The sequence below is a fragment of the Pseudomonas sp. BE134 genome (assembly GCF_031456105.1).
Lineage (GTDB): Bacteria > Pseudomonadota > Gammaproteobacteria > Pseudomonadales > Pseudomonadaceae > Aquipseudomonas.
The window spans coordinates 113,458-169,144 of the sequence record NZ_JAVDUA010000010.1; the positions used below are offsets into that span (position 1 = coordinate 113,458).

General features: G+C 59.6%; 56 protein-coding genes (2 of these 56 running past the window's edge). 28 read left to right on the top strand and 28 right to left on the bottom strand.

What is annotated here, in order from left to right; all coding sequences use genetic code 11:
* Together J2Y56_RS10900 and J2Y56_RS10905 are read right to left on the bottom strand one after the other, a co-directional pair.
* Positions 1-474, bottom strand: the 5' end (the start) of a protein-coding gene (locus J2Y56_RS10900) for a DMT family transporter (RefSeq protein WP_310350091.1). It extends 486 nt beyond the left edge of the window; 474 of the gene's 960 nt are visible here — the first part of the coding sequence; its start codon is at positions 472-474; its stop codon lies beyond the left edge, outside the window.
* A gap of 254 nt (positions 475-728) precedes the next feature.
* A complete protein-coding gene (locus J2Y56_RS10905; protein WP_310350092.1) occupies positions 729-1,832 on the bottom strand; it encodes a DNA alkylation repair protein in 1,104 nt (367 codons plus the stop codon).
* 423 nt (positions 1,833-2,255) lie between these two features.
* Here J2Y56_RS10905 and J2Y56_RS10910 point away from each other — a divergent pair, with 423 nt between their 5' ends.
* Both J2Y56_RS10910 and J2Y56_RS10915 read left to right on the top strand, forming a co-directional pair.
* Positions 2,256-2,660, top strand: coding sequence for a TraR/DksA family transcriptional regulator (locus J2Y56_RS10910; protein ID WP_007907888.1), 405 nt, complete (start codon positions 2,256-2,258; stop codon positions 2,658-2,660).
* A gap of 580 nt (positions 2,661-3,240) precedes the next feature.
* Positions 3,241-4,464, top strand: a complete 1,224-nt coding sequence (locus tag J2Y56_RS10915) for a methyl-accepting chemotaxis protein (RefSeq protein WP_405046850.1) — start codon at positions 3,241-3,243, stop codon at positions 4,462-4,464.
* A gap of 183 nt (positions 4,465-4,647) precedes the next feature.
* On the opposite strand, the gene J2Y56_RS10920 is transcribed toward J2Y56_RS10915, so the two are convergent.
* The 3 genes from J2Y56_RS10920 to J2Y56_RS10930 all read right to left on the bottom strand — a co-directional run bounded on the left by J2Y56_RS10920 (position 4,648) and on the right by J2Y56_RS10930 (position 5,654).
* Positions 4,648-4,887, bottom strand: coding sequence for a DUF2789 domain-containing protein (locus tag J2Y56_RS10920; protein ID WP_310338216.1), 240 nt, complete (start codon positions 4,885-4,887; stop codon positions 4,648-4,650).
* Between the two features lie 130 nt (positions 4,888-5,017).
* A complete protein-coding gene (locus J2Y56_RS10925; RefSeq protein WP_007944707.1) occupies positions 5,018-5,248 on the bottom strand; it encodes a hypothetical protein in 231 nt (76 codons plus the stop codon).
* Between the two features lie 157 nt (positions 5,249-5,405).
* Positions 5,406-5,654, bottom strand: coding sequence for a hypothetical protein (locus tag J2Y56_RS10930; RefSeq protein ID WP_007944708.1), 249 nt, complete (start codon positions 5,652-5,654; stop codon positions 5,406-5,408).
* Between the two features lie 411 nt (positions 5,655-6,065).
* Between J2Y56_RS10930 and J2Y56_RS10935 the strand changes: the two genes are divergently transcribed.
* The 4 genes from J2Y56_RS10935 (at position 6,066) to J2Y56_RS10950 (ending at position 8,395) form a co-directional block, all read left to right on the top strand.
* On the top strand, positions 6,066-6,536 hold the full coding sequence (locus J2Y56_RS10935; RefSeq protein ID WP_007944709.1) for a hypothetical protein: 471 nt from the start codon (positions 6,066-6,068) through the stop codon (positions 6,534-6,536).
* On the top strand, positions 6,536-6,733 hold the full coding sequence (locus J2Y56_RS10940; protein WP_310350094.1) for a hypothetical protein: 198 nt from the start codon (positions 6,536-6,538) through the stop codon (positions 6,731-6,733). The genes J2Y56_RS10935 and J2Y56_RS10940 overlap by 1 nt, the downstream gene beginning before the upstream one ends.
* 122 nt (positions 6,734-6,855) lie before the next feature.
* Positions 6,856-7,872 (top strand): ABC transporter substrate-binding protein, encoded by a 1,017-nt coding sequence (locus tag J2Y56_RS10945; protein WP_310350095.1) that lies wholly within the window; start codon positions 6,856-6,858, stop codon positions 7,870-7,872.
* 85 nt (positions 7,873-7,957) lie between these two features.
* A complete protein-coding gene (locus J2Y56_RS10950; RefSeq protein WP_007944716.1) occupies positions 7,958-8,395 on the top strand; it encodes a DUF3995 domain-containing protein in 438 nt (145 codons plus the stop codon).
* Positions 8,396-8,454: 59 nt separating this feature from the next.
* Here J2Y56_RS10950 and J2Y56_RS10955 read toward each other — a convergent pair whose 3' ends face one another.
* From J2Y56_RS10955 to J2Y56_RS10985, 7 genes are all read right to left on the bottom strand, one after another.
* Positions 8,455-8,817 (bottom strand): Na+/H+ antiporter subunit G, encoded by a 363-nt coding sequence (locus J2Y56_RS10955; protein WP_310338223.1) that lies wholly within the window; start codon positions 8,815-8,817, stop codon positions 8,455-8,457.
* A complete protein-coding gene (locus J2Y56_RS10960) occupies positions 8,814-9,092 on the bottom strand; it encodes a K+/H+ antiporter subunit F (protein WP_007944718.1) in 279 nt (92 codons plus the stop codon). Before J2Y56_RS10960 ends, J2Y56_RS10955 begins: the two co-directional genes overlap by 4 nt.
* Positions 9,089-9,577, bottom strand: coding sequence for a Na+/H+ antiporter subunit E (locus tag J2Y56_RS10965; RefSeq protein WP_310350099.1), 489 nt, complete (start codon positions 9,575-9,577; stop codon positions 9,089-9,091). The genes J2Y56_RS10960 and J2Y56_RS10965 overlap by 4 nt, the downstream gene beginning before the upstream one ends.
* A complete protein-coding gene (locus J2Y56_RS10970; RefSeq protein WP_310350101.1) occupies positions 9,574-11,259 on the bottom strand; it encodes a monovalent cation/H+ antiporter subunit D in 1,686 nt (561 codons plus the stop codon). The genes J2Y56_RS10965 and J2Y56_RS10970 overlap by 4 nt, the downstream gene beginning before the upstream one ends.
* The gene (locus J2Y56_RS10975; RefSeq protein WP_007944721.1) at positions 11,256-11,600 is read right to left on the bottom strand and encodes a Na+/H+ antiporter subunit C; all 345 of its coding nucleotides are present in this window, start codon (positions 11,598-11,600) and stop codon (positions 11,256-11,258) included. The genes J2Y56_RS10970 and J2Y56_RS10975 overlap by 4 nt, the downstream gene beginning before the upstream one ends.
* The gene (locus J2Y56_RS10980; protein ID WP_310350102.1) at positions 11,600-14,518 is read right to left on the bottom strand and encodes a monovalent cation/H+ antiporter subunit A; all 2,919 of its coding nucleotides are present in this window, start codon (positions 14,516-14,518) and stop codon (positions 11,600-11,602) included. Before J2Y56_RS10980 ends, J2Y56_RS10975 begins: the two co-directional genes overlap by 1 nt.
* 242 nt (positions 14,519-14,760) lie before the next feature.
* Complete coding sequence (locus J2Y56_RS10985) at positions 14,761-15,780, bottom strand: DMT family transporter (protein ID WP_310338236.1); 1,020 nt, start codon at positions 15,778-15,780, stop codon at positions 14,761-14,763.
* Between J2Y56_RS10985 and J2Y56_RS10990 the strand changes: the two genes are divergently transcribed.
* Entirely contained in the window at positions 15,775-16,338 is a 564-nt protein-coding gene (locus J2Y56_RS10990) for an XRE family transcriptional regulator (RefSeq protein ID WP_310350103.1), read from the top strand. The two genes, J2Y56_RS10985 and J2Y56_RS10990, sit on opposite strands and share 6 nt — an antisense overlap.
* A 308-nt stretch (positions 16,339-16,646) precedes the next feature.
* Entirely contained in the window at positions 16,647-18,116 is a 1,470-nt protein-coding gene (locus tag J2Y56_RS10995) for an FAD/NAD(P)-binding protein (protein WP_007944725.1), read from the top strand.
* A 179-nt stretch (positions 18,117-18,295) separates the two neighbouring features.
* Here the strand turns inward: J2Y56_RS10995 and J2Y56_RS11000 are convergent, their stop codons facing one another.
* Entirely contained in the window at positions 18,296-18,520 is a 225-nt protein-coding gene (locus J2Y56_RS11000; protein ID WP_007944726.1) for a hypothetical protein, read from the bottom strand.
* 125 nt (positions 18,521-18,645) lie between these two features.
* Positions 18,646-19,401, bottom strand: coding sequence for a response regulator (locus J2Y56_RS11005; protein WP_310338245.1), 756 nt, complete (start codon positions 19,399-19,401; stop codon positions 18,646-18,648).
* Between the two features lie 225 nt (positions 19,402-19,626).
* Here J2Y56_RS11005 and J2Y56_RS11010 point away from each other — a divergent pair, with 225 nt between their 5' ends.
* A complete protein-coding gene (locus J2Y56_RS11010) occupies positions 19,627-20,688 on the top strand; it encodes an alpha/beta hydrolase (RefSeq protein WP_310350105.1) in 1,062 nt (353 codons plus the stop codon).
* A gap of 278 nt (positions 20,689-20,966) precedes the next feature.
* Here J2Y56_RS11010 and ppnN read toward each other — a convergent pair whose 3' ends face one another.
* Positions 20,967-22,340 carry a nucleotide 5'-monophosphate nucleosidase PpnN gene (gene ppnN / locus J2Y56_RS11015; protein WP_007944730.1) on the bottom strand — a complete coding sequence of 458 codons (1,374 nt, stop codon included), beginning with the start codon at positions 22,338-22,340 and terminating at the stop codon, positions 20,967-20,969.
* Between the two features lie 216 nt (positions 22,341-22,556).
* Here ppnN and J2Y56_RS11020 point away from each other — a divergent pair, with 216 nt between their 5' ends.
* Together J2Y56_RS11020 and J2Y56_RS11025 are read left to right on the top strand one after the other, a co-directional pair.
* Entirely contained in the window at positions 22,557-23,084 is a 528-nt protein-coding gene (locus J2Y56_RS11020; RefSeq protein ID WP_310350108.1) for a DUF3087 domain-containing protein, read from the top strand.
* Positions 23,085-23,337: 253 nt separating this feature from the next.
* Positions 23,338-24,786 (top strand): sensor domain-containing diguanylate cyclase, encoded by a 1,449-nt coding sequence (locus J2Y56_RS11025; RefSeq protein WP_405046851.1) that lies wholly within the window; start codon positions 23,338-23,340, stop codon positions 24,784-24,786.
* 2 nt (positions 24,787-24,788) lie between these two features.
* Here J2Y56_RS11025 and J2Y56_RS11030 read toward each other — a convergent pair whose 3' ends face one another.
* Both J2Y56_RS11030 and J2Y56_RS11035 read right to left on the bottom strand, forming a co-directional pair.
* Positions 24,789-25,706, bottom strand: a complete 918-nt coding sequence (locus J2Y56_RS11030; protein ID WP_150781742.1) for a LysR family transcriptional regulator — start codon at positions 25,704-25,706, stop codon at positions 24,789-24,791.
* A gap of 23 nt (positions 25,707-25,729) precedes the next feature.
* On the bottom strand, positions 25,730-26,104 hold the full coding sequence (locus J2Y56_RS11035; protein WP_310338257.1) for a DUF2784 domain-containing protein: 375 nt from the start codon (positions 26,102-26,104) through the stop codon (positions 25,730-25,732).
* A gap of 169 nt (positions 26,105-26,273) precedes the next feature.
* Between J2Y56_RS11035 and J2Y56_RS11040 the strand changes: the two genes are divergently transcribed.
* Genes J2Y56_RS11040 through J2Y56_RS11050 form a run of 3 tightly spaced genes read left to right on the top strand, consistent with a single transcriptional unit; the run spans position 26,274 to position 27,498 of the window.
* Positions 26,274-26,975: an AzlC family ABC transporter permease gene (locus tag J2Y56_RS11040; RefSeq protein WP_007944735.1), complete on the top strand. Its 702-nt coding sequence runs from the start codon at positions 26,274-26,276 to the stop codon at positions 26,973-26,975.
* The gene (locus J2Y56_RS11045) at positions 26,975-27,286 is read left to right on the top strand and encodes an AzlD domain-containing protein (protein ID WP_162830874.1); all 312 of its coding nucleotides are present in this window, start codon (positions 26,975-26,977) and stop codon (positions 27,284-27,286) included. The genes J2Y56_RS11040 and J2Y56_RS11045 overlap by 1 nt, the downstream gene beginning before the upstream one ends.
* A gap of 59 nt (positions 27,287-27,345) precedes the next feature.
* A complete protein-coding gene (locus J2Y56_RS11050; RefSeq protein WP_191624730.1) occupies positions 27,346-27,498 on the top strand; it encodes a hypothetical protein in 153 nt (50 codons plus the stop codon).
* Positions 27,499-27,561: 63 nt separating this feature from the next.
* On the opposite strand, the gene J2Y56_RS11055 is transcribed toward J2Y56_RS11050, so the two are convergent.
* The 5 genes from J2Y56_RS11055 to J2Y56_RS11075 all read right to left on the bottom strand — a co-directional run bounded on the left by J2Y56_RS11055 (position 27,562) and on the right by J2Y56_RS11075 (position 31,397).
* Positions 27,562-27,834, bottom strand: coding sequence for a hypothetical protein (locus J2Y56_RS11055; RefSeq protein ID WP_007944739.1), 273 nt, complete (start codon positions 27,832-27,834; stop codon positions 27,562-27,564).
* A 276-nt stretch (positions 27,835-28,110) separates the two neighbouring features.
* Complete coding sequence (locus J2Y56_RS11060; RefSeq protein WP_007944740.1) at positions 28,111-28,791, bottom strand: SOS response-associated peptidase; 681 nt, start codon at positions 28,789-28,791, stop codon at positions 28,111-28,113.
* 49 nt (positions 28,792-28,840) lie between these two features.
* Positions 28,841-29,554 carry an ABC transporter ATP-binding protein gene (locus tag J2Y56_RS11065; protein ID WP_007944741.1) on the bottom strand — a complete coding sequence of 238 codons (714 nt, stop codon included), beginning with the start codon at positions 29,552-29,554 and terminating at the stop codon, positions 28,841-28,843.
* Positions 29,555-29,557: 3 nt separating this feature from the next.
* Positions 29,558-30,400, bottom strand: coding sequence for an ABC transporter permease (locus J2Y56_RS11070; RefSeq protein WP_007944742.1), 843 nt, complete (start codon positions 30,398-30,400; stop codon positions 29,558-29,560).
* Positions 30,401-30,410: 10 nt separating this feature from the next.
* Entirely contained in the window at positions 30,411-31,397 is a 987-nt protein-coding gene (locus J2Y56_RS11075; protein ID WP_310350111.1) for an aliphatic sulfonate ABC transporter substrate-binding protein, read from the bottom strand.
* Positions 31,398-31,692: 295 nt separating this feature from the next.
* Here J2Y56_RS11075 and J2Y56_RS11080 point away from each other — a divergent pair, with 295 nt between their 5' ends.
* Entirely contained in the window at positions 31,693-32,640 is a 948-nt protein-coding gene (locus J2Y56_RS11080; RefSeq protein WP_007944744.1) for an ABC transporter substrate-binding protein, read from the top strand.
* A 145-nt stretch (positions 32,641-32,785) separates the two neighbouring features.
* Positions 32,786-33,685, top strand: coding sequence for a polysaccharide deacetylase family protein (locus J2Y56_RS11085; RefSeq protein WP_310350114.1), 900 nt, complete (start codon positions 32,786-32,788; stop codon positions 33,683-33,685).
* Here J2Y56_RS11085 and J2Y56_RS11090 read toward each other — a convergent pair.
* Entirely contained in the window at positions 33,682-34,572 is an 891-nt protein-coding gene (locus J2Y56_RS11090) for a LysR family transcriptional regulator (protein ID WP_310350116.1), read from the bottom strand. The genes J2Y56_RS11085 and J2Y56_RS11090 overlap by 4 nt on opposite strands.
* A gap of 127 nt (positions 34,573-34,699) precedes the next feature.
* On the opposite strand from J2Y56_RS11090, the gene J2Y56_RS11095 reads away from it, so the two are divergent.
* The 8 genes from J2Y56_RS11095 (at position 34,700) to J2Y56_RS11130 (ending at position 42,362) form a co-directional block, all read left to right on the top strand.
* The gene (locus J2Y56_RS11095; protein ID WP_007944747.1) at positions 34,700-35,848 is read left to right on the top strand and encodes a muconate cycloisomerase family protein; all 1,149 of its coding nucleotides are present in this window, start codon (positions 34,700-34,702) and stop codon (positions 35,846-35,848) included.
* Between the two features lie 9 nt (positions 35,849-35,857).
* Positions 35,858-36,148, top strand: a complete 291-nt coding sequence (catC, locus tag J2Y56_RS11100) for a muconolactone Delta-isomerase (protein WP_007944748.1) — start codon at positions 35,858-35,860, stop codon at positions 36,146-36,148.
* A 55-nt stretch (positions 36,149-36,203) separates the two neighbouring features.
* Positions 36,204-37,133, top strand: a complete 930-nt coding sequence (gene catA / locus J2Y56_RS11105; RefSeq protein WP_310350118.1) for a catechol 1,2-dioxygenase — start codon at positions 36,204-36,206, stop codon at positions 37,131-37,133.
* Between the two features lie 118 nt (positions 37,134-37,251).
* Positions 37,252-38,205, top strand: a complete 954-nt coding sequence (locus J2Y56_RS11110; RefSeq protein ID WP_310350147.1) for an AraC family transcriptional regulator — start codon at positions 37,252-37,254, stop codon at positions 38,203-38,205.
* Positions 38,206-38,515: 310 nt separating this feature from the next.
* The gene (gene benA / locus J2Y56_RS11115; protein ID WP_310350120.1) at positions 38,516-39,880 is read left to right on the top strand and encodes a benzoate 1,2-dioxygenase large subunit; all 1,365 of its coding nucleotides are present in this window, start codon (positions 38,516-38,518) and stop codon (positions 39,878-39,880) included.
* Complete coding sequence (benB, locus tag J2Y56_RS11120; protein ID WP_007944753.1) at positions 39,877-40,365, top strand: benzoate 1,2-dioxygenase small subunit; 489 nt, start codon at positions 39,877-39,879, stop codon at positions 40,363-40,365. The genes benA and benB overlap by 4 nt, the downstream gene beginning before the upstream one ends.
* Before the next feature lie 10 nt (positions 40,366-40,375).
* The gene (benC, locus tag J2Y56_RS11125) at positions 40,376-41,389 is read left to right on the top strand and encodes a benzoate 1,2-dioxygenase electron transfer component BenC (protein ID WP_007944754.1); all 1,014 of its coding nucleotides are present in this window, start codon (positions 40,376-40,378) and stop codon (positions 41,387-41,389) included.
* A gap of 199 nt (positions 41,390-41,588) precedes the next feature.
* A complete protein-coding gene (locus J2Y56_RS11130; RefSeq protein WP_310350123.1) occupies positions 41,589-42,362 on the top strand; it encodes a 1,6-dihydroxycyclohexa-2,4-diene-1-carboxylate dehydrogenase in 774 nt (257 codons plus the stop codon).
* Between the two features lie 33 nt (positions 42,363-42,395).
* Here J2Y56_RS11130 and J2Y56_RS11135 read toward each other — a convergent pair whose 3' ends face one another.
* On the bottom strand, positions 42,396-42,758 hold the full coding sequence (locus tag J2Y56_RS11135) for an NUDIX hydrolase (RefSeq protein WP_310338294.1): 363 nt from the start codon (positions 42,756-42,758) through the stop codon (positions 42,396-42,398).
* 200 nt (positions 42,759-42,958) lie between these two features.
* Here J2Y56_RS11135 and J2Y56_RS11140 point away from each other — a divergent pair, with 200 nt between their 5' ends.
* On the top strand, positions 42,959-43,156 hold the full coding sequence (locus J2Y56_RS11140; protein WP_007948933.1) for an SPOR domain-containing protein: 198 nt from the start codon (positions 42,959-42,961) through the stop codon (positions 43,154-43,156).
* Positions 43,157-43,265: 109 nt separating this feature from the next.
* Here J2Y56_RS11140 and J2Y56_RS11145 read toward each other — a convergent pair whose 3' ends face one another.
* The gene (locus J2Y56_RS11145; protein ID WP_007948932.1) at positions 43,266-43,505 is read right to left on the bottom strand and encodes a hypothetical protein; all 240 of its coding nucleotides are present in this window, start codon (positions 43,503-43,505) and stop codon (positions 43,266-43,268) included.
* Positions 43,506-43,681: 176 nt separating this feature from the next.
* On the opposite strand from J2Y56_RS11145, the gene J2Y56_RS11150 reads away from it, so the two are divergent.
* Both J2Y56_RS11150 and J2Y56_RS11155 read left to right on the top strand, forming a co-directional pair.
* Positions 43,682-43,900 (top strand): hypothetical protein, encoded by a 219-nt coding sequence (locus tag J2Y56_RS11150; protein ID WP_007948931.1) that lies wholly within the window; start codon positions 43,682-43,684, stop codon positions 43,898-43,900.
* A gap of 72 nt (positions 43,901-43,972) precedes the next feature.
* The gene (locus tag J2Y56_RS11155) at positions 43,973-44,308 is read left to right on the top strand and encodes a hypothetical protein (RefSeq protein WP_007948930.1); all 336 of its coding nucleotides are present in this window, start codon (positions 43,973-43,975) and stop codon (positions 44,306-44,308) included.
* 44 nt (positions 44,309-44,352) lie between these two features.
* Here J2Y56_RS11155 and J2Y56_RS11160 read toward each other — a convergent pair whose 3' ends face one another.
* Genes J2Y56_RS11160 through J2Y56_RS11170 form a run of 3 tightly spaced genes read right to left on the bottom strand, consistent with a single transcriptional unit; the run spans position 44,353 to position 48,766 of the window.
* Positions 44,353-45,681 (bottom strand): TolC family outer membrane protein, encoded by a 1,329-nt coding sequence (locus J2Y56_RS11160; RefSeq protein WP_310350127.1) that lies wholly within the window; start codon positions 45,679-45,681, stop codon positions 44,353-44,355.
* A gap of 1 nt (position 45,682) precedes the next feature.
* The gene (locus tag J2Y56_RS11165) at positions 45,683-47,023 is read right to left on the bottom strand and encodes an HlyD family type I secretion periplasmic adaptor subunit (protein ID WP_310350129.1); all 1,341 of its coding nucleotides are present in this window, start codon (positions 47,021-47,023) and stop codon (positions 45,683-45,685) included.
* Positions 47,024-47,029: 6 nt separating this feature from the next.
* Positions 47,030-48,766 (bottom strand): type I secretion system permease/ATPase, encoded by a 1,737-nt coding sequence (locus tag J2Y56_RS11170; protein WP_310350130.1) that lies wholly within the window; start codon positions 48,764-48,766, stop codon positions 47,030-47,032.
* A gap of 674 nt (positions 48,767-49,440) precedes the next feature.
* On the opposite strand from J2Y56_RS11170, the gene J2Y56_RS11175 reads away from it, so the two are divergent.
* Positions 49,441-55,687: the 5' portion of a peroxidase family protein gene (locus tag J2Y56_RS11175; RefSeq protein ID WP_310350132.1), read on the top strand. Its footprint extends 4,586 nt past the window's final position; only the first 6,247 of its 10,833 coding nucleotides appear in the window; the start codon lies at positions 49,441-49,443; the stop codon falls past the right edge of the window.

Below are 55,687 nucleotides of genomic sequence, written 5' to 3' on the forward strand. Positions count from 1 at the left end.
CGAAAGACGCCCGGGGACGTCCAGCACAAACACCAGTCCCACCAGAATCAAACCCATCAACGAAGCTGTGCGAGCGGTCGGTCTCGGGCCTCCCAGCGCCCAGGTGAGCAACGCCAGCAGGATGGGAAACACGTTGGCCACCAGCAGCGCCAGCGCCACCGGGACCCGTGCGACGGCGGAGTACAGACACAGGCTCTGCGCGGTAATCAGAAGGCCCAACAGCAATTGCCAGCGCCAGGCACCCGCCGGCAGACGCAGACTTTGTCTTTGCCACAGCACCAGGATGGCGAGCACCAGCAAGGTCCCACCAGAACGCATCAAAATAGCCAGCAACACCCCCGCGCCATCATCAAAAGCGACCCGCGCCGCCACATGGTTACCGGCGAACGCACAGCCCATGCACATAAGAATGATCACGGCGAGATGGCGGGGGAAGGGCGGCGGTACGGTTTGCGCTAAGGTAGGGCGGGGCATGGCAGATCTCGAAGGGTGACAGGCCAACTCGGGATGGCGTGGGTGTTTTATTATGTTGTCGTACAACTTGGTCGATTTTGTACCGTATTCGGGTAGGTCGGGCAAGAGAGATTGGGAGGGCTGTAGGCTTTGTTGTTGGGCTTTAGCGCAGTTTTGTGTGCCTCGGTGAATGGGTGGAGATCGTATGACCCGATTTCGCAGTGCCAAATCAGATACCCTTCGCGAGCAGTCTGCTCCTACAGAAACCGTATATTTCAGGCAATGATTTCGAATGAGGTGCTGGCCAGGCGCTCGCCGTTCACCAGGATGTGCACGGCATGCACGCCCACATAGTGTTTGCGCGTGGTGAGCTCCTTGATCTGCTGACCACGGCTGACCCGTTCAGTCGCCTTGCCAGGCAACGTCACCGCCTTAAGCTTGAACACCTTCGCCGACGTGCTGGCATTGGCTTTGACGTAGTCAATTGCATAATCGATCACCAGCCGCTGACTCTCTGCTACCGTGGATTTCACCACAAACGACAGTGTGATTTTCTCCCCCAGACGAATCACCGCCGGTTCGACCTTCACCTCAATAATCTCGACCTCAGCCTTGCCACTGGCCCCAATAATCGCCAGTGCCCGTTGATTGCCCTGTTTGATCAAACTGCGCAACGCATGCCGGGCAATCCACGCGGTGTGTCTGTTTTCCAGCGACCAGCCCTCAATCAGATCCAGCACCCACTCGGGGTGATCCTTGGTGATGTCATTGAGGTGGTTGGCTACGGATTTGCGCACGTAAAGGCTTTCATCCGCCTTGAGGTTGTCGAGGATGGCGGCGGCCAGTGTCGGATCGGCCTGAATCTGTTCCAGCCGAAACGACCACGGCAAACGCGGTCGACTGCCTTCGCTGGCCAGACGCCGGACGTGTTCATTGTCATCCCGCGACCATTGCTGCATCAGCGCCAATGAACGCTGTAAATCGCTGCGCAGAAAATAGCGGATCGCAAACTCCGCCGAACCAAACGCGGTGAAGTACTTGAGCGCGTCCATCGACTGTTCGAAATCATGGGCGCCATACAGCGCCACGTAATGCGGCAGCGAGATGCTGACGAAACCGCTGTTGAGGCGCGGGGCGAGGGCGCGCAGCACTTTGAGGGTTTCTTCATAGCCCAGCGGCAGCACCGCGTGCAGGCTTTCGCTGACCCGGGCCATGCGCTGCATGATCGACAAGTCGACGAGGCCATCGTTGGCCATCTTCAGGAAGGCCTTGGCGTTGAAGTCGGGGTAAACCGCCGTCATTTCGGTTGCGATGTGCTTGAGGCGTTCGGCGTTGAAGATATCCTTCAGCGCCGGGGAGGGCTGTTCGGCGGCGGTCATGGGTAAGTCCGGTTGAGGGGGTGGCTCAGGTTATCGGGGGTACTGATGAATGCCTCAAGCGTTTCTTTCATTAATACATTCCTTCAGAGGACCATCGCGGGACGGACTTTGCTCCTTGACTGATCGGCATCAGGCCTTGCGCGGCCTTTTGTCTCCTATATACCGCCATTCAATTGAATTTCTTGCTATAAACGCACTCCGATAACGGCGGCAACGGTTGCCATAGAGCACTTTACGTACCTTGTCGGACAAATTCGCTGACTTTTCAGTTGCTGGGGCCTCAAGTCGGCCTTAGACTGCCGCCCCTCGTAAATTGAGTGCCGGGTGGCGCTTGGAATAAACGGCGCCTTTCCGATGGCCTCACCAGGTCCGCCGGAACGCTCCCTAATTCGCCTTAATGCACGTTTTTTTATAGAGATATCAATGACAAAGGACAAGTTGCTGGCCATGCCGGCGGATGACTACATGAATGCTGAGCAGCACGCTTTTTTCTCCGAGCTGTTGCAGAACATGAAAGTCGAAACCCATGAGCGCATCGAACAGAACCGCATCGCCATCGAGAGCCTGGACACCCCGGCCGATCCGGCAGACGCAGCTTCCGTTGAAGAAGAGCGCACCTGGCTGGTAAACGCGATCGATCGCGACCAGCGCATGCTGCCTCAGTTGGAACAGGCTCTGGAACGCATCAAAGAAGACAGCTTCGGCTGGTGCGACGACAGCGGCGAGGCCATTGGCCTCAAACGCCTGCTGATCAGCCCGACCACCAAGTACTGCATCGAAGCTCAAGAGCGTCACGAACAGATCGACAAGCACCAGCGTCAGGCCTGATTTCGTAGCGCCCCGCATCGCGGGCGAGCCTCACTCCAAAAGGAGCAGGGCTGGCCCGCGATGCTTTTTTTCGTCTGCGAAAAACCTCGCGCACCTCTATTGTTCGGCTGCAAAAACCACGACTAATGGATCATAGATAATGGCCTTGTAGTGGCGTTAAATACGCAGACAACAATTAGAAGGTCATGGGGTGATGAAGATGACGAGAGACGGATCTCTGGCGGCGGCAGCGCCTGCGCCAGTGCTTTTGCCGAAAAACCTTTGGCTGACCCCGACCCTGCAAAGTGTCGCCCTGATGCTGTTGTTGAGCGGCATGGCGCTGGGTGGCTGGTCGCTTTACCTTGGCTTGCCCTTGGCCGTGTTGATTGTGTGGTTGCCGCGTCTACGCTCCCGCGCTACGCCCGAAGTCACCTCGATGGACGCTTCCAGTACCATCACCGCGTTGACTCGCGACCTTTCCTACACCACCAGTCATAACGCGCTATCCGCAGCCGGCGTAGCGTTTTCGGTCAAGCAACTGGCGGACAAACTGCAGTCGCAACTCAGCGCGGCGGCACAAATTGTCCGCAATGCCGAGGTGATGATCGCGACCGAGCAGGCTACCTCCAAACTCAGCCGTGAAGCCCTTGGTGCTGCCAGCGAAGCTCATCAAAGCGGCGCAGCAGGGCGCAAGGAGCTGATTGAATCCATCGCCCGAATGCATCAACTCAGTCAGCGCGCCAGCAACAGTCGCGAGTTGATCGAGGCCCTGAGCCTGCGCAGTGACGACATCCAGCGGGTAACGCTGGTGATTCAGTCCATCGCCAACCAGACCAACCTGCTGGCGTTGAACGCCGCTATTGAAGCCGCGCGGGCGGGTGAGCACGGTCGCGGCTTTGCGGTCGTGGCCGATGAAGTGCGCGGTCTGGCGGCGCGAACGGCGACAGCGACCGGTGAGGTCGGCGAGATGGTGGCCGATATCCAGCAACGCACCGCTCAGGTCGTGGAGCAGATTCGCCAACTGTCCAGCGACCTCGACAGCGGTGTCGAGCAAGTCGAGCACACCGGTCAACACCTTGAAAACATCGCGCGGCTGGCCGCTGGCGTTGAACATCAGGTCGGGGAAATCGCTCGGGGCGCGGACACCAATCGCGAACAACTCGACAGCCTGTTCCATGCCATCGAACAGATGCGCAGCGATCTGGCGGTCAGCGACCAACAGACCCAGCGTCTGGCCCAGGCCGCCGTGCAAATGGAAGGTCAGGCCGAATCCATCAGTGAACGCCTGGCCGAAGTCGGCCTGGATGACTATCACCAACGTATTTATGACCTGGCCCGCGAAGGCGCGAGTCAGATTGCCGCACGTTTCGAAGCGGATATCGACCAGGGGCGTGTCAGCCTTGATGACCTGTTTGACCGAAATTACCAGGCGATCCCCAAAACCAGCCCGGTCAAGTTTCAAACCCGTTTCGACCGCTACACCGATCAGGTCTTGCCGGCGATTCAGGAGCCGTTGCTACCGCGTCATGAAGGATTGGTGTTTGCCATCGCCTGCACACAGCAGGGGTATGTGCCGACCCATAACACGGTCTTCTGCCAGGCGCTAACCGGAGACACGCAGGTTGATACCCTGCAAAACCGCACCAAACGTAAATTCGCCGATCGCACCGGTATCCGCTGTGGCAGCCATCAACAACCCGTGTTGTTGCAGACGTACACCCGCGACACCGGCGAACTGATGCACGACCTCTCGGTGCCGATCATGCTCAAGGGCCGGCACTGGGGTGGGTTGCGGTTGGGTTACAAGCCACAGAGTCCTCGCTAGAGGCCCAATATCGTAGCGAACCTTGTAGCAGCTGGCGCAGCCTGCGTCCGGCTGCGTAGCAGTCGTGAAAACAAACGAAGCGTTGTTTCAGGAAATCCGCGCGTTGAGGATTTACGACTGCTACGCAGCCGGACGCAGGCTGCGCCAGCTGCTACAGAAGGGTGCTGGCACCTGACAGCCGGGTTAGTGAACCTGATGCAGACGCAGGTTCAGTTCGTCGACCACCCGCGCCCAGTCGGCGTCTTCCCGTAATTGCTCTTTCAGGAAACCGGCTTGCTGAGGCGTCCAGAACTCGGCATCGATCAGTTTTTTGTCGTCAGCCAAGGGTGAATGGCTGGCAATAAAATCGTCGATGGCCTTCTGGCTGGACTCCAGGCCGAGTTGGTCGAACAAACCTTTCAAGTCGTGTGTGGGTGAATCCATGTTCATCTCCTGGTGGTTCGCGTCGAGTGCGAGATCTGAAGGGCGGCTTCATTGCATCTGAGGAGGCCGCGCTTCAGGAGTTCGATGGATGTTCCAAAGCAGGAGTGAGCATAGACGGCAAATTCGATGATCAGGCTTTCAATGCACCTGCATCGACAGCCGCCTTCAGGGCTTGGGCCGATTCCTGGGCGGCAATGGCGGCAACATCCGCCGTTTTGAACCAGCGATCCTTCTCGACCTGGTGATACGTCACCGTGGTCAATTTCGGTTTGGCGCGCATGACAATCACTGCCTGGAATTCGCCGTCGATCTCTCTGGCTTCGCCCCGGATCATAAATTCGCCAATATCAAATTCCGTCACGTAGCAGCCTTCCCTTGGAAATATTTTGTTGTTTTGAGCGCCGTCCGACGTGGGAACGGGTTTCATGGGGCGGGCAGTATGGCAGCAGTTGCCCGCCGACGGCTGAGTTAAGTCGGCGGTGTGACGAAACGTCGGATGGATTGAGCTCTGCGGCGCCTCATTCGCGTGACTCAAGTGAGCGGGCAAGTGCACAGGCTTCATTGTGGTCGCCGCGAAAACCTCTGACGCGACCGGTGGCGGCTTCCTTGATATGGAAAAACGCGTTGCCGGCCAAAATCACCTGAAATCTCGGCCAGGCAGGGGCTTCGGGGGGCAATCGAGGTCGTTCGAGTATTCCCTGAGGGTGCGACGAGGCGTCGTGCGTATAAGGCATCTGGGCGGTTGCAAAATGAGTCATAGTGCACATATGAAGTCCTTTTCATTGTTTTACCGACGTATGTACGTCGTTTTGGGTAGTCTCTGTCAGCATCGCTGCTCTAGAATTGCCATCACGGGTTGGCGAATGCTGTACATCTAAAGCAATTTTTTGCGAGCGATATGTCAGAAAAGTGCTTTTCTTGAAGCGTTTTATCCTTAAAGTTAGTCATCCTGTTTCCTCTGGCAGCAAGAAGGGTATTTTCCTTCAACCTCTGACGACGTTGAGGGAAGACGGCGCGAGTGGTATTCCAGTACGCTCACCAACCTCGCGATGCACGAGCCCTCTGCCCGGATCAGGATTTCAACCCGGATTTTTTGCAAGACTATCGGTATGGCCGCTTTTTTTTGCTGTGCGCCTTTCCTGCGTGCGGTATCCAATTTCAGATATGGGGATGTTTCCTTGGCAGTAAGTAATCTCGATATGCATGCTTTGTTCGTGTTGGGTGATTTGCGCGCAAAGTTGGTTAAACAGTTTCAATCTCGTTTCGTCTACATCACCGAACAAAACGCCGAAGGCATTTACATTGCCGAGGTAGACACCGAAGAAGCGCTGGTGGTGGACGACAAGCCGGGGCTGAAACTCAAGGTCGGCGATCATTTCAGCGCCTCTGTTCTACCGAGCCGCGAAGGTGGCAAGCTGGACATCAAGTTTCGCGAAATCAAACTGACGGTGTATGGGTTGGGCGATTACGCGTTTGTCACCACCGCCGATGGTCAGGCAATTGTGTTCAAGGAAGGCCATAGCGTGGTCACGGTGTTCGCCGCCCACCAACAGTTACAGGAAGGCCTGACTAAAACCCTGAAAGCCGTAACCGCCAAGGCCGCGAAGTGGCGCAAGGGCGAGCTGGTGACTTTCAAGGCCAGCGAGTAATGACCCTGACCCGCGCCGATTTCCACGAACAGAACCAGGCCAGTGCACTTACTGAGGCCCGGCGGCTTTTCGAGCAGAAGGCTGTTCTGCAGGGAACCTGGCTGAATTGGGTAGCGTCACAGATTTATACACTGCGTCCGGCGGCGTACGCCAGCATGGTCCGAAGAGAGTTGTCACGCTTGCAGGCCGCTGACTAAAGTTAATTCCCGCCCCTCGAAATCAGGATCCTCTACTACAGTCAATTGACTGAATATTTTGAGGCTGCGGTCGTTCATCAGGCCATCCTGCTATTGCTGTGAACAGCACGAGGTGCAAAAGCATGAAAGGATTTCGACGGTTGCTGGCGGCGTCACTGGCCAGTGTCGGGTTGTTGACCTCACCCCTTCCGGCATTCGCGGCCCAGGCGCCGATCCACTTCGCCGACCTCAATTGGGAAAGCGGCAGTCTGATCACGGATATCCTGCGGATCATCGTCGAAAAGGGTTACGGGCTGCCGACCGATACCTTGCCAGGCACCACGATCACTCTGGAAACCGCACTGGCCAACAATGACATTCAGGTCATTGGTGAAGAATGGGCCGGTCGCAGCCCGGTCTGGGTCAAGGCCGAGGCTGAAGGCAAGGTGGCGAGCCTGGGCGATACGGTCAAGGGCGCCACCGAGGGTTGGTGGGTCCCGGAATACGTGATCAAGGGCGACCCGGCCAAAGGCATCAAGCCGCTCGCGCCGGGGCTGCGCAGTGTCAGCGACCTGCCCAAATACAAAGACGTGTTCGCCGACCCCGAAAGCCCTGGCAAGGGGCGCTTCCTCAACAGCCCGATCGGCTGGACATCGGAAGTGGTCAACAAGCAGAAACTCGCCGCCTATGGCCTGAACGACAGCTACGTTAACTTTCGCAGCGGTTCCGGGGCCGCGCTGGACGCAGAAATCACTTCATCGATCCATCGGGGTAAGCCGGTTCTGTTCTATTACTGGTCTCCGACGCCCTTGCTCGGGCGCTTCAAGCTGATTCAGCTGGAGGAGCCACCCTTCGATGCCCAAGCCTGGAAAACCTTGACCGACGCCGACAATCCCAATCCCAAGCCGACGCGTTCGCTGCCCTCGAAGCTGTCCATCGGTGTGTCTGCGCCGTTTCAAAAACAGTACCCGCAAATCGCCGAATTCTTCAGCAAGGTCGATTTGCCGATCGATCCATTGAACAAGGCCTTGGCCGAGATGAGCGAAAAACATACGCCACCGCGCCAGGCGGCGGAAGCGTTCATGAAGGCGCACCCTGAGATCTGGCAGGCGTGGGTGCCAAAAGAGGTGGCCGACAAGGTCAACGCCGACCTCAAGTAAACCGGTGGCTCACCCGATTGTATTTTGCCGAGTATCGCTATCACCGCCCGGAGCACATTCGCTCCCACTGGATGGATGCCCGAATATGAGTCTGATGGTCGCGCAATGGATGGCTTCAATCTTTTTGATTATTAGCCTGATCCACGTGTATTGGGCGTCGGGCGGCAAATGGGGTAGTGAAGCGGCGGTACCACGAGTACCCGGGGAGGGCGGCGCGCAATCAAGGCCTGCGTTCAAGCCGTCGGGTTGGCTGACGTTGCTGGTGGCGGTGGGGTTGCTGTTGATCGCCATGCTGGTGTGCTTGCGAGTCGGTCTGTGTTTACCTTTGGTGCATGACCGGTGGCTGCAATGGGTGATCAGTGCCATTGCAATACTGATGTTCGCCCGGGCGATTGGAGATTCGAACCTGGTGGGGTTCTTCAAAGAGGTCAAGGACTCGATGTTTGCCCGGCTCGATACCTGGGTGTATTCGCCGTTGTGTGTGGTGTTGGGGGCCGGGTTGTTGGCGGTTGCCTGGATTTGAGTTGTCTGGGCAATAGCCATCGCGAGCAGGCCCTGCCAGTCAATACAAAACCCCTTGATTCAGCTCCCGCTCTCAGTCCGCCGACTGCTCACCTCAGCCGGCACATCATCCCCGGCCATGCGCTTGCGAAACAGCGCCGCCCGAGCCAGCAGCAAGGTGGTCACCGGCACGGTGATCGCCAATAGAATTGGAATCAGCCAGGCATGCAGCACCAGCCCCGACTTGAGCGTCGAAAAGTAAATGATCGACGCCAGCGCCACGCACCACGCGCCCAATGTCGAGGCCAGCGCCGGCGGGTGCATGCGCTGGAAGTAATCCTTCATGCGCACCAGGCCGATGGCGCCGATCAGCGCAAACAAACTGCTGAGCAGCAGCAGAATCGCCACTGGAATCTCAACCCACAGCGACAGTTCTCCACTCATTCGATCACCTCGCCACGCAGCAGGAATTTCGCCAGGGCAAACGAGCCGACGAAGCCGAACAGGGCGATCAACAGCGCCGCCTCGAAATAGGTGTCACTGGCATAACGAATACCCAGCGTCAGCATCATCAGCATCGCGATGATGTACAGGTAATCCAGCGCCAGTACCCGATCCTGGGCCGATGGCCCTTTGAACAGACGGATCAGGGTCAGGATCATCGCCACGGAAAACAGGAACAGGCTCAGCAGGATTGCGTTCGACAGCAATGCGCTCATTCGAAGATCTCCATCAAGGGGCGTTCATAGGTCGCCTTGAAGTGCTGGATGAACAGCGCTTCGTCATCCAGATCGAACACATGCAGCAACAGAATGCTGCGGTCCAGCGCCAGCTCTGACCAGACGGTACCCGGGACCACGGTGCAGATCGCCGACAGCGCGGCGAGACCGTTGGCATCGCGCAGGTCCAGCGGCACTTTGATAAAGCGCGAGCGCGGCGGTCGGCGACCGGCATTCAGCACGCCCCAGGCCACGGCGAGGTTGGACACCACCACGTCGCGACCGACCACCAGGAGCAAACGCAGGATCACCCCGGGGCGACGAATACGAATCGGCAGTGGTCGCAACCGGCGCATCATCAGCGGTGCACAGAAACCCAGCAGGGAACCGAGCAACAGGTTGCCCGGGCTCATCGACTGGTTCAGCACCAGCCACAATAGCCAGAGCCCAAGCGACAACCAGGGTGAAGGGAGCAGGCGTTTCATGGTTGCACCTCCGCCATCGCCGCCTTGGCTGCCGGGCTTGGCACAGCACGCGTCCCGAGCACGGCCATCACGTATTGCTCCGGGTTGTTCAAGGCATCGGCGGCGGCCTGGGTGTAGCGCAACAGCGGTTCGGCCTTGAAGGTCAGCGCAATGCTCAGCCCGAGCAGCACGATGATCGGCACGCATTCAAACCGACGCAGCAGCGGCGACGGACGTTCTTGCGGGGTCCAGAAACGCTGGATGCCCAGGCGCGAGAACGCGATCAGCGAGGCGAGCCCCGACAGAATCAACAGCGCCAGCAATCCCCACGCCGCATTCGACACCGGTTCACCTGCGCCATTGCCCAGGCCGAGCGGGTTGAGCAGGGCGCTGAGCAGGGTGAGTTTGCCGATGAAGCCGGAGAGTGGCGGCATGCCGATGATCAGCAGTGCGCAGGCAATGAAACTCAAACCGAGGAAGGCCATGGTCCAGGGAATCACTTGGCCGACCACGGCTTTGAGATCGTCGTCCAGGTTGATGCCTTTGGGCGGTTGCGCGGAGGGCACCGGTCGCGCAATCAGGTCGGCGTCATCGAACAGCGGCAGTTCATTGACCGAGCGGGAACGCTCGATCAACTCGGCCAGCAGGAACAACGCGCTCAACGCCAGGGTCGAGCTGACCAGATAGAACAGCGCCGCCGCAATCAGGTTCGGTTGGGCGAAGCCGATCGCTGACAGCAGAATCCCGGCCGACACCAGAATGCTCAGGCTGGCCATGCGCTCCAGGCGTTGGGCCGCCAGAATCGCCACGGCTGCGCAGACAATCGTCGCCATGCCGCCGTAAATCAGCCAGTCGCCGCCAAAGTAGGCAGACGCCCCAGCCTGACCGGAGAACAGCAGCGTCCACAATCGCAGCAAGGTGTAGACGCCCACCTTGGTCATGATCGCGAACATGGCCGCTACCGGCGCGCTGGCCGAGGAGTAGGCCGGCACCAGCCAGAAGTTCAGCGGCCACATTCCGGCCTTGGCCAGAAACGCCACCGCGAGAATCCCCGCGCCGGCATGCAGCAAGCCACGGTCGGCTTCGGGCACCAGCGGGATTTTCAACGCCAGGTCGGCCATGCTCAGGGTGCCGGTGACGCCGTAAATCAGCGCCGCGCCAATCAGGAACAGCGACGACGCCAACAGGTTGATCGAGATGTAATGCAGCCCCGCCGACACGCGCGGCCGGCCGGAACCGTGCAGCATCAAACCGTAGGACGCCGCCAGCAGCACTTCGAAAAACACGAACAGGTTGAACAGGTCGGCGGTCAGGAACGCGCCATACAGCCCCATCAATTGAATCTGGAACAGTGCGTGGAAACTGGAACCGGCGCCATCCCAACGGGCCATGGCAAACAGCAACGCGCTGACGCCAATGATCCCGGTCAACACCAGCATCAGTGCAGACAGGCGATCAACCACCAGCACCAGGCCGAACGGCACTTGCCAGTTGCCCGGCAAGTACACGCCGATGGAACCTGGCACGCCGGTGGTTTGGGTCCATTGCAGCAGCGCCACCGAAACCCCCAGGCCGAGCAGGCTGGAGAACAGGTTGATTTTGGCCTTCAGCGGCCGGTGTTTCTCGCCGAGCATCAACATGATGGCGGCGGTCAGCAGCGGCAGCAGAATCGGCGCGGCGATCAAGTGCGTCATCGCATTCATTCTTTAGGCTCCCGGCCATCGACATGGTCGGTCCCGGTCAAGCCCCGGGAGGCAAGCAGCACCACCAGAAACAGTGCGGTCATGGCGAAGCTGATGACAATGGCGGTCAGCACCAGCGCCTGCGGCAATGGATCGGTGTAGTGCAACAAGTCCTGCGGAACGCCGTCCTTGATGATCGGCTCCCGGCCGATGAACAGGCTGCCCATGCTGAAAATGAACAGGTTGACGCCATAGGACAGCAGGCACAGACCCATCACCACCTGAAAGGTCCGTGGCCGCAGGATCAGCCACACGCCGGACGCGGCGAGCACGCCGATGGCGATTGCGATGACTTCTTCCATCAGACGGCTCCTTGCGTGGCGACAGGCTTGGGCTGGGCTGCGGTTTTGTGGCCGCGAACCGATTGGTGGGCGAGGGCGGTGAGGATTAGCAGCGTCGAACCGACCACCACGCCATATACGCCGATATCGAAAAACAGTGCGCTGGCGATATGAATGTCACCCAGTACCGGCAGGGTGAAATGCCAGGTGTGGGTGGTCAGGAACGGATAACCGACCGCCATGGCGCCGAGCCCGGTGACCGTGGCGAACAGCAGCCCGGTGCCCATCCAGCGCAGCGGTCGCAGGCTCATTTGCGCCTCGACCCACTGCGTGCCGGCGACCATGTATTGCAGGATGAACGCTACCGACATCACCAGCCCGGCGACAAACCCGCCGCCCGGTTGATTGTGCCCGCGCATGAACAAATACAACGACACCACCAGTGCAATCGGCAACAGCAGGCGCACCAGCACCGCCGGGACCATCATGAAACCCAGCGCGGTGTCGCTGGCGTGGCGCGGGTTGACCAGGTCAGTGACCACGTCCGGTGCCAGCAGGCGTTGCTGGGCAGGCAGCTGCAGGCTTTCTTTCGGAGGACGGAAACGTCGAAGCAGGGCGAATACGGTCAGGGCCACGGCCACCAGTACGGTGATTTCACCGAGGGTGTCGAAGCCGCGGAAGTCCACCAGCATCACGTTCACCACGTTGCTACCGCCGCCTTCGGGCAGGGCACGACTGAGGTAGAACGAGGAAATGTCGTTGGGCGTCTGGCGTGTCAGCATCGCATAGGCCAGCAGGGCCATGCCGCCACCGACCATGGTCGACAACAACAAGTCGCGGATACGCCGGATGCGCGCCTTGCGCAAGCTGCTTGGCAGTGGCGACACTTCTTCGATTCGTCGTGGCAGCCAGCGCAGGCCCAGCAGGATCAGCACCGTGGTCACCACTTCTACCGCCAGTTGCGTCAGTGCCAGATCGGGCGCGGAAAACCAGACGAAGGTCACGCAGGTCATCAGACCGCAGACGCTGACCATGGTCAGGGCCGCAAGCCGGTGGTATTTGGCCTGCCACGCCGCGCCGAGGGCGCAGACAATCGCCAGCAGCCAGAGGGTCACAAACACGATCGAACCGGGGATTTTCGGCCGGTCGCCCCAGCTCAGGCTGCTGTGGAGCATCGGGATCAACCCGGCCAACACGGCGACGAGGACCACCAGAAACAATTGGGTTTGCAGGCGATGGGTGCTGATCCGCCGCACCAGACGACGGGCCAGGCGCATCATGATCACCAGGCTGCGCTCGAACAGGCGCTTGCCGCTGAGCCGGCCAATCATCGGCGGGTACTTGAAGCGCCCGCGCTTGAGCTGATTGCGCAACAGCAAATAGAGCACGATGCCGCCGGACATGGCGATCAGGCTCATGATCATCGGCGCGTTCCAGCCATGCCAGATGGCCAGGCTGTATTCCGGCAGGGTGCCGCCCACCACCGGCAGGGCCGCGGCAGCCAGTATGGCGCCGACGACTACCGCCGGAAAAATCCCCACAATCAGACAGGTGAACACCAGCAGTTCCACCGGCGCGCGCATCCAGCGCGGTGGCTCGTGCGGGGTATGCGGCAGGTCGGTGGCGGTCGGGCCGAAGAACACGTCGACGGTGAAGCGCAGCGAATAGGCGACGCTGAAGGTACCGGCGATGGTCGCGACAATCGGCAGGCTCCATTCGATCCAGGCCGTGGCATTGATGAACACGGTTTCGGCAAAGAACATTTCTTTTGAGAGGAAACCGTTGAGCAACGGCACGCCGGCCATCGAGGCGCTGGCGACCATGGCCAGGGTGGCGGTGAACGGAATCAGCTTGATCAGGCCGCTGAGCTTGCGAATGTCGCGGGTGCCGCTTTCGTGGTCGATGATCCCGGCGGCCATGAACAGCGAGGCCTTGAAGGTGGCGTGGTTGAGAATGTGAAACACCGCAGCCACGGCCGCCAGCGGGCTGTTCAAGCCCAGCAGCAGGGTGATCAGGCCCAGATGGCTGATGGTCGAATAGGCCAGCAAACCTTTGAGGTCGTTCTGGAACATCGCGCAGTAAGCGCCCAGCAGCAGGGTGCAGGCGCCGGCGCCGCTGACGATGTAGAACCATTCTTCGCTGCCGGACAGCGAAGGCCAAAGTCGTGCCAGCAGGAACACCCCGGCCTTGACCATGGTTGCCGAGTGCAGATAGGCCGAGACCGGGGTCGGCGCCGCCATCGCATGGGGCAACCAGAAGTGGAAAGGGAATTGCGCGCTTTTACTCAAGGCGCCGACCAGGATCAGGGGTAACAGCAGCGGGTAGAGGGCGTGTGCGCGAATCAGATCGCCAGCGGCCAGGACCTTGTCCAGGTCATAGCTGCCGACCACATGGCCGAGGAGCATCACTCCCGTCAGCAGGCACAAGCCGCCCGCACCGGTCACCATCAGCGCCATATAGGCACCGCGTCGTGCGTCGCTGCGGTGGTGCCAGTAACCGATCAGCAGGAACGAGAAGAGGCTGGTCAGCTCCCAGAAAAACACGATCTGGATCAGGTTCCCGGAAATCACCAGCCCGAGCATGGCGCCCATGAACGCCAGGAAAAACGCGAAAAATCGCGGTACCGGATCGTCCGGCGACATGTAGTAGCGTGCGTACAGCGAGACCAGTGTGCCAATGCCCAACACCAGCAGCGAGAACAGCCAGGCGAACCCGTCCAGACGCAAGACGAAATTCAGACCGAGGCTTGGCAGCCAAAAGTATTCTTCGCGGATCACGCCGCCTTGGGCGATGTGCGGGTACAAGAGCGCGACCTGGACGGTGCCGATCAGTGCGACCAGGCCCGCCAGCAGGGAGGCAGTATTACGCGCGTTGTGCGGCAGCACGGCTGCCAGACAGCTGCCGATAAAAGGCAGAAGCAGTAGAACTATCAGGGACATAGGCTTCTAATCTGCGGAAGTTTGTGAAGCATCATACGTGCCACAACCCGGATCGCCAAACGCCATGCTGTCGCAGAATCCTTCACGGTAGACGCAAAAACCTTGGATCACATTGTTTCAAAGATTTGTATCCACCGGGCTGGACCCATCGCCGGCAAGCCGGTCTCGCTCCCACAGGGGAATGCAATCAAACTGTGGGAGCGAGCCTGCTCGCGATAGCGATCTGACTGGCAATCGAGATATTAAGGTTCAACCGGTGTTTCCTGCTCCAACTCTGGCTCTGCTGGGACCTTACCCTTGGTCTTCAACTCACTCACAATCACCGCCGCCACAATCAACCCCGCGCCCAGCAGTGCAATCGCCGGCAACCGCTCCCCGGCAATCCGTCCGACAATTCCTGCCCACACCGGTTCTCCCGCATAAATCAACGTCGCCCGCGTCGGTGAAACGCTCTTCTGCGCCCAGTTCATCGCCACCTGAATCGCCGCACTCGCCGCGCCCAGGCCCAACGCGCTGCACAACAGCAACCAGGAGAAGTCCGGAATACGTTCCTGAGTCGGCACTACCATCAAAAACGCCAGCACCGACGTGGTTGCCAATTGCACCACCGTCACCCGACGTACATCGACCTGGCCGGCATAGGTGCTGATCAGAATGATTTCGGCGGCAATCGCGATGGCGCTGATCAGCGTGGCGATTTCACCAGGGCTGAAATTGAACGAAGCGCCGGAAGGCCCCGACAACAGCATCAACCCGGTAAACGCCAGCATGATCCCGATGCTCGGCATCAACCCCGGACGTCGTCCCAGCACCAGCCATTGCAGCAACGGCACGAAGGGTACGTACAACGCGGTGATAAACGCCGATTGACTGCTGGGGATGCTCTGCAAACCCACCGTCTGCAAGCCATAACCGAGCATGATCGCCACCCCGATAAAGGCCCCGGCCTTGAGTTCGAACAGGGTCAGTTGCCGCAGGTGGCGCCAGGAGAACAGCGCAACCAGGATCGCGGCAGCGGCGAAGCGCAGGCCGACGAAAAACATCGGGCCGCTGACGGTCATCGCGTGCTGCACCAACAAAAAGGTGCCGCCCCAGACCATGGTGATCAGCACCAGCACGCACTCGGCTTTGCTGAACCGTGAGAAACGGGGGGAAGAGTTCACCGACGTCATGACCTTGCACACTACCTGAGGGGGACGCACAATGCGCCGAATGTTGCGCAGTATACTGCCCAACCCCACCAAGTGAGCAATATAGTGCACAAAGATTCCCCGCCACGGGCTTCGGTCCTCCAGCACGTCAGCCAGAACGTTCGCCGTTTGCGCCACGCCGCCGACATGAGCCAGACCGCATTGGCCGAAAAGTCCGGCGTCAGCCGCCGGATGCTGGTAGCCATGGAGGCCGGCGAGAAGAATGTCAGCCTGACCACCCTTGACCGCGTAGCCCAAGCGCTGGACGTGGCGTTCAGCGATTTGATCCAGGCCCCGGATGCCCGCGACCCCAGTCGAATCAACGAAGTGGCGTGGGCCGGATTAATCCCCGGCAGCAAAGCCGTTTTACTGTCCAAAGCCAACGCCACTCGCGAAGTGGAACAGTGGGAGTGGTGCCTGCAACCGGGGGAAATTTACCCGTCGCAACCGGACGCCGAAGGCTGGAGCGAGCAGATCTACGTGTTCGAAGGCTGCCTGACCTTGATGCTGGGCGACACGCCGCAGCACATTGCTGCCGGTGAGTTCTACATGTTCGCCAGCAACCAGCCGCATTGCTATCGCAACGACGGGCCAGTGGCCGCGCGGTTCGTGCGCAATGTGGTGATCTGACTGTTTGCGGGTCAACAGTGGATAAACACTTTGCCCTTCTAAAGCTGTAGATTTTTATAGGAATGTATTTCAACTCATTGAAATATAATGAAATTGTAGTTAGGCACGACTCCTGCTGTAGTCTCCGGGGCAATCACCGGGCAGGGGGCTGGCGGCGATGCGGCAGGAGGAGAAGGAAGTGGTGTCTGCCTCGACGCCATCGCGAGCAGGCTCACTTCTACCAAAGAGGGATTTGTTGCTGGAGAGCAACACATTAAGGTGGCCCGCACAGCTTTCCATTCCGGCAACCATTAACCAGTGAGCAGGGCATGAACGAAATCCAAAGCGGACCGGCGAGCAACGCCCGCCACGCCGACATTCTGATCATCGGCGGCGGCCTCAGTGGCGCGATGCTGGCGGCGCAACTGTTGCGCTTGCCTGGCCGGCGCTCGGTGCTGGTGATCGAACCGCGTACCGAATTGGGTCGGGGTGAAGCCTATAGCGCGGTCGAATTGGGCCATACGCTGAACGGCAACGCGGCACGGATGAGTGTTGACCCGGATAACGCCGATGACCTCACGCAATGGCTGACCGACCACATCGGCGCTGGTGGCTGGCCCGAATCGGCCGAACAACCGGTGCCGATCAGCGAATTGTTCCCGCCACGGGGTCTGTTCGGCGTGTACGTGCAGCAACGCCTGGCCGAAGCGCAAGCCGTCGGGGCACTGAATGGCTCCACGGTCGAGCATGTGCAGGCGGAAGTGATCGATCTGCAAACGGACGACGATTCAGTTCGGCTGACATTGAGTGACGGGCAACGCTTGCAGGGCGCTTTTGCAGTGCTGGCGACCGGGATGTTTCCTGCCGCGCGCACGCCGCAGAAAGAGTCCAGCGGTTTGAATGCCGCCGCGCTGGATCCGTGGGATGTCGCCGCCATGCGCCAGCTTGATCCACAGTCGACGGTGCTGATCATAGGTTCCGGCCTGACCATGGTCGATGCCGTGGTGTCGCTGGAACAGGCCGGGCATCGCGGGCCGATCGAAGTGTTTTCCCGGCATGGCTTGCTCCCGCATGTGCGTCGGCAACCACCGGCCTGGGTCGATTTTCTGGCCGAGGATCACAGCATTCGCACACCCCGCCAGTTGGTGCGCGAACTGCGTCGACATTGTCGGGAGGCCATCGTCCAAGGCATCGACTGGCAAGCCCCCCTCGACACCGTGCGGGCACACATCGGACGGTTATGGAATCAGGCGACAGACCGGCAGCGTCGGCAGTTTGTGCGACATGTCCGGCCGTGGTGGGAAAGTCATCACCACCGCTCGCCACCCTTGAGTGCCGCCCTGGTGGAGCGGTTGCACAGGGAAGGGCGCTTGCGAATTCAGGCGGCGTCGTTCAAAGGCCTAGAGCCGGGGTCGCAGGACGGGGTCAGCATTCGCATTCGTCGCCGTGGCGAGGCCGATACCTGTGTGGTGCGGGGCGCGGCGTTGATCAACTCCAGTGGCATCGAGTATGACTGGCGCCGGGTCGCTCGACCGCTGCCACAGCAACTGCTGGCGCGCGGATTGATTCGCCCGGGACCGTTGGCATTGGGGATTGCGGCGGCTGTCGACGGTGCCGTACTGGACGCCGAGGGCCAGATCGCCCGGCGTCTGTTCGCCATGGGGCCACCGTTGCGCGGCATGTGGTGGGAAAGCACCGCAGTCACCGACGTCGCGCTACAGGCCAAAGCCCTTGCCGCACGATTGGTGGTAGCAGCTGCCGAGCCCGCGAGGCTGCGTCCGGCCGCGCAGCGGTCGTAAACCCTGCGCACTCGGTTTTCCTGAAACACTGCGTCGCCTGATTTGACGACCGCCACGCGGCCGGACGCAGCCTCGCGGGCTCGGCAGCTGCTACGGGGGGATCAGTGTGGCTCAAAGAAAACCCCGGGTAGAGCGGATCTATCCGGGGTTTTTTGTTCAAACGGCGCAAAAGTCATTAATCAATAACGTTGATACTTCGAGCCGAACTCAGGGCGGTTTTCAGCAACATATAGTGTGCTCGGCTGACTGTCTTTGTGATCGCTACCGACGGTGTTCACGTTCAGTGTGGCCGGCTGGCTGACTTTAACGGCGGCGACAACCTGGGAGGTGGCGTGCGGCGCAGCGATGGCGGACGTAGCGCCAAGTACCGAGAGGGCGAAACCAAGACCGATGAGGCTTTTCATGAAGTTGCTCCAGAGCGTGGGAAGAAGATGTCGCCACTGTAGTGCTGGAGCCCGGTGATGAAAAAACACCCTTGGGCATAGTCGTTATCGAGCGCGTTGATCCATGTCGCTCCCACAGGGGATCTTCATTTTGGTGTGGATCCCGATTCTGCGCCGAGCAGCTCCACCGGGTAGGAAAACACATAGCCCTCGCTGCGCACGGTCTTGATGTAGGTTGGCTCGCGTGAATCATCCAACAGGCGTTGGCGCAAACGGCTCACCAGCAAATCGATGGAGCGGTCGAACAGGTCGGAATCGCGGCCCTGGGTCAGGTTAAGCAATTGGTCACGGCTGAGTACCCGTTGCGGGTGGTCGAGGAACACGCGCAGCAAGCGGTATTCCGCGCCACTGAGGGCGACCATGGTGTCGTCTTCATCCAGCAAGTGGCGCGCCGTGGTGTCGAGGCGCCAGCGGCCGAAGCCGAGCAACCGGCCCGTTTCGGTGATCAGCAGGTTCGGCGGTAGCATCCGCGTGCGGCGCAATACGGCGTTGATCCGCGCCAGCAACTCACGGGCAGCGAAAGGTTTGGTCAGGTAATCGTCGGCGCCCATTTCCAGGCCGAGGATACGATCGGTTTCGTCGTTGCGCGCGGTGAGCATCAGGATTGGCGTGGCTTTGTGTTTGCCGGCGCGCAATTCACGACACAGCACCAAGCCGTCATCGCCGGGCATCATCAGGTCCAGCACGATCAGGTCCACCTGATTGGCTTCCAGAAAATGGCGCATCTGCCGACCGTCGGCAACCACGGTGGTGCGCAGGCCATTTTTCTTCAGGTAATTGCCCACCAGCTCGCGGATCTCGCGATCGTCATCGACAATCAGGATGTGGTTTACATGCTCCATTGCTCAACCCTCTTGTTGTTCGCGTGGTGCGCGTTGCAGGCCGTTGCGGGGATTTGTATCGCACTGTATCGGGCGTGCTGTTGGATACCTTACGCCTTAATAACGCTGTTTTGGCGACACATGGCAGATACCGGCGGGCGATTAAATGGCTTCCATCGAGACAAGACGACTTGCCTCATACCCGCTGCTAAAAGCACAGACAAAATGACTTGTAGGGACATCGCCATGAAGATGAATGTGTTAAGCCGTAAAACCGCATCTCGCCGCCGCTTCATGGCGCCGACGATGCTCGCATTTGCGCTCATGCAGTTCGGTGCCCTCGGCGCTGCCACTGCGCAAGCCGCTACCACGGCCGCAGAGCCGGCGGTGGCCAGTGCGCAGTCGTACACCCCGTTCGGCCCGCTCAAGCACGTCAATGCCGGGTTGCTGAGCGTGGCTTACGCCGAGGTCGGCCCGGCTGACGGCCCAGTGGTCATTCTTCTGCACGGCTGGCCCTACGACATTCACAGCTATAGCGAAGTGGCGCCGCTGTTGGCGACCAAGGGTTATCGGGTGTTGATCCCCTATGCACGGGGTTACGGCGACACGCATTTCCTGTCTGACAAGACCCTGCGCAACGGCCAGCCTGCGGCGTTGGCCAGCGACGTCATCGACTTCATGGATGCGCTGAAGATCAAACAGGCCGTGCTCGGCGGCTATGACTGGGGCGCGCGTTCGGCGGACATTGTTTCGGCGCTGTGGCCGGAACGGGTCAAGGCGCTGGTCTCGGTGAGTGGCTACTTGATCGGCAACCAGGCCGCGGGCAAGAATCCGCTGCCACCCAAGGCCGAGTTGCAGTGGTGGTATCAGTTCTATTTCGCGACCGAGCGCGGCCAGGCCGGCTACGAAAAAAACCGTCATGACTTTGCCAAGCTGATCTGGCAAACGGCGTCCCCGAAGTGGGCCTTCGACGACGTGACCTATGACCGCAGCGCAGTCGCGCTGGACAACCCTGACCATGTTGCGATCACGATCTTCAACTACCGCTGGCGGTTGGGCATGGTTTCAGGTGAACCACAATACGAAGCGCTGGAGCAGCAGTTGGCCAAGGCACCTTCGATCACAGTGCCGACCATCACGATGGAGGGTGACGCCAATGGCGCACCGCACCCGGCGGCCGAGGATTATGCCAAGCGCTTTACAGGCAAGTATGAGTACCGACTGATCAATGGCGGCATCGGCCATAACCTGCCGCAGGAAGACCCGAAGTCGTTTGCCAAGGCTGTAATCGACGCCGATCACCTGTAACCAACACTAACCCCTGTAGCAGCTGACGAGCAGCGCGAGGCTGCGTCCGGCTGCGAAGCAGTCGTAAAATCGGAACATGCGGTATTTCAGACAGACCGCGTCAGCAGGATTTACGACTGCTGCGCAGCCGGACGCAGCCTCGCGCTGCTCGTCAGCTGCTACAGGGGTTAGCATGCTCGCGATGGCGGTGTGTCATCCAATATCAATGTTGACTGACAGGGCCTCATCGCGAGCACGCTCGCTCCCACAGGGATTTTTAGTGTTGGTCCGGTCGAGGGCTAGGCCACAACCTGATAACACGGCACATAAGCCGCACCACCCGGCAGTTTCATCCGGTGCTGGGCGACGAAGGCTTTGAGCAGTTCGTCCAGTGGATGCATGATCGCTGCATCGCCACGGATCTGGTAAGGCCCGTGCTGTTCGATCAGGCGGATGCCCTTGTCCTTGACGTTGCCGGCGACGATGCCGGAGAACGCTCGGCGCAGGTTGGCGGCCAGTTCGTGGGCCGGCAGTGCCTGGCTCAGTTTCAGGTTGGCCATGTTTTCGTGGGTCGGGTCGAACGGACGCTGGAAGCCTTCGTCGATCTTCAGCAGCCAGTTGAAGTGGAATGCGTCATTGCGCTCGCGGCGGAACTGTTTGACCTCTTTGAGCCCCTGGGTCATTTGCCGTGCGACCTGCGCCGGATCGTCGATAATGATTTCGTAATGCTTCTTCGCGGCGTCGCCCAGTGTGGCGCCGACAAACGCATCCAGCTGTTGCAGATACGGGGCGGTATGTTTAGGCCCGGTGAGGATGACCGGGAAGGGCAGGTGCTGGTTGTCCGGGTGCATCAGGATGCCGAGCAGGTACAGGAACTCTTCGGCCGTGCCCGCGCCGCCCGGGAAAATGATGATGCCGTGGCCGACGCGCACGAACGCTTCCAGACGTTTTTCGATGTCCGGCAGGATCACCAGCTCGTTGACGATCGGGTTGGGGGCTTCGGCGGCGATGATGCCCGGTTCGGTCAATCCAAGGTAACGCCCGCCGTGGATACGCTGTTTGGCGTGGGCGATCGTCGCGCCTTTCATCGGGCCTTTCATCACGCCGGGGCCGCAACCGGTGCAGATGTCGAGGCTGCGCAGGCCCAGTTCGTGGCCGACTTTCTTGGTGTATTTGTATTCTTCGGTGTTGATCGAGTGACCGCCCCAGCAGACCACGATCTTTGGCTCGACGCCGGGACGCAGGGTGCGGGCGTTGCGCAGCAGGTGGAACACGTAGTCGCTGATACCTTGCGAGGTGCTCAGGTCGATGCGTTGGCTGTCGAGTTCGTTTTCGGTGTAGACGATGTCACGCAAGGCACTGAACAGCATCTCGCGGGTGCTGGCAATCATTTCGCCGTCGACGAAGGCGTCGGCCGGTGCGTTCAGCAGTTCCAGGCGAACGCCGCGATCTTGCTGATGGATGCGGATTTCAAAATCTTTGTAGGCTTCGAGGATGGTTTTGGCGTTGTCGACATGGGCGCCGGTGTTGAGGATGGCCAGGGCGCATTGGCGGAAGATGTCGTAGGTGCTGCCGGAACCGGCTTCGCTCAGTTGTTGGACTTCGCGTTGAGAAAGGGTTTCCAGGCTGCCTTTTGGGCTGACCGAGGCGTTGATTACTTGTCGTTGGGTCATTCAATGATCCTTAAAACGATGTCACTCACCGAGCCGCGCGAATGGCATCCGAATAGAGTGTATCCATGGATGAAGATGGCACGAACTGCGCTTTACCGCCAAGTCCCCCGTTTGATGATGAAAAGATGAAGAGGATCATCAGCATAGCTAAATCCCTCGCAGAGGCGATAATGCCTGGCCGTCTTTTTTGTCCATGCCCCAAGGAACCCTGTCGCGATGTTCGAAATCCAGCCGAAGAATGCCCAAGCCTATCGACAGCAGACGCGCCGCAGTACGCTGATTATTGCCCTGATTTTCCTGGTGCTGGCCATGGGGCTGTCCACGGCAGCGGTGGCTTTGTTCGGTGAGCCCGGCGGCGACAACCTGCGCTTTAACGTCGGCGGTGTGTTTGTCGCGGTGTTGCTGATGGTGGCGCTGATGCGCGGCAGGTTCTGGAACCAGCCCTGGATGGCGGCCGCGGTGTATGGCTGGCGGCTCAAGCGCAGCCTGATGAGCGTCACCAACATCATGCATCAGGTCACCGCAGCGGTTGAAACGGGTGATCCGGTGGCCATGAAGCTGCTGCGTTTTTACCACCTGGGCTTGAACCAGATGCATGAACTGGACGCTAACTCCAGCGACCACAGTCAGTTGGTCCGCGAGATGGATCAGCACAAGGCACGCATGGAGGCACTGGGCATCGACCCCGATCAATCCCGTCTGGATCCGGCCTGGCTTGAGGCGGTGAAACAGTCGTCGAAGTAAGGCATTGAGGCGGTTTCCCTGCATTAGCCCGTCATGATGTGCGCAAATCACCTATTGTTGCGGTTAGGTCATTCAAGGGCGAACAGGAGAAGTCGCCCTGTCATAACGAGTCAACGAGCGTCATGGGGGGCATTCGTCTATTAAAAATCCCATTGAAAGTGCCCGTACCACCTTGCCGTGGAAGCGCAGCCTGCGTGCGTCGAGGCTCAAGGTCCGACACGCGGTGGTACTGCTTGTGGCGGTGTGCCTGTCGATGACGGCGATTGTGATATGGGAAGCCTGGACTTCGCGCCAGTACCACTTGCATGACAAAGAAGTGGCCATGTCCAACCTGGCGCAGACCCTCGCGTCACAAGCGCAGGCAACGATAAAACAGACCGACACGCTGCTGTTTACCTTGGTGGACCGCCTCGAAAATGATGGCGTCGGAGCGCAACAACTGCCCAGATTGCAACGTTTGCTCGGCGCTCAACGCAGCGAGCTGAAGCAACTGCACGGCTTGTTCGTTTTTGACGAAGAAGGGCGCTGGATCGCCAATTCCAATGGCGCCGAGGTGCCGGGCGCGAATAATGCCGACCGTGAATATTTCATTTTTCATCGAGACCATCCTGACCGTGGTCCGCATGTCGGTCGGTCGATAAAAAGTCGTTCGAGCGGTGAATGGATCATGACCGTGTCACGCCGGATCAATCATCCGGATGGCGGATTTGCCGGTGTGGCGCTGGCCACCATCAATCTCAGTCATTTCCTTGAGCTCTACGACAGTATCGATATGGGCCGTAACGGCGCGATCAACCTGGTCAGCGATGACGCCAGCATTGTTGTTCGGCGGCCATTCAACGAGGCTGAAATTGGCAGCACCGTGGCCAATGCGCCGCTGTTTACCCAGCTGTTGTCCGAAGGTGATTCCGGTACAACCACTGTCCGGTCCTTTGTGGACGGTGTGGTGCGGGTAGTGGGGTTTCGGCGGGTCAGCGGGTATCCGCTGATTATCTTCGCCGCGCTGGACAAGGAGGAAGTGCTGGCGGACTGGCGCAAAGAGACGGCGCTGAGCGCGGGTATCATGTTATCGCTGCTGCTGATTCTGGGCGTGCTTGGTTACCGCCTCATTCACGGCATGAAGCAGCAACATCACATCCAGCGTGTGTTGCTCGATGGCCAGGAAAAACTCATCGAGGTCAATCGCAGCCTTGAATTGCTGGCCCTTGAGGATGCGTTGACCGGACTGTCCAACCGGCGTCAATTCGACCTGTTTATCCTCGCGGAAATGGGCCGCGCACGGCGCACCCAGACCCACCTCGCGATGCTGATGATCGATGTCGATCACTTCAAGAGCTTCAATGATCGTTATGGTCATGTGGCCGGCGATGAGTGTTTGCGCCGGATCAGCGCGATCATCAAGGACAACATCAAGCGCCCCGGTGACCTCGCAGCCCGTTACGGTGGCGAAGAGTTTGCGGTGGTGCTGCCTGGTACTGACTATCCGGGGGCTTTTCTGGTGGCCGAAAATATCCGTCACGCGGTCCTGCGGGCGGACATTGCGCACTGTGAAAGCCCGGGGGGCAGGGTGACGGTCAGTATCGGTGTTTGCGCCTTCAACCCGGCCTCGCAGGACCAGCCCGAAGACCTGGTCAGCGCGGCGGACAAAGCACTGTATGTGGCCAAGGCCAGCGGACGGAACATGAGTGTCACGGCCAACTGAGTTCAGACAAACCGGTCGCTGCCCTGAACCAGCCGGGTGGACAGGTACGACTGCTTGAGTTTTTCCAGCCACCAGCCCAATGCTCGACCGTCATGATCGCCGCGCCAGCCGGCATACAGAATGTTCGGTTCGCGCGGGTCGGCCATCTGTTTTTCCACCAGGGTGCCGTTGTTCAGTAACGAGCCAACCCGGTGGCGGGGTAGCCAGCCGACGCCCAGGCCAGCGCATTGAGCCAGGACTTTTGCACGCATGGTCGGCACCGCGAGCACCGGTTGGCCGCCAGAGACGCCGTAGGTGCTGCCTTCCGTGCCCCGCGATGAATCGGCCACGACAATCGCCCGGTGCTGCGCCACCATCGCCCGTGAAATCGGTTCTTTGGCCTTGGCGAGCGGATGTTTGGGCGACACCGCGAACACCCACTCCATTTCCCCCAATTGCATCCAGCGCAGGGTCGGGATCGCCGGCGGCTCGTTGGTGGCGCCGATGATCAAGTCCGCTCGGCCTTCACGCAGGGCTTCCCACACGCCTTTGAGCACCTCCTGGGTGATGCGCAACGGCACGCCGGATTCCAGTGCGTCGAATTCGTGGATCACGGGAATCAAGGCTTCGAATTCGAGCAGTTCGTCGGTGACAATCCATAACCGGCTTTCCCAGCCGTTGGCCACTTGCTGCACTCGCTGGGTCAGCCGGGACACGTCCTGCATCAACCGCGCCGCCTCGTTCACCAGCAACTCGCCGGCCGGGGTGAGCTGCAAGCGGTAACGACGACGGTCGAATAGCAACGCGTCGAAGCGTTCCTCCAGTTGCCGCGCGGCGTAAGACACGGTCGACGGCGCCTTGCCCAAGTGAGCGGCAGCCCGGGACAGGCTGCCGGTCTCGCGGATCGCCTGGAGCAGGCTCAGGTCTTCAATCGACAGCATGGACTCAATCCTCGGCGCTTGTTTCAGGTGACCCGGCGCAATTTCCACAGCCTGATCAGACGAAGATAGACCAATACGTTGATTGCCAGCACCGCGCTGCCCAGCGCCAATTGAATCGCGGGTGTCAGGCCGGCCGGGTAAATGACTGGCCATATGTAGTGTTCGATAAAGCCGCCACCGTAACCGGTTTGCCCGGCCGCCTGGCGCATCAGGTTTTCCCACTGGGTCAGCGGGCAGGTCAAGTGCAAGACTTCCACCGTCACGCCCCACGCGGCCGCAGGCAGATGCGCCCAGATCAGCGGCCGCCACTTGAGCACCAGTAGCCCGCCGAACAGTACGAAGAGAATGAACAACAGATGAAACAGCAGCAGCCCGTCGGCAGCGATCCGGTAAAGCATGTTGCCTCCCCTGATCTGTTATGCGAGTTGCTTCATGGTACTCGGGCGTCAGCGGCGGCTCCATGGGTTCGAGGTGTTCAGTGCATATCAGCGAACACGAGTGTGTTTGGCTCGATAATCCCCGCGACTGCTGGCAAAGTCAGCGGTCTTTCACTGGTTGTAGGGCGTTATGTCGAATTCACTCATGCCGCGCAGTGCGTTTCTGCGTGGCGCCGCCGCGATCATGCCGCTGTCCCTGGCCACCGCGCCATGGGGCTTGCTGGCCGGGTCCATGGCCATTGAGGCCAACCTCACCCCACTGCAAGGGCAGGGGCTGTCGAGCATCGTGTTTGCCGGTGCCGCACAATTGGTCGCCATCGGCATGCTCAAGGGCGGTGCCGGGATCTTTTCGATTTTGCTGACCACGGTGTTGCTGACGTCCCAGCATTTGCTTTACGGCATGAGCATGCGTTCGGTGATTTCACCGTTGCCGGGGCGCTGGCGGGTGGGGCTGGGCTTTTTGCTCACCGACGAGCTGTTTGCCTTGACCAGTCAGCACGACAAACAGCAATTCAATCGCTGGTACGCGCTGGGTGTCGGGCTGACGTTTTACATCGCCTGGAACCTGTTCACCCTGGCAGGCATTGTGCTGGGCAGCAGCATTCCGGGGCTGGAGCATCTGGGCCTGGACTTCTCCATCGCCGCCACTTTTATCGCGTTGATCACGCCGGTGGTGCGCAACGTGCCCACTGTGGTGTGCGTCGCGGTGTCGCTGTTCTGCTCGGTGTTGTTCAGTTACTGGCAATGGGGCTCGGCGCTGGTGCTGTCCGGCTTGGCGGGCATGACCGCGGGTTTTATCTGCAACAAACTCTACAGGGGACGCGCAGCATGATGGTGTGGGCGGTGATTATCGGAATGGGCGTGCTGGTGTTTCTCAATCGCTACGTGTTTCTCGAGCCCCGGCTGCCGGTGCGCTTGAGCAGCAATGCCCGACAGTTCCTCGGTTTTGCCGTACCGGGCATGTTGACCGCAATCTGCGGGCCGATTGTGTTCATGCCCGACAAACAACTGAACCTGCAGTGGGACAACCCCTACCTGATCAGTTCTCTGGTGGCGGTGGGACTCGTGCTTTACACCCGCAACACCTTGCTTAGCATGCTGTTGAGCATGGGTTTTTTCTTTTTGCTGCGCTGGTGGCTCTGAATCGAGCGCTGGAATTTGTTCTACGCTTAATAGGTCCCTTCACAGGAAGAGAGGTGCGCATGGCCAACGATCCCAAACGTCCGGATGTTGAAGATGAGGATGAACCCTCGGAGGAAGAGATCAGGCGTCAAGAACGTTCGCGGCAGGACTGGAAACATGACGACAGCCGAGAGTTGTCAGACCGCGATGAAGAGCGTCCTCTGAAGCCCTGACCGACCCACGTATACGAAAAAGCCCCGCTATCAAGCGGGGCTTTTCTTTTGCCGAACGTTATTTCAAAGGTCTTCCAGTTCCGGAAAATCCGGATGGGAAGCCCGAAAGCCCAAGGTCTTGTCGATCCATGCATTAAGCTCGTTGACCATGACCGGTGGTTTGCCGGTGTAGTACGCAAGCGTTGTACGCAGAATTTCGCTGATATTGGGAATAGGTCGCAGGTTTCGGGTCTTTATGTATTGCCCGATAAAGCAGTCAAGTTGATAGCGCTCCGTCTTCGACAGGTGCACACACTCCAGGCTGCTGACTTGATTAATTACAAGATCGTCGCGCAACTTAGTTCTCTGCAAGGCTTGTTGATTGTTAGGAGTTTCCTTCTTTGTCGACTCTTTGGTCGACTGGGCAATGCCATGGGAAATGCGGCGCGAATCCTAACTTTTATGTCGCTTTATGTATGTACGAGGGAGGAAGTGTCGGACCAGCGGTTAATGGCCAATTCGGCATTCCGCGGTAAGAGAGCCTGGTGAGAAGCAGACGGTGTAACGCTTATATGCATTCTTAATTGGTAGCTATTCAGTTTGCTTATAGCGTGGCCGTCCATTTGTTGGGCGTTAATCAAGCTTATTGATTAATGCGCTGCTCTGATTCCTGACATTACCGACAGCTTTTTCGACCCTGTACCACTCGAATATTTCGCTGGTTTCACCCTGTAACAGCACCATCTGCTCGGCGCGCTCTTTTGGTGTGGCCGGATCAAGCCATTCGCGCGCCAGTTCAGGTGACAAAACCACCGGTCGCCGGTCATGAATATCGAGCATGCCGCCAACGCTGTCCGCCGTGATGATGACGAAACCGTCGTCGCCGCGCGGCTCATTGCCAGGGCCGGGAAATTGGCCGATGGCTGCACAGTAACTCGGTGCGCCGTCCCGTCGACGAATCAGCCAGGGCAGACGCGTCGAATCACCGGCATCGACCCATTCGAACCAGTTGTCGATCGGCACAATCGCGCGGTGTGGCCAGATCGCCCGGAAGAATGGGCCATGAGCGACTTTTTCCACTCGCGCGTTGATCGGTGCCGCGCGATCTTTCGCCCAGTGCGGGCGCCAGCCCCAGCGCACCGGATCGGCGTGCAAGCCGTCAGGCTCAAGGTGCAACAGGGCGAGTTGGGTGGTGGGCGCCGCGTTGTAGCGAGCCAGAGGCTCATCCCCGACGTGATTGATCATTGCATCGGGAATGCTCAACACGGCAACAAAGTCGTGAATGCCCCGGTACTGCGACAGTCGTCCACACATCGGCTGACCCTGCGGTTGAAAGCTGTGACGAGAATGTTCAGCTTAGCCTTCAGATCACATGGGCACGCTGCAGTTCGGTCAATGACAACGCCTTCAAACTCGCCAGCTGCGGATCGCGCCGATCCCGTGGATGGGGCAAATCCACGCTCAGTTGCTGGCGGATGCTGCTGGGCCGATTGTCCATGACCAGCACCCGGTCGCTGAGGTACAGCGCTTCATCGACATCGTGGGTCACCAGCAGCAGGGCGATGGCGTGACGCTGGGCGAGTTGCAGCAAGAGATCCTGAAGCTTCATGCGGGTGAAGGCGTCCACCGCGCTGAAAGGCTCGTCCAACAACAAGACCTGCGGTCGCGAATACAGCCCCCGCGCTATTGCGACGCGCTGAGCCATGCCGCCGGACAGGGCTTTGGGCAGCGCTTGGGCGAAACCGCCCAGGCCGACTTCCTCAATGAGTTGTGCGACCCAGGCTCTGTCGTAATGGTTGTCGGCGCTGAAACCGATGTTTTGCTCGACCGTCAGCCAGGGCATCAGCCGTGGCTCCTGAAACACGAAGGCCACTTCGCCCGCGTTGTTGCGCAGTTCGCCCTGGAAATCCTTTTCCAGCCCGGCGACGATGCGCAGCAACGTGCTTTTACCGCAGCCGCTGGGGCCGAGCAGACTGACGGTTTCCCTTGGCTGCAATTGCAGGTGAATGTTTTTCAGGACGGTGGTGGCGGCAAAGGATTTGCGCTCGACCCGAATGTCCAGCAGGTGCGCGGTCATGGCTTAGTCCTCGGTACTTTGACCGTTGAAGGTGTCGCGCCAGGCCAGGAAACGTTTCTCCAGGCCGGCGAGGAGGCCGTCGCTGAGTTTGCCCAGTAGCGCCAACACGATGATCGCGGCCAGCACGATGTCCGGGCGCGAAGTCTCGCGACCGTCACTCAGCAGATAGCCCAAGCCTTTGGTCGCGGCGATCAGTTCGGCGGCCACCAGAAACATCCACGCCAGGCTCATGCCACTGCGCAACCCGGTGAACAGGCCGGGCAGGGCGGCGGGCAGGAGAATCCGCCGGACCAGCCGACGCCGACTGAAACCATACATTTGCCCGACTTCCACCAGTTTGCGATCAATGTCGCGGATGGCCGCAACGCCGTTGAGGTACACCGGAAAAAACGCGCCGATCGCGATCAAAACGATTTTCGAGGTCTCGTCGATGCCCAGCCACAGCAACAACAGCGGCACCCAGGCGAGGCTCGGGATCGAGCGCAAACCGGCGAACGTCGGTTCCAGATACGCCTCGGCTTCACGGCTCAACCCCACCCACGCGGCGAACACCAGCGCCAGGCTGGCGCCGATGGCGAAACCGAGTAACACCCGCAGCAGGCTGGCGCTGATGTGTTTCCACAATGCACCGTCGGCCAGGTCCCTGAGGGTCAGTGCGATTTCGCTCGGCGCCGGCATTTGGTAGGAGGGCAACCAGCCGATCCGCACGACGAACTCCAGCAACAGAACGATCAGCACCGGCAACACCAGGCCCTTGAGGCGCAGGCGCCAGGCGTTGTGCAGGGAAAACCTGGCGCGGCGCGGCGTGGGCAGTTCCAGTGGCAGATTTTTGCTTTTGCTGGTCATGAGTTCCCCGTTACTGACGAGCCACGGTTTGTTTAACGCCGGTATCGATCAGTTGATCAATGACCAGATCGACATTCACCCCACGACGAACCAGCTCCTCGGACACAAGAATGGGCGCCGCGGCTTTCGAGGCGAGCACATCCTTGGCGGTCAGCTGCGGGCTGCTGAGGTCCGTGCGCGACAGTTGCAGCGAGGCCACTTCCAGCGGCAGGCCGGATTCGCTGGCGAGCAGTTTCGCGAGTTCTTCAGGATTTTTTACCGCCCATTCGCGGGCCTGTTCATAAGCATTCAGCACGGTATCGATCGTTTGCGGATGCTCTTTGGCGTAGGTTTCAGTGACGCTGACCACGCCGTAGCTGTTGAACTGGGTGTTGCGATACAACAAGCGCGAACCGGCCTGAACCTGGCTGGCCGCCATGTGCGGATCCAGCCCGGCCCAAGCATCGACGTCACCTTTCTCCAAGGCGATGCGACCGTCCGGGTGCTGCAAATGCACCAGTTCGACATCGTCTTTGCTCAAGCCGGCCTGTTGCAGGCTGCGCAAGGTGAACAGATACGGATCGGTGCCTTTGGTGGCGGCGATTTTCTTGCCTTTGAGATCTGCCACGGTTTTGTACGGCGAGTCCTTGCGCACCAGCAACGCGGTCCACTCGGCGCGGCTGTACACATAAACCGACTTGATCGGGCTGCCGTTGGCGCGGCTGAGCACAGCGGCCAGGCTGGCGGACGAAGCGAAGTCGACGCCGCCGCTATTGAGGTATTCCAGTGAACGGTTACTGCCTTGGCTCAGGACCCAACTGACCTTGGTCTGTGGCAGGGCCTTCTCAAGGAAACCGAAGTGCTTGAGCACCAGGCTCACCGGTGAGTAATAGGCGTAATCCAGATGCACCTCGGCGGGTGGCGTTTCGGCAGCCTGGGCCAGCGGTTGCAGGCTCAGGGCCAGTGCACAGGCACTCAGCAGGTACTTGACGCTGGAAAAGCGGAAGGTGGATTTCATGGGGTGGCTCCGGGCAAGGCGACGATTTTTTATATCCAGAAAAATATTTTGTCTGAGTGCTTCCTGCATAAATGGAATATTGCAGGCTCTGTGCCATGTCTGGGATTTACCGGTTTGTCGGGGCGTTTTCCGTGTTAAGAGACGTGATTGGTGTACCGGGGCAGGCAGTGTGTTGAATGGGTGTTGCTGGGGCAACACCACTGGATTCAGGTCATGAGCTTATGCACAAATAGAATTTATAAAGGTGTTTGTAAGAGCGTTAGGGTCTATATAAATAACGCCCATGGAGCCTCCGATGAACCTGTCCCGATTCGTGCGCAGTCTGTTGACCAGTGCACTGTTTGCCGCCCCGATCACCTACGCCGCCGACCCCGTGGTCCTGCATGTCGGCGATCAGAATTACTACAACGTGCGCGCTTCGGTGGAGGCCTCGGGTGCGTTGGAGGGCGCGCCCTATACCGTCGACTGGAAGCATTTCCAGGCCGCTGCACCACTGGCCGAAGCATTGAACACCGGCGCACTGGACGTGGGGTTTCTCGGGGATTCCGGCTTTCTGTTTCTGGCAGCCAAACAGGCGCCGGTGAAGCTGATCGGTGTGTCGCGGCAGAATCCGGACACCATTGCCTTGCTCGTGCCCAAGGATTCACCGGTCCGCAGCATCGCCGATCTCAAGGGCAAGAAAGTCGCGTATTGGCCCGGCGCCTGGAGCCAGCAATTGACCCTGCGCGCTTTGGAGAAAGCCGATCTGCCGGAAGACTACGTCGAGTTCATCAAACTGATGCCGATAGACGCCTCAGCCGCATTGCCTCAGGGCAGCATCGACGCGTTCCCGGTGTGGGAACCGTACATTTCCCAGCAGATTCTGTTTTCCGGCGCGCGCCCGATTCTCACTGCTAAAAACCTGATGCCTGGCCTCAGCGCCATCGCCGCCTCGACACCGGCCATCGACAGCAAGCGCGAAGCCATCGCCGATTTCCTGGTGCGCCTGAAAAAAGCCCGTGCCTGGGTCGACAGCCATACCGACGAATACGCCGACCTGTGGGCGAAGAAAGCCAATCTCGATCAGAACGTGTCGCGCCATTGGTTGCGTCAGGCCCACATGACCGTCGGCCCGGTGGATCAGCAAGCGGCGGCGGATTTGCAGAGCACCGCGGACTTCTTGTTCAAGGTCAAGGCACTGCCGACGGCGCTGGCGACCGCGCCGATCATCGACCACTCGTTCCAGCAGGCCTTGGCGCAGTAAGCGAGGAGGGCGGGCAGCGGAACCAAACACTGTGTACCCTGATCCAACCCCGGCCCGCGAAACTGGCGGGCCGGCGAAGGATGAACGGGCGAAGGACTTTTGCCATTTGATGAGTTGACCGTCACGGTCTGATCCAAGGCAAAACATGAAGCAGCTGTACACACTATTCAGCGCAATGGCCATCGCCGTCGGGCTCGCAGGCTGTATTGCTGCCCCCATCCAACTGACCCCACAGACGGAACAACGCCTGCAGGCCCAGGCACCGATTCGTTTTCTGTTGACCTACGACGATGGCCCCAGCGCTTCGAGCTTCTGGAACCCCACCGCGACCGTGCTCGACAGCCTGAAGGACAATCCTCTACAGCCAAACATCAAAGCGGTGTTTTTCGTGCAGACCGGCGCGCCACGGGCCGGCGACAGTGACATCGGGCGCCAGCTCATGCATCGCGAACAGGAAGAAGGACAGGTGCTGGGGTTTCACACCGCCACCCACTGGCACACCAATCACCGCTCGCTGAGCCCGCAAGAACTGGAACAGGCGCTGAGCAAAGGCAGTGCAGACATAGCAGCCATCACCGGTAAGCCGCCGACCCTGGTACGTCCGCCATTCTGGAACTATGACAAACGCGTCTTCGCCGCCTATCAGCAGCACGGCATGCATGTATTGCTGACCGATTTGAGCGCCAATGACGGCAAAATCTGGGGCTTTAACGCCAGCCCCCGGCGACGCTCGCATATGCTGCGTTCAATGTCTGAAGTGCGTGAGCGCATTGCGCAGGGTGAGTTGCCGACCGTGGATGGGGTGATTCCGGTGGTGGTGACCTTCCACGACCTCAATCGCTACACCGCCCGGCACACCCGGGAATACCTGCAAATCCTGATCGACAGCGCCAAGGCCACCGGCGTGCCACTGGCGCAGAAGCCGTTTTACGACGATCACGACGCGGTGCTGCAAGCGGCGATGGCGCGCACCGTCAAGGACAGTTCGCAGGCAGTAGAACTGCCGGGTTTCTGGAACTGGTTCTGGGACAGGAACTCCCATTAAAACCTGGCCTGCGGTTGCAGCTCCTCGATCACCTTCAAACAATGATTCAACCCCGGTGAAACATCGCCCACCCGCCGACTGAGAATGATCGGCGAGGTGGCGTTGTCTTCCAGCAACGGGGTGAAGCCAATGTCGTCGCGGTGCAGCAGCTGCACCGAGGCTGGCACCAGCGTCACGCCGATCCCGGCGCCCACCAGACCGATTGCCGTTTGCAGTTCGTTGGTCCATTGCGCCACGTGAATGCTCACGCCATAGGACTCGAACAGCGCGATGACATGGTCCGCATAGCTGGGGCGCGGATTGCCCGGGTACAGCACAAAGGGTTCTTTGGACAGTTGGCGCAGGCTGACCGGCCCGGACAGCAGGGGATGGCCGGCGGGCAGGGCGGCGACCAAGCGGTCTTCGGTGAGCACCGTTTGAATGATCGCCGGGTCGTCGATGCGAATTCGCCCGAAACCAATATCAATTCGCCCGGCCTTGAGCGCTTGCACTTGTTGCAGCGTGGTCATTTCCGACAGCCCCAACTCAAGCTCCAGTGGTTCGCCGCTGCGCAGTCGGCGGATCAGTTCCGGCAGCACACCGTAGAGGGTCGAAGGCGCGAAGCCGATGCCCAGCCAGGTCTTTTCTCCCTGGCCGATCCGCCGCGTGTTGTCGCAGACCTTGTTCAGCTGTTCGAGCAGGGCGGTGGAGTGTTCATGGAAAAACCGCCCGGCCTCCGTCAGCTTCAGCGGGCGCCCACGCTCCAGCAGCAACACGCCCAGCTCGTCTTCCAGTTGCTGGATCTGCCGGCTCAGGGGCGGTTGGGCGATGTGCAGCAGTTCGGCGGCACGGGTGAAATTAAGGGTTTGAGCCAACACCTGAAAATACCGCAGGTGACGCAGTTCCATGGGGCCTCCGAACATCAGTCGTTTGCATACCTTAAAGGTATCAAGTCAGACCAATTCTATATTGGCATCGCGAAAAAAGCCGTACGAGAATCGGTTCCAGAACTTTAAGAACCTGACGGGTATCGACATGCGTGCAACAGCCATTGAATCCATCGAGACGATCATCGTCGATCTGCCGACCATCCGCCCGCACAAGCTGGCGATGCACACCATGCAGAATCAGACCTTGGTGATCATCCGTGTGCGCTGCGCCGATGGCATTGAAGGGATCGGTGAGTCCACCACCATCGGTGGCCTGGCCTATGGCAACGAAAGCCCGGACAGCATCAAGACCAACATCGACACACACTTCGCGCCGCTGCTGATCGGCCAGGACAGCGGCAATGTGAATGCCGCCATGTTGCGTCTGGAACGCAGCATTCGGGGCAATACCTTTGCCAAATCCGGGATCGAAACCGCGTTGCTCGATGCCCAGGGCAAGCGCCTCGGCCTGCCGGTCAGCGAATTGCTGGGCGGGCGTGTTCGTGATGCCTTGCCGGTGGCCTGGACCCTGGCCAGCGGCGACACCGACAAAGACATCGCCGAAGCGGAAAAAATGCTCGACCTGCGCCGCCATCGGATCTTCAAGCTGAAAATCGGTGCCGGTGAAGTCAACCGCGACCTGGCCCACGTCATTGCGATCAAAAAAGCCCTGGGCGACCGCGCCAGCGTGCGGGTCGATGTCAATCAGGCCTGGGATGAAGCGGTCGCGTTGCGCGCTTGCCGGATCCTCGGCACCAACGGCATCGACTTGATCGAACAGCCAATATCGCGCAACAACCGTGCCGGCATGGCGCGTCTGAATGCGATGAGCCCGGCGCCGATCATGGCCGACGAGTCCATCGAATGCGTGGAAGACGCCTTCAATCTGGCGCGCGAAGGCGCTGCGTCGGTGTTTGCCTTGAAGATCGCCAAGAACGGCGGCCCACGCGCCGTGCTGCGTACTGCCGCGATTGCCGAAGCAGCCGGCATCGCCCTGTACGGCGGCACCATGCTGGAAGGCGGCCTCGGCACCATGGCCTCGGCCCATGCCTTTATCACCCTGAACAAACTGGCTTGGGACACCGAACTGTTCGGCCCCTTGCTGCTGACCGAAGATATTCTCAGCGAGCCGCTGGTTTATCGCGATTTCGAGCTGCATGTCCCACAAACACCGGGCCTGGGCCTGACCCTGGACGAAGAACGCCTGGCGTTTTTCCGTCGCGACAAAACATCCACTTCCGTTCATCAAGCCTGAGGAGAGATCATGCTGTTCCACGTAAAAATGACCGTGAACCTGCCGGTCGACATGAACCCGGAAACCGCAGCCAAACTCAAGGCTGACGAGAAAGCCCTGGCCCACCGCCTGCAAGAGCAAGGCAAGTGGCGTCACCTGTGGCGCATCGCCGGGCACTATGCCAATTACAGCGTATTCGACGTCGACAGCGTTCAAGAACTGCACGACCTGTTGATGCAACTGCCGCTGTTTCCGTACATGGCGATCGAGATCGACGCGATGTGCCGGCACCCGTCTTCCATCCGCGAGGATGACCGCTGAACCCAGCCTGTTCAGTTCGCCAAGCAAATAATTACAAGATGAGGAACCCAACAAAATGAACGTCAAGATCTCCCACACTGCCCAAGTCCAGAAGTTTCTCGAAGAGGCCAGCGGCCTGCACAACGATGCCGGTAATCCGCGAGCCAAGGCCCTGATCTACCGCATCCTGCGTGATTCGGTAAACATCATCGAAGACCTCGCCGTGACCCCGGAAGAGTTCTGGAAAGCCGTTAACTACCTCAACGTACTGGGCGCGCGTCAGGAGGCCGGGCTGATCGTCGCCGGGCTCGGTCTGGAGCATTACCTCGACCTGCTGATGGACGCCGAAGACGAGCAGGCCGGCAAATCCGGCGGCACGCCACGCACCATCGAAGGCCCGTTGTACGTGGCCGGTGCGCCGTTGTCCGAAGGCGAAGCGCGTCTCGATGATGGTCTCGATCCGGGTGTGACGCTGTTCATGCAGGGGCGCGTGTTCAACACCGCCGGCGAACCGCTGGTCGGTGCCGTGGTGGACGTCTGGCACGCCAACACCGGCGGTACGTACTCGTACTTCGATACCACGCAATCGGAATTCAACCTGCGTCGCCGGATCGTGACCGATGCTGAAGGTCGCTACCGTTTCCGCAGCATCGTGCCGTCGGGTTACGGCTGCCCACCGGATGGTCCGACTCAGCAACTGCTCGATCAACTGGGCCGTCACGGCCAGCGTCCGGCGCACGTGCACTTCTTCATCTCGGCACCGGATCATCGCCATCTGACCACCCAGATCAACCTCGATGGCGAAAAATACCTGCACGACGATTTCGCCTACGCCACCCGTGATGAACTGATCGCCAAAATCACCTTCAGCGACGATCAGCAACGCGCAGCGGCACATGGTGTCAGCGGCCGGTTTGCCGAAATCGAATTTGATTTCACCTTGCAGTCCACGGCGCAACCAGAAGAACAGCAACGTCACGAACGGGTTCGTGCGCTGGAGGACTGATCACCTCTAGCAACGAACCGGGCTGCGAGATAACTGACCGTTTATCTCGTGGCCTTTTGTGTTTGGGCCAGGGCACTAGAATGGCCCAACCGCCGATAACAACAATGAGAGTGACCTGATTATGCACGCGCAACTGTTGAGTGAGCGCAGCAGAGTATTCGACCATGCCGACCCTTATGCGGTATCGGGTTACGTCAATCAGCATGTTGGCAACCATTGCATCCTGATGCCCAAGGCCGGTCGACCGCTGGCCAGCCTCGATCATCGCAAATTCGCCAGCCTGGACCTGTGCCGCATCAGCTACGGCGCCAGCGTGCGCGTGACGTCGGGCGCGCTCGACAGCATCTATCACCTGCAAGTGCTGCTGCGGGGCAACTGCCTGGCGCGTGGGCGCGGGCAGGAGCATTACTTCGCACCGGGTGAGTTACTGCTGATCAACCCCGATGAACCGGTCGATCTGACCTATTCCGACGATTGCGAAAAATTCATCCTGAAAGTCCCCACACGTTTGTTTGAGTCGGTATGTGATGAACAGCGCTGGCAGTACCCGGGGCAGGGCGTGCGGTTCCTGGAGAACCGTTACCAGCTCGATGAGCTGGAAGGTTTCGTCAGCCTGCTGGCGATGATTTGCCAGGAAGCCGAGGCCACCGAGCAGATCCCGCGTGTGCAGGAACACTACGCCCAGATCATCGTCAGCAAGATGCTCAGCCTGATGAAAACCAACGTTATCCGGAGCAGCCTGAACTCGCCCACGTTTGAGGTGATTGCCGATTACATCGCACACCACCTCAAGCACGACATCGACAGCGAAGAACTGGCACGTCAGGCGCGAATGAGCCTGCGTTCGTTGTACGGGCTGTTTGAGCGCAACGCGGGAACTTCCCCGCAAAACTATATCCGCCAGAAGAAGCTGGAGCGCATCAACCAGTGCCTGAGCGACCCGACGTGCAACGTGCGCAACGTCACGGAAGTGGCCATGGATCATGGCTTCCTGCACCTGGGCCGGTTCTCCGACAGCTACCGCAAACAATTCGGCGAGCTGCCTTCCGATACCCTCAAACGCCGCCACTGACCCGCCAAATATCCCTGTAGCAGCTGCCGAGCAGCGCGAGGCTGTATGTAGCAGCTGTCGAGCCTGCGAGGCTGCGTTCGAGTGCGAAGCGCTCGCCAAGGAACAATGCGCTCTACCGAAACACTATGCGAACCCATTTGCGAGTGCTGCGCCCTCGAACGCAGCCTCGCGGGCTCGGCAGCTGCTACAGGGTTGCGTTGCACCTGACTGCTGCAGTAAACGGATACAGGTTTGCACCCAGCGGATAGTCCGCCTTATCCCCCCGTCTTAGCATGGCCCTGCCTGAATAAAAACAATGGAGGCGGCGGCCATGTCCCTGCGACCCGAATACCTTCACTCCCTGCTTGAAGATGACAAAGAAACCGGCATCTATCGCTGCAAGCGGGAGATGTTTACCGATCCACGGTTGTTCGATCTGGAAATGAAACACCTCTTCGAAGGCAACTGGCTGTATCTGGCTCACGAAAGCCAGATTCCCAACGTCAACGATTTCTACACCACCACCATGGGGCGCCAGTCGATCTTCATCGCGCGCAACAAGGACGGTGTGCTCAATGCGTTCATCAACGCCTGCAGCCATCGCGGCGCGACGCTGTGCCGGCACAAGACCGGCAACAAAAGCTCCTACACCTGCCCGTTCCACGGTTGGACCTTCAACAACTCCGGCAAACTGCTCAAGGTCAAGGATCCGGCAGCGGCCGGCTACCCGGCGAGCTTCAATTGCGAAGGCTCACACGACCTGACCAAAGTCGCGCGGTTCGAGTCCTATCGCGGCTTCCTGTTTGGCAGCCTCAAGGCCGATGTGGTGCCTTTGGTTGAACACCTCGGCGAGTCCGCCAAGATCATCGACATGATCGTCGACCAGTCCGCTGATGGCCTGGAAGTGCTGCGCGGGTCTTCGAGCTACATCTACGAAGGCAACTGGAAACTCACCGCCGAAAACGGCGCCGACGGCTACCACGTCAGCTCGGTGCACTGGAACTACGCGGCGACGCAAAACCAGCGCAAACAACGCGAGGCCGGTGACTGTAATCCGACCATGAGCGCCGGCACTTGGGCCAAGCAGGGCGGTGGTTTCTATTCCTTCGACAAGGGCCACATGTTGCTGTGGACGCGCTGGTCCAACCCCGAGGACCGTCCCCTGTACGAGCGTCGCGACGAATTGGCCCGAGACTTTGGCCAGGCCCGCGCCGACTGGATGATCGAGAACTCGCGAAACCTGTGCCTGTACCCGAACGTGTACCTGATGGATCAGTTCAGCTCGCAGATCCGCATCGCCCGGCCGATCTCGGTCAACCGCACGGAAATCACCATTTACTGCATCGCCCCCAAAGGCGAAAGCGATCACGCCCGTTCCAGCCGGATTCGCCAGTACGAGGATTTTTTCAACGTCAGCGGCATGGCCACCCCGGACGATCTGGAAGAGTTTCGCTCGTGCCAGACCAGCTATCAGGGCAGCGTCACCACTTGGAATGACATGTCCCGCGGGGCCGAACACTGGGTCGAGGGCGCCGATGAGGCGGCTAAGGAAATCGACCTGCATCCGCTGCTCAGTGGCGTGCGTACCGAAGACGAAGGCCTGTTCGTGCTGCAACACAAGTATTGGCAGCAAGCGATGCTCAAGGCGTTGGCCGCGGAACAGCCCGAATTGATTGCCGTGGAGGCCGTGCAATGACCATCACCTATGAAGCCGTGCGCGATTTTCTGTATCGCGAAGCACGCTACCTCGATGACAAGCAATGGGACGAGTGGCTGGAGCTGTATGCGGTCGACGCCTCGTTCTGGATGCCGTCCTGGGACGATAACGACGAGTTGACCGAAGACCCGCAGCGGGAAATCTCGCTGATCTGGTACGGCAACCGCACCGGCCTGGAAGACCGCATCTTTCGCATCAAGACCGAGCGCTCCAGCGCGAGCATTCCGGACACTCGGACGTCGCACAACCTCAGCAACATCGAGCTGCTCGAACAGGCGGACGGTCTGTGCAAGGTGCGCTTCAACTGGCACACCTTGAGCTTTCGCTACAAGACCGTCGACAGCTATTTCGGCAGCAGTTTCTACACCCTCGATGTGCGCGGCGAAAACCCGCTGATCAAGGCCAAGAAAGTGATCCTGAAGAACGATTACGTTCGCCAGGTCATCGATGTCTACCACTTGTGAGGCGGCGGTCATGACGCATTCCATTGCATTCAATTTTGAAGACGGTGTCACCCGGTTCATCGACGCCAATGCCGGCGAAACCGTGGCTGATGCCGCCTACCGTCAGGGCATCAACATCCCGCTGGATTGCCGCGACGGCGCGTGCGGCACCTGCAAATGCTTTGCCGAGGCCGGTCGTTATGACTTGGGTGAGGAGTACATCGAAGACGCGCTCAGCGCCGAAGAAGCCGAGCTGGGTTTTGTCCTGACTTGCCAGATGCGCGCCCAGAGCGATTGCGTGGTGCGGGTGCCGGCGTCCTCGGATGTTTGCCGCACCCGGCAGGCCAGTTATGAGGCGACGATCAGCGCTGTGCGGCAGTTGTCTGACAGCACCATCGCGTTGTCGATCAAGGGCGAAGCGCTGAGCACCCTGGCATTCCTGCCGGGGCAATACGTCAACCTCGGGATTCCCGGCAGCGAGCAGACCCGCGCCTATTCGTTCAGCTCGTTGCAGCGCGACGGCGAGGTCAGTTTCCTGATCCGCAACGTGCCTGGCGGCTTGATGAGCAGCTTCCTGACCGGCATGGCGAAAGCAGGCGACTGCATGAGCCTGGCCGGGCCGTTGGGCAGTTTCTATCTGCGCGACATTCGTCGTCCGTTGTTGCTGCTGGCGGGTGGTACGGGCCTGGCGCCGTTCACGGCGATGCTGGAAAAAATCGCCGAGCAGGGCAGCGAACATCCGTTGCATTTGATCTACGGCGTGACCAACGATTTCGACCTGGTGGAGCTCGATCGGCTCGAAGCCTTCGCCGCACGCATCCCGAGTTTCAGCTTCAGTGCCTGCGTGGCCAGCCCCGACAGTCAGCACCCGCTCAAGGGTTACGTGACTCAACACATCGAGCCCCGGCATTTGAACGAGGGCGACGTCGACGTCTACCTGTGCGGCCCGCCGCCGATGGTCGAGGCGGTCAGTCAGTTCATTCGCGAGCAAGGCGTCAAGCCTGCGAATTTTTACTACGAAAAATTTGCCGCCAGCGCGGCATAAGTATTTTCAGCAGTGATGCACTCATGTAGCAGCTGGCGAAGCCTGCGTTCGGCTGCGCAGCAGTCGTAAAACATGCGCTCGGGATCGGCCTGACACACCGAGGTGGGTGAATTGACGACGGCTTCGCCGCCGAACGCAGGCTTCGCCAGCTGCTACAGATCGCGTGTATCGCGACAACAATTTTCGTCATGAGGTACACATGAACAGATTCCACGAAAAAGTCGCGCTGATTACCGGGGCGGCGCAAGGCATCGGGCGGCGGGTGGCCGAACGCATGGCTGCTGAAGGTGCGCGGTTGATTCTGGTCGACCGCTCCGAACATGTGTTCGAAGTGCAGCAACAATTGGGTCAAAGCAACCAGGTGCTGGCCCTGACCGCTGATCTTGAGCAATATGACGAATGCAGCCGGGTGATGCGCGCCGCCGTCGAGCATTTCGGGCGCCTCGACGTATTGATCAACAACGTCGGCGGCACGATCTGGGCCAAACCGTTTGAGCACTATGAAGCGCAGCAGATCGAAGCCGAAGTCCGCCGTTCGCTGTTCCCCACGTTATGGTGCTGTCATGCGGCGCTGCCGATCATGCTGGAGCAGGGCAGTGGCGCCATCGTTAACGTTTCGTCCATCGCCACGCGCAGTATCAATCGCGTGCCCTATGGCGCGGCGAAAGGCGGCGTGAATGCCCTGACGGCGTGCCTGGCTTTTGAAACCGCCGGTCGCGGCGTCCGGGTCAATGCGACTGCACCCGGCGGTACCGAGGCGCCGCCTCGGGTCATCGCACGCAACGATGCCGAGCAAAGCGCGGAAGAAAAGGTCTGGTATCAGCAGATCGTCGAGCAGACGCTTGAGAGCAGTTTGATGAAGCGCTACGGCACCCTTGATGAACAGGCTGGCGCCATTCTGTTTCTGGCCAGCGACGAAGCCTCGTACATCACTGGCATGATCATGCCGGTCGGCGGTGGTGATCAGGGCTGACGCTCACTGACAGCAAGCCATTGCCGCCGCAGCCTACAGGCGACGCAGAAACGCTTTGATGATTTGGCGTGTGGCGTCGCTCGTGCTCAGGTTGTCGACGGTCTCCAGGGGATGCCAGATACAATCGATGATTTCATTCAAGGGGCGGGCCAGATCAAGGTTCGGCGCCCACGCTTCGTAGACGTGGTGGCGGGTGCCGCCCGATTCCAGTTCCATGAGGTACAGCAGGCTGTCGGCACCAAGGCCGGTTTCTTCCTGAAGCTCACGTCGCGCCGCGCCTGCGGTAGTTTCACCGGCCTCGACTGTTCCACCCGGCAAACTCCAGCGGCACCTGGGTTTTCGCACCAGGAGAACATGTCGATCCAGCTCGCAAATGACTGTTGCACGTACTTTCATTCGTCACCTGACTGACGGAAGTCATAAAAAAACATCGATCTGCAATATTCGGGCCGTGAATTCTGCTTCACGGGTTAGAAGAGTACTCTCGTCGAAAAGTGCAATTGAATCCTGACGCGACGTCTGGTCGGTACGTGGGCGAGGGTCGGGTGTAAGGTAATCAGGCCGTCGTCGATATCACTGCCAAACAGGAGGTCACCATGAGCGTTCCGATGTTGAATAAAATGCACATGAACGGTTATGACGTGCTGAGCGTAAACAACGGTCCCTGGCGGGTATGCACCCAAGGTGATCGGTTGGGGGATTTCAGCAGCAGAGAAGAAGCATTGGCCTATGCCGCATCACTTCCCGCCTATCGAGCCAGGACGGTCCGCCCGTCAAGCCAGAAATCAGCATGACAGCACGTGTGAAGCCCCGGATACCGGGGCTTCTTGTTTGGACGCCTGCAATAAGCATGTGTACGGCGAGCGGGTTCAGCAGGGCAGGACGGTCAGTCGCTTCCTCCTGTCAGTGAGCTTTCGTTCGACTGATCACCTTGGCTTTCACTTCTTCGGCATAGCCCGCCAGTCGTCCTTCATCGCCTTGAAACAACTCACACAACCTGAGTACGGCTTGCGCATCCACCTCATTGCCTGCCTGGCGTAGCTGCTCTGAAATGCGCAGCAATTCGACTGCCGACCATCTCAAGTCCGACGCGACGCTTTGCAGGTCGCGGCGAAGTTCGTTTTCATCTTCGTTAAGCCACATGATGACCTCCCGCCATTTCTCGCAATGAAAAAGTAGTTCTATTGGGTATGACACACCGTTTGCTCGTCTGATCCCTGAGCGATGAAGGGTGCTTCCGTTGGTCGGGAAGTTGAGTGCGAGTGACACCGCCGGATGTCGTACGAAGGTCAACCCATATCGCGACGCCGAGGCCCTAAATGAGCAAGACCGATGATTTCAGATTGCATGCCCATGAGCTGATCGTTGATCTGGATGCCGCCACTTCGGAGATGATGAAGCTGATTTCAGCTCATCAACTCAGTGGCACGGAGTGGGAGCGGGTCACGCAATGGCAACATGAAGCGTATGAACGGTGGATGGACTATCTGAACAAAAGAACCTATCCCGACCCTCCTGAAAACAATGCTTCACACTGAGTGGTGTTCAATAGATGGATGTCCGGACGGCGACGCGGTACATTCCGTTTTTTTTCGGGATGAAGGTGCGTCATGCGGATGTTGATTGGGGGAGTAACGCTGGCAATGCTGGCGGGTTGTTCGTTGCCGGCGTCTGTAGTGCCGGGTGAGCCCAACGTCAGCAAATACAGCGATAAACCGCCGAAAGAGCTGGCCGCGTGCATTTTGCCAGCGTGGCAGCAAGAAATACCGAAGACGACTCAGGCGGGTATTTCCAATGGCTACCGGATCACGGCACCGAGCATCATCACGGCAGATGAAATTCTGGACATCGTCAAATACAAGGACGGCAGCCGGGTTTCGCTGTATCAGGGGCCGCCATGGGCCAAGTCCGACGCGATGCGCAAGGCAGTCAAGGCGTGTTTGTAAGTTGCCAAGGGTTTGCTTCGCAATGCAGGCAGGGCAGGTGACAGTTAATTGGTGACCAGCAGTTCCGGGCCCAGGTAGTCGTTGATATGGGCGATATCATCGTCGCCCAGACTGCCCACCGAAGAAGCCAGGCGCAGGTGCGACATCAAATAGCGCAACTTGGCCTCGAACAGATCGTGGCGTGCAACGAAGAGCAATTCTTCGGCATTGAGCACGTCCACATTGGTGCTGGTGCCCCCCTCTTTGAAACCCTTGCGTGTCGAAATCAGTGAGCGTTCGTTGGACTCTACGGCTCTCTCCAGCGCGTGAATACGTTTGGCGCCACTCTGTATGCCACGAAACTCACGGGTGGTTCCCGAGATGACTTCCAGCCGCGTGGCGTCGAGTTCGTCCAGGGCCTTATCACTATTGGCACTGGCCTGGCGTGTCAGCGCGCTGACGCCGCCACCGCTGAACAGCGGGAAATTGACTTCCAGCCCGATTGAGCCGTAGTGGTTGCGTTGGTTCAATTCGGAGAGTGATTGACTCTGGCCAGCGGTGTAGCCGGCAATGAAATCCAGAGTCGGCCAGTGGCCAGCGCTGGCGCGCTTCACTTCTTCTTCGGCGAGGTCGCGGCTGTAACGGCGCGCGAGGATCAGCGGGCTATCGGTCTGGGCTTTGACCAACCAGTCCTGCAGGTTACTCGGTAGCAGCGGCGGGGTATCGAAGTTGGGACGTAAAGTGGTCAGCGATTCGGGAGTTTCACCGATATATTCCTCAAGTTTGCTGCGCGTGTTGACCAGGTTGTCCTGCGCCTCGATCAGTTCGGCCTCGGCGAGGTCGCGGCGAGCAACCGACTCGTCAATGTCGGTGATAGTGCCGGCCCCCAGCTCCATGCGCCGTTTCGCCGAGGCAAGCTGCTCGTCGAAGGCGCGCAGCTTGGACTTGGCCAAGGCGATGGTTTCGCTGGCCAGGAGCACATCAAAATAGCTTTCAGCCAGGCGCACCGCGGCGTCCTGACTCTTGGCATCGAACACCGCAACGCTGTAGTCGGCACGCTGCTGACCCTGGCGGTACTCGGCCATCTTCTGTTTGTTGAACAGCGGCTGGCGCAGGCGCACGTTAGCGCCCTTGGAGGTGTAGTCGAGATCGTTGTTGACGCCGCTCTGGCGTTGAGAGCCATTGACTTTGTTGTCGTAGGCCGAGGCATTGATCTGCGGCAGCAGGCCGGCCGTGCCGATGGCGCGGTTTTCCGAACCGGCTTCTTTTTCATGCACGGCGGCGCGGTAGATAGGGCCTTGGTACTGCAACAGGTCCCAGGCTTGCTTGAGGTCCATGGCGCTGGCAGGTAAAGCCAGCCCCAGCAGGCAGAGGAACAGGCAATGACGTTCCATTTCATTGTTCCTTGAATGAGCTGTCCACACGGTCGAGCATTGGTTTAAGAAGATAGCTCATCATGTTGCGTTCGCCAGTCTTGATGGTGACGGTCGCGGGCATGCCGGGGCGAATGTGGTTGGTGCCCAGCAGACCCATGCCATCGGGTGTGACTTCGACCTGGGCCAGATAGAACGGTTCCTTGCTTGCCTCGTCGAGCAGGCGGTCAGCGGAGATGGTCTTCACGCGGCCGGGGATGTTCGGCGTCTGGGCATGATTGAAAGCCGGGAAGGCAATGTCTACGTTCAGGCCGGGGATCATCTTGTCGATGGCCTGGACGGGGATCATCGCGTCGACCTGTAGCGGTTCGTTGAGCGGAACGATTTCCATGATCTTGAAGCCAGGCTGGATGATCCCGCCGACGGTGGCAATGCTCAGGGCCTGGACCATGCCATCGATGGGCGAGCGAATCACGGTGTGGGTCACTTCATAGTCCAGCGCGCGCAAGCGGTCGGCCAGGGTGGTGTTTTCCTTGGCGGTGTCGGTCAGTTGCGATTCGACTTCCTTCAGGTAATCGTGCTGGCGCTGCAGGATGCGCAGTTTGATTTCGGTGGTCTGGCTGCGCACACGAGCGATGTTGTTGAGGTTCTCGGCCTGACCGGCGGAGAGGTCGGCATTGCTGCGCTCCAGCTCAAGCAGGCGGTTGCGCGGCACATAACCTTCGGCTGCCAGTACGCGGGTGCCTTGTAGTTCCTGGTTGAGGAAGTTGATTTGCGAGCCGCGGGCGCTATAGACCTGCTGCAGGCCCTTGAGCTGCACCGCCGACGCCGCGAGGTTTTCCTCCAGGATGCTGATTTCTCCAGCGAGACCGGCGCGCCGGGTGTCCAGCAGGCGCTGTTGCAGGTCCATGGCGGCCATCAGGCGGTGGTCACCCCTGAAACGCTTGAGCAACTCGGGATCGAAGTTCACCACATTGCGATTGTCACGTTCCGCTTCCAGACGGTTTTCCACCGTCTTGCTGACGATGTATTGGGCGCTGACCGCACCTTGTTCGGCAACGGCACGCAAGGAGTCGAGACGCACCACTTCCTGACCTTTGGCCACGACATCGCCTTCCTGAACCAGAATCGCCTCCACGGTACCCCCGCTCAGGTGCTGCACGGCTTTGCTTTTGCTGGTGACTTTGACCGTGCCTGTGGCGACCACGCCGGCATCCAGCGGCGCCAGCCAGGACCACAGGAGAAAGCCGCCGAAGCCGGCGATCACCAGCCAGATGCCCCAGCGTGCGGGTTTACTGATGTTCAGATCCACCTCGTTCTTGGGGTCGATATGAATCATCTCGGTGTGTGGGCTCATTTGCATGATCGATCACTCCCGTGATTTGACGGAGGCTAGCGGGGTCGACGTGCCTGCAGGCATTACAGTGGCCTTGCGCAGCGCTGCGAATACTTCGTCGCGCGAGCCGAGCATCTGCACACCGCCGTCGCGCAGCATCAGCACCTGATCGACGGCGCAGAGCACGTTGGGACGATGGGAAATCAGAATGACGGTGGCGCCACGCTCCTTGAGTTTGGCCAGCGCATCGACCAGGGCTTTTTCGCCGACGTCGTCGAGGTTGGCGTTCGGCTCATCCAGCACGATCAGATTGGGTTCGCCATACAGCGCGCGGGCCAAGGCGATGCGTTGCTTCTGTCCACCGGAAAGGGGGCTTCCATCGGTGCTCAGGCGCGTGTCATAACCTTGCGGGAAACGTAGGATCATCTCGTGCACGCCGGTGGCCTTGGCCGCGCGGATGACCGCATCGCTGTCCACTTCGCCGAAGCGCGCAATGTTGTCGGCGATGCTGCCCTCGAACAGTTCGACGTCCTGTGGCAGGTAGCCGAGCCAGGGGCCAAGTTCGCCTTTGTTCCAGGTGAAAATGTCCGCGCCGTCCAGGCGAACCTTGCCGGCCTGCGCCGGCCAGACGCCAACCAGCAGGCGGGCGAGGGTGGATTTGCCCGAAGCGGATGGACCGATAACGCCAAGGCTTTCGCCGGGTACCAAGCTGAAGCTGACGCCGCGCAAAATGGTGTTGTTGGTTCCGGGGGAACCGGCATACACATTCTCCACCGCCAGCATGCCAAGCGGCCGCTGCAGCGACATGCTGGGCGGCCGGCGCGGATATTCGTTCAGCATTTCGTTAAGCCGGCCCCAGGCCGTACGGCAGCCGAGCAGCTGTTTCCATGACCCGATGACTTGTTCCACCGGGCCCAGCGCACGACCGGTGAGGATTGAACAGGCAATCATCATCCCAGGGGTGATCTTGCCTTCGATCGCCAGCAGCGCGCCGGCGCCGAGGATCAGCGACTGCAAAGTGATACGAACGAAGCGTCCAGTGCTGCTGATCATGGCGGCGCGGTCGGAGGCCAGGGTCTGCATTTCCAGAATGCGCAAATGGCTTTGGTACCAGCGCTTGCCGATTGACGGCAGCATGCCCATGGCCTCGATCACCTCGGCATTGCGCAAGTTGTTGTTGGCATAGTTGGCGGAGGAGAGGGCGGCCTGATTGGCTTCGGCCAGCGGTTTCTGCGTCGCCTTTTCGGTGAGCCAGGCCAGACCCACCAGAATCAGCGAGCCGATCAGGGTGAGCAGTCCGAGCAGCGGATGGATCAGATAGGCGATTAACAGGTAGATCGGTGTCCACGGCGCATCGAAGAAAGCGAACAGACTATTGCCGGTGAGAAACTGACGGACCTGCGCGAGATCTTGCAGGGCCTGGGCCGGATTACCTCCGGCGCGGTTCAGGTTGCGCTCGAAGGCAGCGGTGAAGATGCGCCGGTTGAGGTCCATGTCGAGGTTGTTGCCGACCCGGATCAGCATGCGGGTGCGAACCATTTCCAGCGTAGACATCAGCAAGAACAGACCAATCACCAGAACGGTCAACATCGTCAACGTCGTGACGTTTCGACTGACCAGGGCCCGATCATAGACCTGAAGCATGTATACGGCGGGTGTCAACATCATGACGTTGATGACGCCGCTGAACGCTGCCAGCGCGTAAAAACTGTGGCGTAGGCGAAAGAGCGCGTCGGCCAATTCGGAACGGGTGCTCGGCTGCTTGTGCATTTGGATCTCCCCTTCAAAAAGCCGGTTCCTTCCAGCGCAACAGCTCACGGTGATGTTGTTTTGTAGGCCCCTCGTCGATTCGCAGGCTGGTCGCTCTTATGGCGAGTCTTGCGAAATCTCTGCGGTGCTCCCGCATGGAAAAGCTTAGATCCCGACGACACAGTTCGAAATAACATTTTGCTCTATAGCTACTTTTAAAATCCCATAAGTCGCGAAAAAACAGTCAGTTAGAGGCACTGTGTCCGGCTGTCTGCTTTTTACGGCATAAAATTGACATTCTTTTGCTATGGAACTTTAGTCTTAGTTATCGGGGGAGCGGCCGCCTCGCTTGGAGCTTGCCAAAACTTTGGCGACGCAAGACACGGTGATTTCCCTGAAGGAGCACAACATGTCGAACATTTCGTTCTTTTGTGAAGGGAAGGGGCCGTTCAGGAAGTTCGCCATAACTTCCAGTTTCCATGGCCCACCCATGTCCAATAGTTGCTCTGCCTGATCATCCGGCGAGCACTACCTTCCGCGAATTCCAGGTGCACATCTCGGGGAACGACCTTGCCTTTCCTGCGCCGGTTCTCGCCAAAAAATAATCAGAAAAACAGCGTAAGCCAGCACCTGACTAGGCCTGGGTAGGTTTTATCGTCCCGTGCCTTTCTCCATATAGTTCGAGGGCAATCCAAATGGCTAATTTCAACAAGGCGGACCTGGAATTCATCCTCAAGCAAATCTTCATCGCAGAGGCGCATGCCAATGGCACCAGCCTTATTGATTTGCTACCCAACAGTCAGGTGCCATTCGGTCTGCGCACCGTCGATGGCAGCTACAACAACCTGGTCACAGGCCAGAGTGAGTATGGCGCTGCGGACAATTCCTTCGTGCGCCTGCTTGATCCCCAGTATCAAAACGCGGCTTACGCGGGGACCGGCACGGTGGTCGACCCGCAGCCACGGATTATCAGTAACCTGATCGTCGACCAGACCGCCAACAACCCGGCCGCAGTGGCGGCGAACGGCGGTGCGGCCCCGGTGATCAGCCCCGGTCAGGATGGCGTGTTCGGCACGGCCGACGACAAGGAAGTGTTCTTTATCCCTAACGAGTCGGCAGACGCTGGTCTGACCGCCGGTTTCAACTCGTGGATGACCTTCTTTGGCCAGTTCTTCGACCATGGCCTCGACCTGGTCACCAAGAACAGTGGCATTACCGAAATCGTATATATTCCGCTGATGCCGGACGATCCGTTGTTCGACCCGAACAGTCCGACCAACTTCATGGTGTTGTCCCGTGCCGTGCGCACTGCCGGCGCGGACGGTGTACTCGGCACTGCCGATGATGGTCAGGCCAACACCACCTCGCCGTTCGTAGACCAAAGCCAGACCTACAGCTCGCACCCCTCGCATCAAGTGTTCCTGCGCGAGTACGTCCTCAATGCGGCAGGTGAACCTATTGCGACGGGGCGCTTGATTACCAATCGCGATCTCGGCGCCGATGGCCGGTTTGGCACTGCTGATGATAGCGATGGCACAGATGGCGGCATGGCAACCTGGGCCGTGGTCAAGGCCCAGGCCCGCGACATTCTCGGCATCGACTTGACCGACGCCGATGTACACAGCATTCCGCTACTGGCAACCGATGCCTATGGCAATTTCCTGCGCGGGCCGAGCGGCATGCCGCAGGTGGTGATGCGCGTCAGCAACGGTGCCGACGGAATCGCTGGCACAGCGGATGACATCACTCAACTGGTTGAAGGCAACCGGGATGCACCGATCAGCCTCGCCAACGCCGTGAGCACCGGGCATGCCTTCCTGGACGATATCGCCCACAACGCTGCGCCGGTCGTCGTCGGCGGGGTTCTGCAGGCCGATACTGACACCAATATCGGCAATGCGCAGGATGTTGGCGCGGGCGGCAACAACCTGACCTATGACAACGAACTGCTCGACGCGCACTACATTGCCGGTGACGGCCGGGCGAACGAGAACATCGGCCTGACCACTGTTCACCATGTGTTCCACTCCGAGCACAACCGCCTGGTCGAGCAAACCAAGGAAACCATCCTGACCTCCGGTGACCTGGCTTTCCTCAATCAGTGGCTGATAGACGACGTGGCCGCGATACCGACCACACCCGCCGAAATCGCAGCGTTGGTGTGGGACGGCGAACGTCTGTTTCAGGCCGCCAAGTTCGGCACCGAGATGCAGTACCAGCACCTGGTGTTCGAGGAGTTCGGCCGGACCGTGCAGCCACAGATCGACGAATTCCTTGCACCCAACGGGTATGACACCTCGATCAACCCTGCGATCCTCGCCGAGTTCGCCCACGTGGTGTACCGCTTCGGTCACTCGATGTTGACCGAGACCGTCGATCGCTTCGACCCCGCGTTCAATCCGCTCCTGACTGACCCGAACAACCCGGACTCGCAACTCGGCCTGATCGCAGCCTTCCTCAACCCGCTGGCGTTTGCCGGTAGCGGGGCGACGGCGGACGAAGCGGCAGGGGCGATCATTCGCGGTGTGACCCGTCAGGTCGGGAACGAGATCGACGAGTTCGTCACTGAAGCCTTGCGCAACAATCTGCTCGGTCTGCCGCTCGATTTGCCGGCCCTGAACCTGGCGCGTGGTCGCGACACGGGCATCCCCACGTTGAATGAGGCTCGCCGTGACTTCTACGCTCAAACCGGCGACAGCCAACTCAAGCCGTACATCAGTTGGGCTGACTTGGTGGACCACCTCAAGCACCCCGAGTCGTTGGTTAACTTCATAGCTGCCTTTGGTACGCATGGCACGATTACGGGGGCAACCACGCTGGCAGATAAACGCGCTGCTGCCTTGGCGCTGGTATTCGGTGGTGCCGGTTCGCCAGCAGACCGGCTGGACTTCCTCAACAGCACCGGTGCCTGGGCCAACGTAACGCGGGCCGGCAAGGACGGGCAACTGGGCACTGCGGACGACCTGACGGGCGTGACGATCACGGGCCTTGATGACGTCGATTTCTGGGTCGGTGGCCTCGCCGAAGAAAAAATGCCGTTTGGCGGCATGCTTGGCTCGACGTTCAACTTCGTGTTTGAAACCCAGCTGGAGGCGTTGCAGAACGGTGACCGCTTCTACTACCTGTCGCGTACCGCAGGTCTGAACTTCGGCACCGAGTTGGAAAACAACTCCTTTGCCAAGTTGATGATGCTCAACACCGATGTCACCCACCTGTCCAACACGGTGTTCCTGACGCCGACCTTCACCCTTGAAGTAGATCAGACCAAGCAGTTCACGAACCTTGGCGCGGATCTCAAAGCCGATCCGACGGGCGGCATTATGATCAACGGCGTGGAAATCGTGCCGCTGGTGATCCGCGACAACCCCGATACCCCCGATCTGGACAGTAATTATCTGCATTACACCGGTGAAGACCATGTCGTCCTCGGTGGTACCGCCGGCAATGACATCATTATTTCCGGTGAAGGCGATGACACCGTTTACGGCGACGAAGGCAATGACCGCCTCGAAGGCGGCGCCGGCAACGATGCGGTGCTTGGCGGCGCGGGCGATGACATCATCACCGACTCGTTCGGCGACAACCGTCTGGAAGGTAACGCCGGCAACGATGTGATCATCGCCGGAAGCATGGGTGCTCTAGGCAACCTGATCCTGGGTGGCGACGGCCAGGACTTCATTGTCACCACGGAAGACATCACCACGACCTTCGGCGGTCGGGGTGATGACTTCATCCTCGGTGCCAAGACCAACCTGCCGCCTACCGGCAACGAAGGTGATGACTGGATCGAAAAAGGCACCCAGGACGGTGCACCTGGCGATAACGCTGCGCCATTGCTCGCTGACGATACGATTGGCAACGATATCTTTGTCGGTGGTGGTGGCTTCGACGAAATGATCGGCGAGGGTGGCGATGACATCTTTGTCGGCAGCGATGCCCAGGACAAGATGGAGGGTATGTCCGGTTTCGACTGGGTGACCTACAAAAATGACAACGCTGGCGTAACCGCTGACCTGAGTCTGGCGGCGCTGGCACAGCCACACGGCAACGCGCCAAACCAGAACACCGGGGTGTTCAATCCGGTCGGCGCCTCGCCGGCCTCGATTCTCGACCGTTTTGCCGAGGTCGAAGGCTTGTCCGGTTCGAACTTCGCCGATGTGCTCAAAGGCGATAATGTGGATGCGGACACTATCCTCAACCACGGTGGTGCCACGGGCAGCGCGCTGACCAATGTGGCGTTGATCCGCGGACTGGCGCAGTTTCTGTCCGATGCCGGTTTGCCGACCACTGGCTTTGCCACTGGCAACATCATCCTCGGCGGCAATGGCAGTGACCTGATCGAAGGTCGCGGCGGCGATGATCTGATCGATGGTGACAAATGGATCAACGTCAGAATCGCCGTTTATGCTCCCGGCGACGTCAACCATACCGGTCCGGAGGTCGCCAGCTTCGACAGCATGACCGATATGATCCCGTTCATGCTGGACGGCACCTATAACCCGGGCCAACTCAAGGCTGTGCGGGAAATCCTTCCCGGCACCTCGACGGGCGGGGCAGCCTTCGACACCGCTATTTTCTCCGGGGTCCAGGGCGAGTATGTGGTGACTCAGGACACCCGTGGCACGGCCACTTTGGCTGACGATGTCTGGACCGTGGCAGATACCGTAGCGGGTCGCGACGGGACCGATACCCTGCTGCACATCGAACGCTTGCAGTTCGCCGATACCCAGCGAGTGTTGGTACCAGGGCTGAATGCACAACCGGTTGGCAGACCAGCCCTCACGGATGTAAACGGCGGAGCTATCACTGTGGGCGACACGCTGAGAGTCAGCGTGGCCGGGGTCACCGATGCCAACAACATCGGGGCGGGTAATCCTACGGGTACGCTCAACAACTCTTCGGTGTCCTACTATTGGCAGTTCGAGGCAAATCCAGGCACCGGCGTATTCGAGGACATCATTCTGTTGCCGGCCGGTGACCTGGCGTTTCAGAGTGCCGACGGCACTGCGTTCAAGGTCTCGCCGGATCTTGCCGGGCTGTCATTGCGGGTCAAGGCGATCTACCAGGACGCCCATGGCACGACTGAAATAGTGTTCTCGCAACCGACTGCCGTGGTGGCTCCCGGCGCGCCGGTTGTGCCAACGGCGCCGATACCTGTGGTCGATGCCACGGCGGGTGGCGAAGGCCTGCACATGGTCCGCTCCGACCTCAACTTCATTCTTGATCAGATCAAGATTGCCGAGGCTGTCGCGGACGGACAGGACATCCTCTCGCTGATCCCGAATATTCGTGCGCCATTGGGCCTGCGTACGGTCGACGGGTCGAACAACAACCTGCTGAACCTCAACGGCACCAACAACACCGGGTTTGGTTCTGCCGATAACGTCTTTCCGCGCTTGACCGATCCGGTCTTCAATCCAGCGGAAGGTGCTCCTGCCGGCTTCTTCGGACCCAGCTCGCCGGCCATCCCGGGATCGTCGTATGCGCAGAACAGCGGCAATGTGTTTGACTCGCAGCCGCGCACCATCAGTAACCTGATCGTCGACCAGACGTCGAACAACCCGGCGGCCTATGCCACGGCCTACGACGCGGGTGTCGACGGCGAACTCAACTTCGGCGCGGTGGGTAACGACGACGTGCTCAAGGATGGTGTACGGATCGTCGCCAGCCCCGGTCTGGATGGTCAGTTCGGTACTGCTGACGACCACGATGTGTACCTGTTCGAGAACACTGCTCCGGATGCGGGCTTGTCCGCGCCGTTCAACTCGTGGATGACCTTCTTCGGGCAGTTTTTTGACCATGGTCTGGATCTCGTGACCAAGGGTGGCTCGGGTACGGTCTTCATTCCGCTGCAACCGGATGATCCGCTGTATGTACCCGGCGGCAACGCTAACTTCATGGTGCTGACCCGCGCGACCAACTTGCCAGGGGTGGATGGCGTTCTCGGCACGGCCGACGACATCCATGAACACACCAACACCACGACACCGTTCGTGGACCAAAACCAGACCTACAGCTCGCATCCATCGCACCAGGTATTCCTGCGCGCTTATGAGCTGACCTCCAGCGGCCCGATAGCGACCGGCAGGCTGATCACTAACGTTGACCTGGGGCTGGATGGTAAGTATGGCACCGCAGACGACACCGAAATCGGTGGTATGGCGACCTGGAAAGTGGTCAAGGCGCAGGCGCGCGACGTTCTTGGCATCAACCTGACCGACGCCGATATCGACAGCGGTCCGCTGCTGGCGACTGACGCCTTTGGCAACTTTATCAAGGGGCCGAACGGCTTCCCGCAAGTTGTTATTCGGGTCAACAACGGGGTAGACGGCCTTGCCGGTACCGCTGACGACGTCACTACGCTTATCGAAGGCGATCCGGCCAATCCGGTCAGCCTCGTGAACGCGGTACGCACCAGCCATGCCTTCCTCAACGACATCGCGCACAATGCCGTGCCGGTAATCGTCGGCGGAGTTCTGCAGGCGGATGGTGATACCGATGTCGGCAATCCGCAGGACGTCGGCGCGCAGGGCAACAACCTGACCTATGACAACGAACTGCTCGACGCTCACTACATCGCCGGCGACGGCCGGGTCAACGAGAACATCGGCCTGACCGCGGTGCATGCGATCTTCCACTCCGAGCACAATCGGCTGGTCGCGCAAACCATGGACACGGTACTCGATTCGGGTGACGTGGCTTTCCTCAACGAGTGGCTGCTCACTCCGGTCAGTGCGTTGCCCGCCAACCAGGCTGAGATCGATGCGCTGGTGTGGAATGGCGAGCGCTTGTTCCAGGCTGCCAAGTTCGGCACCGAGATGCAGTATCAGCACCTGGTGTTCGAAGAGTTTGCGCGGACTATCCAGCCCCGGGTCGACCTGTTCTTTGCTCCGACCCAGGTCTATGACGTCGACCTCGATGCCTCGATCGTCGCCGAGTTTG

What these genes read in the sequence shown, in the direction of transcription:
- J2Y56_RS11085 (WP_310350114.1), top strand. Translation starts at nt 32,786, where the DNA reads ATGAAGCAGCTGTACACACTATTCAGCGCAATGGCCATCGCCGTCGGG.
- J2Y56_RS11150 (WP_007948931.1), top strand. Translation starts at nt 43,682, where the DNA reads ATGAGCAAGACCGATGATTTCAGATTGCATGCCCATGAGCTGATCGTT.
- J2Y56_RS10945 (WP_310350095.1), top strand. Translation starts at nt 6,856, where the DNA reads ATGAAAGGATTTCGACGGTTGCTGGCGGCGTCACTGGCCAGTGTCGGG.
- J2Y56_RS10915 (WP_405046850.1), top strand. Translation starts at nt 3,241, where the DNA reads ATGATCGCGACCGAGCAGGCTACCTCCAAACTCAGCCGTGAAGCCCTT.
- J2Y56_RS11065 (WP_007944741.1), bottom strand. Translation starts at nt 29,554, where the DNA reads ATGACCGCGCACCTGCTGGACATTCGGGTCGAGCGCAAATCCTTTGCC.
- catC (WP_007944748.1), top strand. Translation starts at nt 35,858, where the DNA reads ATGCTGTTCCACGTAAAAATGACCGTGAACCTGCCGGTCGACATGAAC.
- benB (WP_007944753.1), top strand. Translation starts at nt 39,877, where the DNA reads ATGACCATCACCTATGAAGCCGTGCGCGATTTTCTGTATCGCGAAGCA.
- J2Y56_RS11060 (WP_007944740.1), bottom strand. Translation starts at nt 28,791, where the DNA reads ATGTGTGGACGACTGTCGCAGTACCGGGGCATTCACGACTTTGTTGCC.
- J2Y56_RS11135 (WP_310338294.1), bottom strand. Translation starts at nt 42,758, where the DNA reads ATGAAAGTACGTGCAACAGTCATTTGCGAGCTGGATCGACATGTTCTC.
- J2Y56_RS10955 (WP_310338223.1), bottom strand. Translation starts at nt 8,817, where the DNA reads ATGAGTGGAGAACTGTCGCTGTGGGTTGAGATTCCAGTGGCGATTCTG.
- J2Y56_RS10995 (WP_007944725.1), top strand. Translation starts at nt 16,647, where the DNA reads ATGAACGAAATCCAAAGCGGACCGGCGAGCAACGCCCGCCACGCCGAC.
- J2Y56_RS11095 (WP_007944747.1), top strand. Translation starts at nt 34,700, where the DNA reads ATGCGTGCAACAGCCATTGAATCCATCGAGACGATCATCGTCGATCTG.
- J2Y56_RS11075 (WP_310350111.1), bottom strand. Translation starts at nt 31,397, where the DNA reads ATGAAATCCACCTTCCGCTTTTCCAGCGTCAAGTACCTGCTGAGTGCC.
- catA (WP_310350118.1), top strand. Translation starts at nt 36,204, where the DNA reads ATGAACGTCAAGATCTCCCACACTGCCCAAGTCCAGAAGTTTCTCGAA.
- J2Y56_RS11050 (WP_191624730.1), top strand. Translation starts at nt 27,346, where the DNA reads ATGGCCAACGATCCCAAACGTCCGGATGTTGAAGATGAGGATGAACCC.
- J2Y56_RS11005 (WP_310338245.1), bottom strand. Translation starts at nt 19,401, where the DNA reads ATGGAGCATGTAAACCACATCCTGATTGTCGATGACGATCGCGAGATC.
- benA (WP_310350120.1), top strand. Translation starts at nt 38,516, where the DNA reads ATGTCCCTGCGACCCGAATACCTTCACTCCCTGCTTGAAGATGACAAA.
- J2Y56_RS11140 (WP_007948933.1), top strand. Translation starts at nt 42,959, where the DNA reads ATGAGCGTTCCGATGTTGAATAAAATGCACATGAACGGTTATGACGTG.
- J2Y56_RS10975 (WP_007944721.1), bottom strand. Translation starts at nt 11,600, where the DNA reads ATGGAAGAAGTCATCGCAATCGCCATCGGCGTGCTCGCCGCGTCCGGC.
- J2Y56_RS11010 (WP_310350105.1), top strand. Translation starts at nt 19,627, where the DNA reads ATGAAGATGAATGTGTTAAGCCGTAAAACCGCATCTCGCCGCCGCTTC.
- J2Y56_RS11035 (WP_310338257.1), bottom strand. Translation starts at nt 26,104, where the DNA reads ATGCTTTACCGGATCGCTGCCGACGGGCTGCTGCTGTTTCATCTGTTG.
- J2Y56_RS10940 (WP_310350094.1), top strand. Translation starts at nt 6,536, where the DNA reads ATGACCCTGACCCGCGCCGATTTCCACGAACAGAACCAGGCCAGTGCA.
- J2Y56_RS10950 (WP_007944716.1), top strand. Translation starts at nt 7,958, where the DNA reads ATGAGTCTGATGGTCGCGCAATGGATGGCTTCAATCTTTTTGATTATT.
- J2Y56_RS11165 (WP_310350129.1), bottom strand. Translation starts at nt 47,023, where the DNA reads ATGCAAATGAGCCCACACACCGAGATGATTCATATCGACCCCAAGAAC.
- J2Y56_RS10980 (WP_310350102.1), bottom strand. Translation starts at nt 14,518, where the DNA reads ATGTCCCTGATAGTTCTACTGCTTCTGCCTTTTATCGGCAGCTGTCTG.
- J2Y56_RS11045 (WP_162830874.1), top strand. Translation starts at nt 26,975, where the DNA reads ATGGTGTGGGCGGTGATTATCGGAATGGGCGTGCTGGTGTTTCTCAAT.
- J2Y56_RS11030 (WP_150781742.1), bottom strand. Translation starts at nt 25,706, where the DNA reads ATGCTGTCGATTGAAGACCTGAGCCTGCTCCAGGCGATCCGCGAGACC.
- J2Y56_RS10910 (WP_007907888.1), top strand. Translation starts at nt 2,256, where the DNA reads ATGACAAAGGACAAGTTGCTGGCCATGCCGGCGGATGACTACATGAAT.
- J2Y56_RS11070 (WP_007944742.1), bottom strand. Translation starts at nt 30,400, where the DNA reads ATGACCAGCAAAAGCAAAAATCTGCCACTGGAACTGCCCACGCCGCGC.
- J2Y56_RS11130 (WP_310350123.1), top strand. Translation starts at nt 41,589, where the DNA reads ATGAACAGATTCCACGAAAAAGTCGCGCTGATTACCGGGGCGGCGCAA.
- J2Y56_RS11145 (WP_007948932.1), bottom strand. Translation starts at nt 43,505, where the DNA reads ATGTGGCTTAACGAAGATGAAAACGAACTTCGCCGCGACCTGCAAAGC.
- J2Y56_RS10930 (WP_007944708.1), bottom strand. Translation starts at nt 5,654, where the DNA reads ATGTGCACTATGACTCATTTTGCAACCGCCCAGATGCCTTATACGCAC.
- J2Y56_RS10920 (WP_310338216.1), bottom strand. Translation starts at nt 4,887, where the DNA reads ATGGATTCACCCACACACGACTTGAAAGGTTTGTTCGACCAACTCGGC.
- J2Y56_RS11090 (WP_310350116.1), bottom strand. Translation starts at nt 34,572, where the DNA reads ATGGAACTGCGTCACCTGCGGTATTTTCAGGTGTTGGCTCAAACCCTT.
- J2Y56_RS11020 (WP_310350108.1), top strand. Translation starts at nt 22,557, where the DNA reads ATGTTCGAAATCCAGCCGAAGAATGCCCAAGCCTATCGACAGCAGACG.
- J2Y56_RS11160 (WP_310350127.1), bottom strand. Translation starts at nt 45,681, where the DNA reads ATGGAACGTCATTGCCTGTTCCTCTGCCTGCTGGGGCTGGCTTTACCT.
- J2Y56_RS11155 (WP_007948930.1), top strand. Translation starts at nt 43,973, where the DNA reads ATGCGGATGTTGATTGGGGGAGTAACGCTGGCAATGCTGGCGGGTTGT.
- J2Y56_RS11000 (WP_007944726.1), bottom strand. Translation starts at nt 18,520, where the DNA reads ATGAAAAGCCTCATCGGTCTTGGTTTCGCCCTCTCGGTACTTGGCGCT.
- J2Y56_RS11025 (WP_405046851.1), top strand. Translation starts at nt 23,338, where the DNA reads ATGACGGCGATTGTGATATGGGAAGCCTGGACTTCGCGCCAGTACCAC.
- ppnN (WP_007944730.1), bottom strand. Translation starts at nt 22,340, where the DNA reads ATGACCCAACGACAAGTAATCAACGCCTCGGTCAGCCCAAAAGGCAGC.
- benC (WP_007944754.1), top strand. Translation starts at nt 40,376, where the DNA reads ATGACGCATTCCATTGCATTCAATTTTGAAGACGGTGTCACCCGGTTC.
- J2Y56_RS11080 (WP_007944744.1), top strand. Translation starts at nt 31,693, where the DNA reads ATGAACCTGTCCCGATTCGTGCGCAGTCTGTTGACCAGTGCACTGTTT.
- J2Y56_RS10970 (WP_310350101.1), bottom strand. Translation starts at nt 11,259, where the DNA reads ATGAATGCGATGACGCACTTGATCGCCGCGCCGATTCTGCTGCCGCTG.
- J2Y56_RS10965 (WP_310350099.1), bottom strand. Translation starts at nt 9,577, where the DNA reads ATGAAACGCCTGCTCCCTTCACCCTGGTTGTCGCTTGGGCTCTGGCTA.
- J2Y56_RS11040 (WP_007944735.1), top strand. Translation starts at nt 26,274, where the DNA reads ATGTCGAATTCACTCATGCCGCGCAGTGCGTTTCTGCGTGGCGCCGCC.
- J2Y56_RS10960 (WP_007944718.1), bottom strand. Translation starts at nt 9,092, where the DNA reads ATGAGCGCATTGCTGTCGAACGCAATCCTGCTGAGCCTGTTCCTGTTT.
- J2Y56_RS10905 (WP_310350092.1), bottom strand. Translation starts at nt 1,832, where the DNA reads ATGACCGCCGCCGAACAGCCCTCCCCGGCGCTGAAGGATATCTTCAAC.
- J2Y56_RS11170 (WP_310350130.1), bottom strand. Translation starts at nt 48,766, where the DNA reads ATGCACAAGCAGCCGAGCACCCGTTCCGAATTGGCCGACGCGCTCTTT.